The 55,000-nt window shown below is 50.9% G+C and carries 47 protein-coding genes, 1 tRNA gene, 2 rRNA genes, 1 other RNA gene and 1 riboswitch (2 of these 52 only partly in view); of the genes, 36 read left to right on the top strand and 15 right to left on the bottom strand.

Going from position 1 to position 55,000, the window contains the following annotated elements; genetic code table 11:
* The 11 genes from JNUCC32_RS24715 to JNUCC32_RS24665 form a co-directional block, all read left to right on the top strand.
* Positions 1–638 (top strand): 23S ribosomal RNA (locus tag JNUCC32_RS24715) (it extends 2,290 nt beyond the left edge of the window).
* Positions 639–786: 148 nt separating this feature from the next.
* A 5S ribosomal RNA gene (gene rrf, locus JNUCC32_RS24710) occupies positions 787–903 on the top strand.
* A gap of 419 nt (positions 904–1,322) precedes the next feature.
* Positions 1,323–2,780: an IMP dehydrogenase gene (gene guaB / locus JNUCC32_RS24705; protein ID WP_090914430.1), complete on the top strand. Its 1,458-nt coding sequence runs from the start codon at positions 1,323–1,325 to the stop codon at positions 2,778–2,780.
* 152 nt (positions 2,781–2,932) lie between these two features.
* Complete coding sequence (locus JNUCC32_RS24700; protein ID WP_192570132.1) at positions 2,933–4,351, top strand: D-alanyl-D-alanine carboxypeptidase family protein; 1,419 nt, start codon at positions 2,933–2,935, stop codon at positions 4,349–4,351.
* 164 nt (positions 4,352–4,515) lie between these two features.
* A complete protein-coding gene (gene pdxS / locus JNUCC32_RS24695; protein ID WP_009595550.1) occupies positions 4,516–5,397 on the top strand; it encodes a pyridoxal 5'-phosphate synthase lyase subunit PdxS in 882 nt (293 codons plus the stop codon).
* 15 nt (positions 5,398–5,412) lie between these two features.
* Complete coding sequence (gene pdxT, locus JNUCC32_RS24690; protein ID WP_192570131.1) at positions 5,413–6,000, top strand: pyridoxal 5'-phosphate synthase glutaminase subunit PdxT; 588 nt, start codon at positions 5,413–5,415, stop codon at positions 5,998–6,000.
* 194 nt (positions 6,001–6,194) lie between these two features.
* Entirely contained in the window at positions 6,195–7,478 is a 1,284-nt protein-coding gene (serS, locus tag JNUCC32_RS24685; protein WP_009595514.1) for a serine--tRNA ligase, read from the top strand.
* 72 nt (positions 7,479–7,550) lie between these two features.
* Positions 7,551–7,639 (top strand) — tRNA-Ser (locus JNUCC32_RS24680).
* Positions 7,640–7,815: 176 nt separating this feature from the next.
* Positions 7,816–8,157: a hypothetical protein gene (locus JNUCC32_RS24675; RefSeq protein WP_009595528.1), complete on the top strand. Its 342-nt coding sequence runs from the start codon at positions 7,816–7,818 to the stop codon at positions 8,155–8,157.
* A gap of 104 nt (positions 8,158–8,261) precedes the next feature.
* Entirely contained in the window at positions 8,262–8,411 is a 150-nt protein-coding gene (locus JNUCC32_RS24670) for a hypothetical protein (RefSeq protein WP_009595549.1), read from the top strand.
* Between the two features lie 306 nt (positions 8,412–8,717).
* The gene (locus tag JNUCC32_RS24665; protein ID WP_096777283.1) at positions 8,718–9,803 is read left to right on the top strand and encodes a hypothetical protein; all 1,086 of its coding nucleotides are present in this window, start codon (positions 8,718–8,720) and stop codon (positions 9,801–9,803) included.
* A gap of 77 nt (positions 9,804–9,880) precedes the next feature.
* Here JNUCC32_RS24665 and tadA read toward each other — a convergent pair whose 3' ends face one another.
* Positions 9,881–10,375 (bottom strand): tRNA adenosine(34) deaminase TadA, encoded by a 495-nt coding sequence (tadA, locus tag JNUCC32_RS24660; RefSeq protein ID WP_192570130.1) that lies wholly within the window; start codon positions 10,373–10,375, stop codon positions 9,881–9,883.
* Between the two features lie 362 nt (positions 10,376–10,737).
* Here tadA and JNUCC32_RS24655 point away from each other — a divergent pair, with 362 nt between their 5' ends.
* Positions 10,738–13,032 (top strand): ATP-binding protein, encoded by a 2,295-nt coding sequence (locus tag JNUCC32_RS24655; protein WP_096777285.1) that lies wholly within the window; start codon positions 10,738–10,740, stop codon positions 13,030–13,032.
* 34 nt (positions 13,033–13,066) lie between these two features.
* Entirely contained in the window at positions 13,067–13,768 is a 702-nt protein-coding gene (rluF, locus tag JNUCC32_RS24650; protein ID WP_036662880.1) for a 23S rRNA pseudouridine(2604) synthase RluF, read from the top strand.
* A 124-nt stretch (positions 13,769–13,892) separates the two neighbouring features.
* Here the strand turns inward: rluF and motB are convergent, their stop codons facing one another.
* Together motB and motA are read right to left on the bottom strand one after the other, a co-directional pair.
* A complete protein-coding gene (gene motB, locus JNUCC32_RS24645; protein WP_192570129.1) occupies positions 13,893–14,699 on the bottom strand; it encodes a flagellar motor protein MotB in 807 nt (268 codons plus the stop codon).
* A complete protein-coding gene (gene motA, locus JNUCC32_RS24640; RefSeq protein ID WP_009595558.1) occupies positions 14,683–15,483 on the bottom strand; it encodes a flagellar motor stator protein MotA in 801 nt (266 codons plus the stop codon). The genes motB and motA overlap by 17 nt, the downstream gene beginning before the upstream one ends.
* 191 nt (positions 15,484–15,674) lie before the next feature.
* Between motA and JNUCC32_RS24635 the strand changes: the two genes are divergently transcribed.
* Positions 15,675–15,968 carry a hypothetical protein gene (locus tag JNUCC32_RS24635; protein WP_009595521.1) on the top strand — a complete coding sequence of 98 codons (294 nt, stop codon included), beginning with the start codon at positions 15,675–15,677 and terminating at the stop codon, positions 15,966–15,968.
* 107 nt (positions 15,969–16,075) lie between these two features.
* Positions 16,076–16,390, top strand: coding sequence for a 4a-hydroxytetrahydrobiopterin dehydratase (locus tag JNUCC32_RS24630; RefSeq protein WP_009595556.1), 315 nt, complete (start codon positions 16,076–16,078; stop codon positions 16,388–16,390).
* Positions 16,391–16,490: 100 nt separating this feature from the next.
* Here the strand turns inward: JNUCC32_RS24630 and JNUCC32_RS24625 are convergent, their stop codons facing one another.
* From JNUCC32_RS24625 to JNUCC32_RS24605, 5 genes are all read right to left on the bottom strand, one after another.
* Positions 16,491–16,847 (bottom strand): c-type cytochrome, encoded by a 357-nt coding sequence (locus tag JNUCC32_RS24625; RefSeq protein WP_096777305.1) that lies wholly within the window; start codon positions 16,845–16,847, stop codon positions 16,491–16,493.
* Positions 16,848–17,008: 161 nt separating this feature from the next.
* On the bottom strand, positions 17,009–17,509 hold the full coding sequence (locus tag JNUCC32_RS24620) for a GNAT family N-acetyltransferase (protein ID WP_012818350.1): 501 nt from the start codon (positions 17,507–17,509) through the stop codon (positions 17,009–17,011).
* A 506-nt stretch (positions 17,510–18,015) separates the two neighbouring features.
* The gene (locus JNUCC32_RS24615; RefSeq protein WP_012818351.1) at positions 18,016–18,489 is read right to left on the bottom strand and encodes a C40 family peptidase; all 474 of its coding nucleotides are present in this window, start codon (positions 18,487–18,489) and stop codon (positions 18,016–18,018) included.
* Between the two features lie 4 nt (positions 18,490–18,493).
* Positions 18,494–18,629: riboswitch (cyclic di-AMP (ydaO/yuaA leader) on the bottom strand.
* Positions 18,630–18,975: 346 nt separating this feature from the next.
* Complete coding sequence (locus JNUCC32_RS24610) at positions 18,976–19,803, bottom strand: hypothetical protein (RefSeq protein WP_036662875.1); 828 nt, start codon at positions 19,801–19,803, stop codon at positions 18,976–18,978.
* Positions 19,804–19,814: 11 nt separating this feature from the next.
* A complete protein-coding gene (locus JNUCC32_RS24605; protein WP_012818353.1) occupies positions 19,815–21,806 on the bottom strand; it encodes a M1 family metallopeptidase in 1,992 nt (663 codons plus the stop codon).
* A gap of 147 nt (positions 21,807–21,953) precedes the next feature.
* Here JNUCC32_RS24605 and JNUCC32_RS24600 point away from each other — a divergent pair, with 147 nt between their 5' ends.
* The gene (locus JNUCC32_RS24600) at positions 21,954–22,472 is read left to right on the top strand and encodes a YwhD family protein (RefSeq protein ID WP_009595531.1); all 519 of its coding nucleotides are present in this window, start codon (positions 21,954–21,956) and stop codon (positions 22,470–22,472) included.
* A gap of 91 nt (positions 22,473–22,563) precedes the next feature.
* Here the strand turns inward: JNUCC32_RS24600 and JNUCC32_RS24595 are convergent, their stop codons facing one another.
* The 3 genes from JNUCC32_RS24595 to JNUCC32_RS24585 form a co-directional block, all read right to left on the bottom strand.
* Positions 22,564–23,733 carry a stalk domain-containing protein gene (locus tag JNUCC32_RS24595; RefSeq protein WP_192570128.1) on the bottom strand — a complete coding sequence of 390 codons (1,170 nt, stop codon included), beginning with the start codon at positions 23,731–23,733 and terminating at the stop codon, positions 22,564–22,566.
* 182 nt (positions 23,734–23,915) lie between these two features.
* Positions 23,916–26,171 (bottom strand): heavy metal translocating P-type ATPase, encoded by a 2,256-nt coding sequence (locus JNUCC32_RS24590; protein ID WP_192570127.1) that lies wholly within the window; start codon positions 26,169–26,171, stop codon positions 23,916–23,918.
* Positions 26,172–26,555 carry an ArsR/SmtB family transcription factor gene (locus JNUCC32_RS24585; protein ID WP_096777290.1) on the bottom strand — a complete coding sequence of 128 codons (384 nt, stop codon included), beginning with the start codon at positions 26,553–26,555 and terminating at the stop codon, positions 26,172–26,174.
* 408 nt (positions 26,556–26,963) lie between these two features.
* Between JNUCC32_RS24585 and JNUCC32_RS24580 the strand changes: the two genes are divergently transcribed.
* Positions 26,964–27,842: a hypothetical protein gene (locus JNUCC32_RS24580; protein ID WP_192570126.1), complete on the top strand. Its 879-nt coding sequence runs from the start codon at positions 26,964–26,966 to the stop codon at positions 27,840–27,842.
* 107 nt (positions 27,843–27,949) lie between these two features.
* Here JNUCC32_RS24580 and JNUCC32_RS24575 read toward each other — a convergent pair whose 3' ends face one another.
* Entirely contained in the window at positions 27,950–30,010 is a 2,061-nt protein-coding gene (locus tag JNUCC32_RS24575; protein ID WP_192570125.1) for a transglycosylase domain-containing protein, read from the bottom strand.
* Between the two features lie 332 nt (positions 30,011–30,342).
* Here JNUCC32_RS24575 and speE point away from each other — a divergent pair, with 332 nt between their 5' ends.
* From speE to JNUCC32_RS24560, 3 genes are all read left to right on the top strand, one after another.
* Positions 30,343–31,170 carry a polyamine aminopropyltransferase gene (speE, locus tag JNUCC32_RS24570; RefSeq protein ID WP_012818360.1) on the top strand — a complete coding sequence of 276 codons (828 nt, stop codon included), beginning with the start codon at positions 30,343–30,345 and terminating at the stop codon, positions 31,168–31,170.
* A gap of 18 nt (positions 31,171–31,188) precedes the next feature.
* Positions 31,189–32,058 (top strand): agmatinase, encoded by an 870-nt coding sequence (gene speB / locus JNUCC32_RS24565; protein ID WP_012818361.1) that lies wholly within the window; start codon positions 31,189–31,191, stop codon positions 32,056–32,058.
* Between the two features lie 1,007 nt (positions 32,059–33,065).
* Complete coding sequence (locus JNUCC32_RS24560) at positions 33,066–33,545, top strand: SRPBCC domain-containing protein (RefSeq protein ID WP_192570124.1); 480 nt, start codon at positions 33,066–33,068, stop codon at positions 33,543–33,545.
* A 96-nt stretch (positions 33,546–33,641) separates the two neighbouring features.
* On the opposite strand, the gene JNUCC32_RS24555 is transcribed toward JNUCC32_RS24560, so the two are convergent.
* Positions 33,642–35,714, bottom strand: a complete 2,073-nt coding sequence (locus JNUCC32_RS24555) for a serine hydrolase domain-containing protein (RefSeq protein ID WP_192570123.1) — start codon at positions 35,712–35,714, stop codon at positions 33,642–33,644.
* 214 nt (positions 35,715–35,928) lie between these two features.
* A complete protein-coding gene (locus tag JNUCC32_RS24550) occupies positions 35,929–36,453 on the bottom strand; it encodes a phosphatase PAP2 family protein (protein WP_090914378.1) in 525 nt (174 codons plus the stop codon).
* 337 nt (positions 36,454–36,790) lie between these two features.
* Here JNUCC32_RS24550 and JNUCC32_RS24545 point away from each other — a divergent pair, with 337 nt between their 5' ends.
* From JNUCC32_RS24545 to argS, 6 genes are all read left to right on the top strand, one after another.
* Positions 36,791–37,648, top strand: coding sequence for a carbon-nitrogen hydrolase family protein (locus JNUCC32_RS24545; protein ID WP_009595511.1), 858 nt, complete (start codon positions 36,791–36,793; stop codon positions 37,646–37,648).
* Positions 37,649–37,695: 47 nt separating this feature from the next.
* On the top strand, positions 37,696–38,367 hold the full coding sequence (locus JNUCC32_RS24540; RefSeq protein WP_192570122.1) for a GNAT family N-acetyltransferase: 672 nt from the start codon (positions 37,696–37,698) through the stop codon (positions 38,365–38,367).
* Between the two features lie 93 nt (positions 38,368–38,460).
* Positions 38,461–39,132 (top strand): GNAT family protein, encoded by a 672-nt coding sequence (locus JNUCC32_RS24535; protein ID WP_012818376.1) that lies wholly within the window; start codon positions 38,461–38,463, stop codon positions 39,130–39,132.
* A gap of 129 nt (positions 39,133–39,261) precedes the next feature.
* Positions 39,262–39,780: a hypothetical protein gene (locus JNUCC32_RS24530; protein ID WP_096777298.1), complete on the top strand. Its 519-nt coding sequence runs from the start codon at positions 39,262–39,264 to the stop codon at positions 39,778–39,780.
* Between the two features lie 126 nt (positions 39,781–39,906).
* Positions 39,907–40,332, top strand: coding sequence for a YwiB family protein (locus tag JNUCC32_RS24525; RefSeq protein WP_192570121.1), 426 nt, complete (start codon positions 39,907–39,909; stop codon positions 40,330–40,332).
* Positions 40,329–42,008, top strand: coding sequence for an arginine--tRNA ligase (gene argS / locus JNUCC32_RS24520; RefSeq protein WP_192570120.1), 1,680 nt, complete (start codon positions 40,329–40,331; stop codon positions 42,006–42,008). The genes JNUCC32_RS24525 and argS overlap by 4 nt, the downstream gene beginning before the upstream one ends.
* 111 nt (positions 42,009–42,119) lie before the next feature.
* Here the strand turns inward: argS and JNUCC32_RS24515 are convergent, their stop codons facing one another.
* On the bottom strand, positions 42,120–43,268 hold the full coding sequence (locus JNUCC32_RS24515; protein WP_012818380.1) for a S8 family peptidase: 1,149 nt from the start codon (positions 43,266–43,268) through the stop codon (positions 42,120–42,122).
* Between the two features lie 365 nt (positions 43,269–43,633).
* Here JNUCC32_RS24515 and rpoE point away from each other — a divergent pair, with 365 nt between their 5' ends.
* From rpoE to dnaX, 10 genes are all read left to right on the top strand, one after another.
* Positions 43,634–44,197 (top strand): DNA-directed RNA polymerase subunit delta, encoded by a 564-nt coding sequence (gene rpoE / locus JNUCC32_RS24510; RefSeq protein WP_090914358.1) that lies wholly within the window; start codon positions 43,634–43,636, stop codon positions 44,195–44,197.
* 526 nt (positions 44,198–44,723) lie between these two features.
* The gene (locus JNUCC32_RS24505; protein WP_192570119.1) at positions 44,724–46,325 is read left to right on the top strand and encodes a CTP synthase; all 1,602 of its coding nucleotides are present in this window, start codon (positions 44,724–44,726) and stop codon (positions 46,323–46,325) included.
* Between the two features lie 272 nt (positions 46,326–46,597).
* Complete coding sequence (locus JNUCC32_RS24500) at positions 46,598–46,990, top strand: response regulator (protein WP_009595517.1); 393 nt, start codon at positions 46,598–46,600, stop codon at positions 46,988–46,990.
* 174 nt (positions 46,991–47,164) lie between these two features.
* Entirely contained in the window at positions 47,165–48,019 is an 855-nt protein-coding gene (gene fba, locus JNUCC32_RS24495; protein WP_012818384.1) for a class II fructose-1,6-bisphosphate aldolase, read from the top strand.
* A 321-nt stretch (positions 48,020–48,340) separates the two neighbouring features.
* Positions 48,341–49,600 carry a UDP-N-acetylglucosamine 1-carboxyvinyltransferase gene (locus tag JNUCC32_RS24490; protein WP_036662837.1) on the top strand — a complete coding sequence of 420 codons (1,260 nt, stop codon included), beginning with the start codon at positions 48,341–48,343 and terminating at the stop codon, positions 49,598–49,600.
* Positions 49,601–49,754: 154 nt separating this feature from the next.
* Positions 49,755–51,083 (top strand): transcription termination factor Rho, encoded by a 1,329-nt coding sequence (gene rho, locus JNUCC32_RS24485; protein ID WP_012818386.1) that lies wholly within the window; start codon positions 49,755–49,757, stop codon positions 51,081–51,083.
* A 32-nt stretch (positions 51,084–51,115) separates the two neighbouring features.
* A complete protein-coding gene (locus JNUCC32_RS24480) occupies positions 51,116–52,393 on the top strand; it encodes a radical SAM family protein (RefSeq protein ID WP_009595518.1) in 1,278 nt (425 codons plus the stop codon).
* A gap of 172 nt (positions 52,394–52,565) precedes the next feature.
* Positions 52,566–52,763, top strand: coding sequence for a 50S ribosomal protein L31 (rpmE, locus tag JNUCC32_RS24475; RefSeq protein WP_006207505.1), 198 nt, complete (start codon positions 52,566–52,568; stop codon positions 52,761–52,763).
* Between the two features lie 117 nt (positions 52,764–52,880).
* Positions 52,881–53,147: signal recognition particle sRNA large type (gene ffs, locus JNUCC32_RS24470), an RNA gene on the top strand.
* Positions 53,148–53,442: 295 nt separating this feature from the next.
* Positions 53,443–55,000 carry the 5' portion of a DNA polymerase III subunit gamma/tau gene (gene dnaX, locus JNUCC32_RS24465; protein ID WP_192570118.1) on the top strand. The gene runs 158 nt beyond the window's last position, so the window shows 1,558 of its 1,716 coding nt (coding positions 1–1,558); its start codon is at positions 53,443–53,445; its stop codon lies beyond the right edge, outside the window.

The following is a 55,000-nucleotide window of genomic DNA, read 5'->3' as shown; positions in this document are numbered from 1 at the left end:
CGGTCGCCTCCTAAAGAGTAACGGAGGCGCCCCAAGGTTCCCTCAGAATGGTTGGAAATCATTCGAAGAGTGCAAAGGCATAAGGGAGCTTGACTGCGAGACCTACAAGTCGAGCAGGGACGAAAGTCGGGCTTAGTGATCCGGTGGTACCGCATGGAAGGGCCATCGCTCAACGGATAAAAGCTACCCTGGGGATAACAGGCTTATCTCCCCCAAGAGTCCACATCGACGGGGAGGTTTGGCACCTCGATGTCGGCTCATCGCATCCTGGGGCTGAAGTAGGTCCCAAGGGTTGGGCTGTTCGCCCATTAAAGCGGTACGCGAGCTGGGTTCAGAACGTCGTGAGACAGTTCGGTCCCTATCTGTCGTGGGCGTAGGAAATTTGAGAGGAGCTGTCCTTAGTACGAGAGGACCGGGATGGACGTACCGCTGGTGCACCAGTTGTTCCGCCAGGAGCATGGCTGGGTAGCTACGTACGGACGGGATAAGCGCTGAAAGCATCTAAGCGTGAAGCCCCCCTCAAGATGAGATTTCCCAGTATGTAAGACCCCTTGAAGACGACGAGGTAGATAGGTTGGAGGTGGAAGTGCAGCAATGCATGGAGCTGACCAATACTAATCGGTCGAGGGCTTATCCAAAAAACACCCCAAAAAGTGAAGCAAAGCTTTGAAGCAGATGCCGAATACTTTTCGGGGACCCCGATACCACATCGGGTGAATGCTACGGATTCTAATGTGCTGCAAATCGTTTCGTATCTAGTTTTCAGGTGATCAAGCATCTGAACCGTTTGGTGGCGATGGCGGAAGGGTTCCACGCGTTCCCATACCGAACACGACCGTTAAGCCTTCCAGCGCCGATGGTACTTGGACCGAAGGGTCCCGGGAGAGTAGGACGTCGCCAAGCGAACAACCATAAAGACCGTTATCGAGTAATCGATAGCGGTCTTTTCCTATATGCCGTGACGTGGATTTCTGAATTCTGGACTATCTCGAGCCGGCTTGGGTGATACTAAACGACAGTCATGCATCGTCTCCGTGATAATGCCTAAAGGGATGCAATATGGCAGGTCAATCTTAAACGTGGATAAGTCTCCATTTAATAGAAGAAAGCTGTCCATTTGTCCACTCCAAAGAGACAGGACAACGCGCTGGATGGATACTTGCGAACTTCAGGAAATGGGTCAATTCAATCCTTGACAGCCTATGGGCCCTTTGCTAAGATGGCAATAATATATTTCTGAAAATACTTGAAAATGCCGTCCGGTCCAGCTCTGACAGTAGTTGTAGTCCGCAGGAAGACGACAAAAAGGAGGAATAACCCAGGTGTGGGAAGATAAGTTTAGCAAGGAAGGCTTCACTTTTGACGATGTATTGTTGGTTCCTAGAAAATCCGAGGTACTTCCAAAAGAAGTGGATGTTAGCACCAAATTGAGCGAGCACGTGAAATTGAACATCCCGCTCATCAGTGCAGGTATGGACACCGTTACGGAAGCTCCTTTGGCAATTGCCATTGCTAGAGAAGGCGGAATCGGCATTATTCATAAAAATATGACGGTTGAACAACAGGCGGAAGAAGTAGATCGGGTGAAGCGCTCGGAAAGCGGAGTCATCACCAATCCATTCTCGCTTCATGCCGATCATCTTGTATCCGACGCTGAGAAACTCATGGGCAAATTCCGGATTTCCGGGGTTCCGATCGTGGATGAGAACAATAAGCTGATCGGGATTTTGACGAATCGTGATCTTCGTTTTGTTCATGATTACAATACGGTTATCAGCGAAGTGATGACCAGCGAGAACCTGGTTACCGCTCCGGTTGGAACGACCCTTCAGGATGCCGAAATGATTCTGCAGAAGCATAAAATCGAGAAGCTGCCTTTGGTGGACGAGGATAATGTTCTTAAAGGACTTATCACGATTAAAGACATTGAGAAAGCGATTCAGTTCCCTAGAGCAGCGAAGGACGCTCAGGGCCGTCTGCTTGTAGGTGCAGCGATCGGAATCTCTAAAGATACCTTCGAAAGAGCAGAAGCGCTTGTGAAAGCCGGTGTAGACGTCATAACCGTTGACTCCGCTCACGGGCATCACATCAATATTATTGATTCCGTACGCAAACTGCGCGAATTGTATCCCGATCTGACCATTATCGCCGGTAATGTGGCTACAGGCGAAGGTACGCGAGAGCTTATCGAAGCCGGCGCATCCGTCGTTAAAGTGGGAATCGGTCCTGGATCCATCTGTACGACCCGCGTTATTGCCGGGATTGGCGTACCGCAAATCACAGCCATTTATGACTGCGCAACGGTTGCTAAAGAGTACGGCGTGCCGATTATCGCAGATGGCGGTATCAAATACTCCGGGGAAATTACAAAAGCCATCGCAGCCGGCGCTAGTGCCGTTATGCTGGGCAGCATGTTTGCAGGGACGGAAGAAAGCCCAGGCGAAGCCGAGATCTACCAAGGACGCCGTTTCAAGGCTTATCGGGGCATGGGTTCCCTTGCTGCCATGAAACAAGGCAGTAAAGACCGTTATTTCCAAGACGATGACAAGAAATTGGTACCGGAAGGCATCGAGGGCCGTGTAGCTTATAAAGGGCCATTGGCAGATACCATCCATCAGTTGATCGGTGGATTGCGTTCCGGCATGGGGTATTGCGGAACGCAAAACCTGGAGGAGCTGCGGAATGATACCCAATTTATCCGCATTTCCGGGGCTGGTCTCCGCGAGAGCCATCCGCATGATATTCAAATCACCAAAGAAGCGCCTAACTATTCCTTGTAATTCACGGAAAAGAATAAGGATACACAGTATATGTCATTTATTTCCTGGACAAGCTGGATGAAATTCATCTAGCTTGTCTTTTTTTGATACCCCCCCTATGATAGAATAGAACAAGTTAATGACTTATTGAGAATTAGAGGGGAGTAATTCCATTGATAGACAAGTCTATAAAGAAGAATAAGCGACAACGAATTCAAAGAACGCTGGCATCCTTGATGCTCTTTAATATATTATGTTTCTCTGCTGCGCCTGCGGTTTCGCTCGCTGCGCCTAATATGCTGGCTACAGCGGATACAACCAAAGCTACGGAAGACAAAGCGGCAACGGACAAGGCTGCGACGAATAATGCGAAGCCGGACAAAGTGCCATCGGTCGATCAGCTGGGCTTGGAAGTGAGCTCTGCCGTCTTGATCGAGCCATCTACGGGCCAGGTGCTGTTATCCATAAATGCGGATGAAGCATTGCCGCCGGCAAGCATGACGAAGATGATGACGGAATATATCGTGGCAGAGAAGGTAAAACAAGGCGAGTTAGCTTGGGATGACGTAGTCACGGTAGGGGAAAATGCTGAAAAAACCGTGGGCTCACGGATATTTTTAGCTGAAGGCGACCAACATACAGTGGAAGAGCTCTACATAGCAATGGCTGTCGGCTCGGCGAATGATGCAACGGTAGCATTGGCTGAACATATTGCTGGTTCCGAAGCAGAGTTTGTTACCATGATGAACGATACGGCGAAAAAGATGGGATTGAAGACCGCTTTCTTCATTAATTCGACAGGCCTTAGCCGTGCAGATATGCCTGAGAAATACCGTCCTGCAGAAGATAAAGAAACCGTAATGTCGGCAATGGATACTGCATTACTTGCCAAGTATATCGTTGAGGATCATCCTGACTTTGCGAGATTTACGGCCATTCAATCGCATAAATTCCGGCCGCGCGATACGAGTCCGATCATCAACTACAACTGGATGCTGGAGGCAAACAAAAGCATTACGAACTTCAAGGCCTATGCTTACGAAGGTTTGGACGGTTTGAAAACCGGTCATACCAATGCGGCGGGTTATTGCTTTGCCGGTACCGCTGAGCGTGACGGCATGCGTTTGATCAGCGTGGTTATGGGAACGAAATCCGAAGGGGCTCGCTTTAAGGAAACCAAAAAAGTCCTGGATTACGGCTTTGACAACTTCGAAGTGAAGGAAGTCCAAGCAGCCGGAGCAACCGTGCAAGGATTTGAAACCGTCGAAGTGAAGAAGGGCAAAGGTAAGGAAGCTGGGCTGGTGACCGATAAAGCCCTCACATTTGTTGTGCCTAAAGGTTCTAGCGGAAAGAACATTACCTTTGAAGCCAAACTGGATTCTTCCAGCGTGACGGCGCCTGTCGCCAAGGATACGAAGGTGGGTACGGCAACCTACTCATACAAAATCGAAGGCATGAAGGAAACCCAGACCGAAACGGTGAATCTTATCACGGCAGACGAAGTAGAGAAGGCCGGCTGGTTCAAGCTGTTCCTCCGTGCGATCGGTGACTTTTTCGCGGATTTGTTTGATTCCATCAAAAATCTTTTCTAAGGACCCGATAAATTCCGAGTAAATGGGTTGTGTATTTGATTTTGATGCGGTAAAATATCAAGTTAGATTCATTGCAAGTATGCACCATACGGGTACAGACCATATCGCCAGGGAATGCTCTAAATGGCGATGAGATACAACATATAATCGGGAGGCTAGGGGACATGGAAACAGGAACATCTACTGTAAAAAGAGGTATGGCGGAAATGCAAAAAGGCGGCGTCATTATGGACGTCATGAATGCGGAACAAGCGAAAATCGCTGAAGCTGCCGGTGCTACGGCAGTTATGGCGCTGGAGCGAGTTCCTTCCGATATTCGCGCTGCTGGGGGAGTAGCACGTATGGCTGACCCAACCATCGTTGAGGAAGTCATGAAGGTCGTATCCATTCCAGTTATGGCCAAAGCTCGTATCGGTCATTACGTTGAAGCGAAAGTGCTTGAATCTCTCGGCGTGGATTACCTCGATGAGAGTGAAGTGCTGACGCCTGCGGATGAAGTGTTCCACATCGACAAATGGGATTTCACCGTACCGTTCGTATGCGGCGCGAAAGATATCGGTGAGGCGTTGCGTCGCATCGGCGAGGGTGCATCCATGATCCGCACGAAGGGCGAGCCGGGAACCGGCAATATCGTGGAAGCAGTTCGCCATATGCGTTTGATCAACAGCCAAATTCGCAAGGTTCGCAACATGTCGAAGGACGAACTGTATGCCGAAGCCAAAAACCTCGGTGTTTCCTATGACCTCCTGAAAGGCGTTCACGAGACGGGCAAGCTGCCTGTCGTTAACTTTGCCGCCGGTGGCGTGGCCACCCCTGCGGATGCCGCATTGATGATGCATCTGGGCGCTGACGGCGTTTTTGTAGGATCCGGTATTTTCAAATCCGATAACCCTGAGAAATTTGCTCGTGCGATCGTGGAAGCGACAACGCATTATGATGATTATAAATTGATTGCTGAAGTATCCAAGAACCTGGGTGCTCCAATGAAAGGCATCGAGATATCCAAGCTTAGTCCGGCTGAGCGCATGCAGGATCGCGGCTGGTAAGAGAGAAGGGGTAACATGAAGGTCGGCGTACTGGCACTTCAGGGTGCCGTTGCAGAGCATATTCGAAGCATTACGCTTGCTGGCGCCAAAGGGGTGCCCATCAAGAAGGTCGAGCAGCTGGACGACATTGACGGCTTGATTATCCCTGGCGGTGAGAGCACGACGATTGGCAAGCTGATGCGCAAGTATGATTTTATGGATGCGATTCGTCAGTTTTCAGCCCAAGGCAAACCGATATTCGGAACCTGTGCCGGACTGATCGTGCTGGCCGAGCGAATTCAAGGCGACGAAGAAGCGCATTTGAAGCTGATGGACATCACGGTGGCGCGGAACGCGTTCGGACGACAGCGTGAAAGTTTCGAGACTGATTTGCCTGTGAAGGGCATCGATGAAACGGTGCGAGCCGTCTTCATCCGCGCTCCGCTTATTCTGGAAGTGGGACCGGGCGTTGAGGTTCTGTCCACGTATAAGGATGAGATCGTTACAGCCAGACAAAGCCATCTGCTTGCGGCTTCCTATCATCCGGAGCTGACAGACGATTACCGGCTCCATCAATATTTTGTGGAGATGGTTCGTTCCCGAGCGACGGCGCCACAGGCGTAACGTAATAGTTTCAGTAGAAGACATCTTGACTCTTTGGCAGTATGTGGGAGTCAAGTTGTCTTTTTCGCTGAAATGCAATAAGATGTATCGTATGTAACAACGTATAATGCAGCCTTGTCCCAAGGCTTTTTATCAACAGGTAGGGCAGCTGCTTCGATATACTTGATGGATGTTTTACTTTAGGAGGGTTTCCCGTGTTAGACGTAAAAATATTGCGCAGCGAGTACAGTCGTGTTGAAGAAGCGCTGAAGAATCGAGGCAAATCGCTCGATTTGATTGCGGATTTTCCTAAGCTTGACGCCCGGCGCCGGGAATTGCTGCAGGAAAGCGAAAGTTTGAAGAATCGCCGCAACACCGTGTCGGCTGAAGTAGCCAAGCTGAAAAAAAATCGCGAAAATGCAGATGAGCTGATTCTGGAGATGCGCCAAGTGTCAGACCAGATTAAAGCAATGGATGAGGAAGTTCGTGAGCTGGAAGCCAGCATATCCGAGCTTACTTTGGCGATTCCGAATATTCCCCACGAAAGTGTGCCGATCGGCGCCTCGGAGGAGGAGAACGTGGAAATTCGCCGCTGGGCGGAGCCTAAAGCTTTTGATTTCGAACCTAAGGCTCACTGGGAGATTGCCCAGAACCTGAGTATTTTGGACTTTGAAGCAGGCGCGAAGGTTACGGGTTCCCGATTTACGTTCTACAAAGGTCTGGGTGCACGGCTTGAGCGTGCCTTAATCAGTTTCATGATGGATCTGCACAGCGACAAACACGGCTATGAGGAAATGCTGCCTCCATATATCGTCAACCGGGACAGCTTGTACGGAACGGGACAACTGCCTAAATTCGAAGAGGATTTATTCAAAATTAGCGATACGGACTATTACCTGATCCCAACGGCTGAGGTTCCTGTAACGAACTACCATCGTGAGGAAATCCTAAATAGCGAGGATCTGCCTAAATATTACGTCGCATACAGCTCCTGTTTCCGTTCGGAAGCCGGTGCCGCAGGACGCGACACTCGGGGACTTATTCGTCAGCATCAGTTCAATAAGGTCGAAATGGTGAAGATTGTGCATCCGGAAACATCGTTTGATGAGCTCGAGAAAATGACGGCGGATGCGGAGCGAGTGCTCCAGCTGTTGAATCTCCCTTATCGCGTCATGACGCTATGTACCGGGGATATGGGCTTCGGCTCCATGAAAACCTATGATCTGGAAGTATGGCTTCCGGAGAGCGGCGTATACCGTGAAATCTCTTCCTGCTCGAATATTGGAGATTTCCAGGCACGCCGTGCCAATATTCGTTTCCGTCCGGAGCCGAAGAGCAAGCCGGAGTTTGTTCACACCTTGAATGGTTCCGGGCTCGCGGTAGGGCGTACGGTTGCAGCCATTCTGGAGAATTATCAGCAGGCCGACGGCTCCGTTGTCATTCCGGAAGTGCTTCGCCCTTACATGGGGAATGTTAGCATCATCGAACCTAAGAAATAAGTTGATAACATAGGTTGACTTGTGGTATAATGATTTTTGCACGTGATTCATTTGCAGTGATCATTTCCACATGGAGAGGTACCGAAGCGGTCATAACGGGGCGGTCTTGAAAACCGTTAGGGGGCAACTCCACATGGGTTCGAATCCCATCCTCTCCGCCATACATATACAAATGCAAGCCGTTTCCTTAGGGGAACGGTTTTTTTATGGTCTTTATGCCTTTTTTACCAGAGGAGAAATGCATAGAAGGTTCAGATCTAAGCACTTTATGCTTGGGGGACCTGCTGTATAAAACAGCGCCTGTTATCGCAATTTATAGAGAAGGGGAGGTGTGAACATGAACTCAGAACTGAATGTCGATCAATCGACGCTGGTCAATGCTTGGCAGGAAAGGCTGCCGACCATACTCAAACCGGGGGATCGTGCAGAAGTGGCAGCAGACGAAGGAGATCCGAACGCCATCCGCATTCACATTGGCGCAGCAGGTCGTCAGGAGTATTCGTTTGATTTTCAATGCACCTATGTGGATTCCCGGGAAGTGAAGGTCGCTCTGATCGATGTAGAGCGTGATGGCGCGACGACGGATGAGCGCAATGAGAACATACAAGGCATGGTGGGCGATTATACGCGTCATATTCATGAGTGCGCTCAAACGCTGCAGCAAATCACGCATCACTAAGTTCCATGAATGAATGTGAAAGCTGTGATGCTCCTTTCAGACCGAAGCATCAAGGCCGTTTGCGTAGAACAAACGCTGTGATCCATGAAATGGAGGGCTATCAGATGAGTAAACCAAAGTCGATTCCGGTGCCTGAAGCACAGGAACAACCGAGGCAGCGGAAGGACCATGACCGGGGCGGCCAGGAGCCGCTGTCAGGCTCGCACAGAGCGAAGATCCGCAAGCAGGATGGCCATTATAATCCGGAGGGCTAACAGCCTTTAGGAGCTAATACGAAAGCGCCAAAAATCAAGAATCGAGAGAACTTCCTGACATTCGACAGGAAGTTCTTTTTTTCGATTTGAAACCTTTTGCTTCCAACTTCCGTATTAGTGTTCAAGTGTAATATTTTGGGGCCCCACCTTATTCGCATGTTAAGAAGTTTGAAATTAAGATGGATGGAAAAAGAAAGGAAATAAAATTTCAGCAAATATTCCAGAAAGTGTTTCTCATTTTGGTTAAATGGTTTATGATTAGAAGGTCTGTTATTTTTTTGACTGTTAGAGGGGAGAGAAATTTTAATGAACAAGAAGTTTGCAGCTATCATGCTGACACTGCTGCTCACGGTGACAGTTGTGCTTTCCGGCTGCGCGAAAAAAGAAGAGCCTAAGGCGGCAATGACCAATGCTGCTACGAACGCGATGAAGATGACATCCTACGAAATGAAGAGCAAATTTGTCATTGAAGACCTTCAAGTTAACATACCTGCAGTTGAAGGCGATCCAAGCGTAACACAGGCGATGACGATGCTGAAGAATGCGGAGGTTACACTGGACGGGATCTACCAGGCTGAGCCAATGCAAACCGAAATGAACATGGGCATCAATTTGAAGGGTGACATGGCGATGTCCTTCAACATTGATATGGTGATGACGAAAGAGAAAATCTACGTTAAAGTGCCAAGCATTCCTATGCTGCCGTTCCCGGAAGACGTTGTTGGCAAATTCCTCGTGATGGACATGAAAGAGCTTGCTGAGCAATCCGGCGAAACATTTAACCCAGAAACCCTGGATACCGAGAAGTCCCAAAAATTCGTTAACGAAATCCTTGAAGCTGTGCTGAGCGAATATGACCAAGCGAAATACTTCAAAGAGATCAATGTTAAAGATGCCGGCCTTCCAGAAGGTGTTGACGCTAAACAAGTGGTACAATTCTTTGTAACCAATGATAACCTGAATGAAGCATTGGATATTATGGTAAACAAGGTTGCACCTAAGGTTGTTGATATTGCAGCTAAAGACGAGTACCGCGAATTGCTGGGTCTGACCCAAGAAGACATCGATGCTGCCAAAGCTGAAGTGTCCAACGTCAACCAAGACGAATTCAAAGCGGGCTTGGAAGAAATGCAGAAATACCTGAAAATCAATACATTTAATATCAACACGGCTATCGATAAAAAAGATTTCCCTGCGTACCAAGATGTTGTGTTGAACGTTGATTTCAATGATCCAGAAACGAATGAGAACGTGAAGTTGGCTGTGAAGGGTAGCACCCAATACAACAACATCAACGCGAAACAAGAGTTCAAAATCGGTATTCCAAAAGACGCTGACGTCATCACGATGGAGCAATTTGAGGAATCCATGAGCCAAATGAGCACTTACTAATTTTATTCATCGCAGACAAGAAAACCCGGCCATGACGGCCGGGTTTTCTGTGTTCATTCCTCTTTCGGTACATCAAATCATATTTTCCCGCGTAAACGCCGAAAGAACTGAGTCAGCAACGATGCGCATTCTTCCTGCAGCACGCCGTCCACCACGTGCGTCCGATGATTAAAGCGCGGCTCTTGAAGCAGATTCATCAGTGTGCCCGCACAGCCTGCCTTGGGATCGCTTGTGCCGTAGATGAGCTGCGGAATCCGGGACTGAACGATGGCACCTGCACACATGGGACAAGGCTCCAGCGTCACGTATAATCGACAGTCGAGCAGCCGCCAGGCTCCAAGATGCCGGCTGGCCTCCCGGATCGCTACCATCTCGGCATGAGCCGTCCCATCGTAAGTCGTTTCACGCAGATTATATCCACGGCCAATAATGTCATCGCCCCGTACGATGACAGCGCCAATAGGAACTTCACCGAGCTCTTCGGCCTTCCGGGCTTCCGCGATGGCTTCTCGCATCCAGCGTTCATGATTTTCGTTATCCACAGCCAGTGGGTCTATTGAATGTGATATCAATCTAAAGTCTCCTTTCGCTGCCTGCTAAAACCCTGTATTTATACCCAATGTTCAACGAACATTTATTCGTTTGTTAACATGATGTGGACAGAATTGTGGATAAGTAAAAAATTATACACAAAGTTATACACATTATCCCCAGATAAGTTGTGTATTTGTGCGCAATCTGTGGATACGTCGTTTTATTTATCGGGATTAGCCTCTTATATTGTAAGGATTCCCTAATTCAATAGCAATGCGATTGCGGAAAAAAACCCGTCAGCCGCAATACGGCTTGTCTTTTCAAACGTTCGTGATCAAGGTATCATGAGGGTATATATTCACAAGTCGTCGATGTGACAGCAGAAAGGTGAAGATGCCACTTGTCGATTAAGACGAAATTATCGATGATCATGTCCATATCGGTATTATTTATCCTTCTGCTTAACATTACGCTGAATTATTACACGACCCAGGAAAACCTGCAGCAGGATAGTGAAACCAAAATGGTAATGGCCGCCACGCAAATCGCCATTACGGTTCAGCAAACCGGCTTTAGCTCTGCGTATGTGGATAACATTTTCGGGGATATGCTGAAGGTAGCAGCAGTTAATGCGGCAAAGGCCTTAGATCCCGATATTAACAATATAACCAATCAGCAATTGGCCGAATTAAGTAAAGAGATCGGTGTGACCCACATTTCGCTGCTGGTTCGAACCAACGATGATATCGTTGTTGCCCGTTCCTCCTCCCAAGACGAAATCGGCCTTTCCACAAAAAACTGGGGGTATTGGCATACCGCATTTCTGGAATTGTTCCAGCATGGCAAAGTCGTGTCCGTTACGGAGGGGCAGCGGTCCGAGCATTTCTGGTCCGGACCGTTCGAGTTCTCCACATCCAATCCGGAGTTCATTGATAAATGGGGATACTATTATGATGGCAAGCGGAATTATATTATCGATCCCTACATCCGGAATTCGAATATCAAGGATTTTGTGAAGATCACAAGCCCGAACACCGTGGTGGAGGAGACTTTGAAATCCAATCCGCGGATATTGGAAGTGACGGGCATCAACCCCGAAACGTTTGGCAATGAATATATGAGAGAGGATGGAACGGACGATGTTCACCACAAGCTCCGCAATCGACCGATCACGTTCGGCACCTACAATTATGGGAGCCTGGATCAAGATACGGAAGCTGTGCAGAGGGCCGTATCTACCAGCGACAATGTGGTGTTTGTCAGCACCATCAATAATAAGAAGGTGTTAAAAAGCTTCATTCCCATCCTGTCCGAAAATAAACCGACCAGCGTGATCAGCGTCGTCATGGATTATGAAGCCATCTCTTCCGTGATGAGGGAGCAGATGATCAGTCTGGTGGCTATTTCACTGGTTTTGCTCGAAATCGTGATTTTTGGCAGTTACATTGTAGCGGGTTATTTTACGAAGCCGATTCAGGCCATCCTGGGCACCGTAAACGATGTATCGGATGGTCACTTCGATCGTAGACTTGAGGTTAGCAGCCGGGACGAGCTGGGGCAGCTTGCAGGCCGCATCAATGCCATGACCCGCAATCTGGGTACCTACACGAGCCAGTTGAAGCAGATGGTGGATGAGAACCAGTCCGTTAAAGAATATTTAGAGTCCGTTATCAATCAGACGGCCGATGCCATTCATACAACAGACACTTATGAACGCGTGATCAGCGTGAATAAAGCGTTTGAGCAATTATACGGCTGGAAGGCGCACGAAGTGGTCGGGCGGAAGCTTGCGCTTGTGCCTCCGGCCAAAGAGGAAGAGGAGAAGGAACGCATCCGTCGTTTGCGGGCTGGTGAGCGGCTTCCGCCGGTGGAGACGGTCCGTCTGCGCAAGGATGGAAGCACGATTGAAGTGAGCATCAGCACCTCGCTTGTGCGGGACGAGAACGGCGAGGTTACCTCCATGATTAGCGTATCCCGCGATGTGACGGAACGCAATCGGATCGAGGAGCTCCTGCGGCGTTCGGAGAAGCTCAATACCGTGGGGCAGCTGGCTGCCGGGGTTGCGCATGAAATCCGGAATCCGCTTACGACCCTCCGAGGATTTTTGCAGCTTCAACAACAGACTCACAAAGCGAATCCCGATCATATCGACCTGATGCTGTCCGAGCTGGATCGAATCAATCTGATCGTCAGTGAATTTCTGATATTAGCCAAGCCTCAGGCGATTAATTTCCAGGAGAGGGACGTGGGCGTCATTATGGGGGATGTCATCTCCTTCCTTGACAGCCAGGCGCATCTGTACGGCATCGAGTTCAAATTGGATTTTATTGAAGAACCGACCTTTGTGCATTGCGAAGAGAACCAGCTCAAACAGGTGTTCATAAATCTGCTCAAGAATGCCATTGAAGCCATGCCGGAAGGCGGCAATATATGGATTAGGCTTACACGCCCGCAGGCCGAACAGATACAGATCGATATTCGGGATGAAGGTCAAGGCATTCCGGAAGACATGATGCCGCATCTTGGCGAACCGTTTATTACGAATAAGGAAACGGGCACAGGACTCGGGTTGATGGTAAGCCAGCGCATTATTCAGGGCCACCGGGGGACGATGGAAATCGAGAGTGAAGTTGGCGTAGGCACGAGGGTAAGTATTGTCCTGCCTGCGGTACCGCAGAAAACAATCGAAGGCTGAACATGAAGTAGTTACAGATAAGGGGATGGCATCTTTGAGAATCAATAAATTTATCAGCGAAACGGGATATTGCTCGCGTCGTGAAGCGGACAAGCTGGTGGAGAGCGGGAAGGTCACCATTAACGGGGTGGTTGCGGTCTTGGGCAGCCAGGCCGAGGAAGGCGACGATGTGCGGATCCAGGGAAAGCCGCTTCAGGACAAGAAGAAGCATGTATATATTGCTCTTAATAAGCCGGTCGGGATTACGAGCACCACCGAGTCGCATATTAAGGGCAATATTGTAGACTTCGTAGGCCATAACGAACGGGTTTTTCCCATTGGACGATTGGATAAGGACTCCGAAGGACTGATCCTGTTAACGAATGACGGAGATATCGTCAATAAGATCCTTCGCTCCGAAGGAAAACATGAGAAAGAATATATTGTGACGGTGGACCGTCCGGTAACGGAATCCTTCCTTCGCGGAATGGCCGGCGGCGTCAAAATTTTGGGGGAGATGACGCTCCCCTGTGAGGTCACGCGAATGTCCGAACGCGTATTTCGAATCATTCTGACGGAGGGGAAAAATCGGCAAATCCGCAGAATGTGCAGCGCTTTTGGTTATGAGGTTCGAAAGCTGCAGCGAATCCGGATTATGAATATTCGACTTGGCAGCCAACGTATCGGCTCATGGCGCGATCTCAATGACAAAGAGAAGGAAGAGCTTGGCCGGCTGCTGAACTATAAGCTCGAGTAGCAATTATGGTGTACCGGCTTTGTGAAACCCTTGTGTAAAAAGAAAACAACCGATGAGATCTGGAGGCCAGATGCATCGGTTGTTTAGGGTGTGTTATAGTCGGTTAGACCGTTCATTATACCGGTTATTCATTAACGCTGGTAAACGTTGCGCTATCCTGGTATTTACGTATAATGGATACCTCAACCCTACGGTTCTTCGCTCGTCCAACAGCGGTGTTGTTATCGGCGATCGGATGGTATTCTCCATAACCGATCGGCATGAACCGTTTAGGGTCCAGTTCCGAGTTGGTGAGCAGAATCTTCATGAACTGCAATGCCCGATCCGAGCTTAAATCCCAGTTGGACGGATATTTGCTGTTGGAAATCGGCACATTATCCGTATGACCGGAAACAATGATCTCATAATCCGGGAATTTGTGAAGCATTTGCGATATGGCCTTGGCCAGTTTACGGGCCTCCGGCTTCACCACGGCTTCGCCGGACGGGAACAGGGCATTATCCCGGATCGTAATGACCAGCTGGGAGTGGTTTAACTTGGTGCTGAGCTCTGAGGTTAAACCGTTATTTTTAATATAATTATCGAGCTGTTTCTTCAGCCTCTCCAGATCCTCTTGTTCCTGACGCATCAACTCGGCACGACGTTGGTCGGGCGTTGTTGCTGGAACGGAAGGGGTTGTCGCTTTATGATCGTTAATATTAGGCGGGGTGTCGCTGGGCTCGGTCTTGCTGTAATCCAGCACGCCGGTTCCGCCGGTGAGAGCAACGCTGAAGGCTTCGCTCATTTCTTGAAATTTGCGTGCATCCGTCGCGCTCATGGCATACAAAACCAGGAACAGGGCCAGAAGCAATGTCAGCAGGTCTGCGTACGGAAGAAGCCAGGATTCGTCGGCATGCTCCTCGTGTGGCTCGTGTCTAGTCTTTTTGCTCACTAGCACCAGCCTCCCTCTCGCTGAGCTCAGCGCGTTCGGATGGTGTCAGGAACACGGAGAGCTTCTGATTGATTGCAATGGTGGATACACCGGATTGAATGGACAGCAGGCCTTCTACCATCATCAGTCGAATTTCAACCTCGCGCTTGGATAGGCGCTTGAGTTTGTTCGCAATCGGGTGACAGATGACATAACCGGTGAAGATACCGAGCAGGGTAGCAATAAACGCAGCCCCGATGGCATGGGCAAGCTCGCCCATGTCTTCCATATGGGATAGTGCAGCGATCAAACCGATAACGGCTCCGAGTACTCCGAGGGAAGGTGCATACATGCCGGCCTGGGAGAAGATCAGCGAGCCGGAACGATGGCGCTCTTCCGTGGCGTTGATATCTTCCATCAATACATCGCGTACGAATTCCTGATCGTTGCCGTCGATAATCATGCGCATTCCGTTACGCAGGAAGCTGTCATCGATCTCATCGACTTTGGTTTCCAGAGCCAGCAGACCTTCACGGCGCGTAATCGAAGCCCATTCCATGAACAGCTTGATCATGTCCGTCTTGTCCATCAGGTTCTGTTTCACGAAGGTCATTTTGACCAGCTTCGGAATCTTTTTCAGCTCGGATAACGGAAATCCGATGAATAAAGTTGCTGCCGTACCGCCAAGAATGATTAGATAGGCTGCCGGGTTATACAAAGCGAGAAGGGAGGCACCTTTAAGAATCATGCCCACCAGTACCGCGACGATACCGATGATTAAGCCTATAATTGTTGAAATTTCCATACCACACCTCATCCGTGAGAAATAAAATAACGAATCCATTCGTCAGAACGGCTCTCATGGAGAACCGGGCCCCTTTTGTGGGGCGTTATCCTATTTATCGTCAGGTCGGGCTTTTTTTTTTAGTTGTAATTTCCGGTATAATGGAAGGAAGGGAAACGAAGCTTAGTACGGTAAGGAAAGGAGTGATTGAGATGGGTGTGAAGCACGGAAGGGATTACGGCGAAATCCTCGCGGAATTGACCGAAGCCGTCGGGCGAATTTCCGACAGCTACGTTTTCTTTGAAATGGAAGCGGAGGATTGGGGCAATCTGGGCGAAGCCGAGCGGAATGAGGTTCATGAGGCGCTGGCGGAGGATTTGTTCTATGCGCTGGGCACGGAGCCGGTGATTAGCGTCGGCAGCGGCGTGGTCATGCATGACCAGAATAACCATCGAATACATATTTTGATCGGTGAAGAAGAGTTGGCCTTTGTGGCTCTTGTGTAATCACTCCAGTTATCAACGGAAACAGGGCAGAATAGAATAGATGACAGAAGCCCATACACGTGTCAGTCGGCTTTACGATAGGTTTTTTTCGGGGAGGAAGATAAAAGATGCTTTATACGCAGCAAGAAGTAGAGGCTCATCTGGAAAAGCTTGAGGGTTGGGAATTTGAACAAGGGAGATGGATCGTCAGGAAGTATACCTTCTCCTCCTTCATGAAGGGAATCGCTTTTGTTGATGAAGTGGCAGCTATTTCGGAAGCTTTCGGACATCACCCCTATATCACCATAGATTATAAAGTCGTTACGCTGCGTCTCACTTCCTGGGACGACGGCGGCATTACGGCTGTGGATATTAAGGAAGCGCAGCAGTTTAACGAGGCCTACGAGAAAAGCCGTTCCAAGGACGGCAAATCAGGACAATAGACGGGAGACGGATCCATCCGGTCATAGCTCCCCAATATGTAAAAACACGCTTGCGCCGGGAGGTTCTCCAGGTTCAAGCGTGTTTTGCGTATAAGCTGATTTATTTTTTCTCAGCAAGGTACAGCGCGATGTTTGCGATTTCGTCAGGCTTAAGTTGATCCTTAAAGGAAGGCATACCCTTACGGCCTTTGGTTACAACGTTGAAGATAGCGTCCGCATCCATGTGTCCGCCTACTTGATTCAAAGCCGGTCCAGCGCCGCCTTGAAGTTGGTCACCATGACAGCTGATGCAGCTTGCTTTCAGTGTGGCTTCGGCTGCGGCAGCATCCAGAGTCACTTCCGGCATAGTCGGCTTCTCTTCCTGAGCTACCTGTTCCTTGCCTGGGAGCGTAAACATCAGCGCAATAGCCAACGCACATGCGACGAAGAACAATCCGCTCATGATCCATTTTTGCATCGTCATATCGTCCCTTCTATGTATACTGCACTTTTGCACTTGTCTCCATTATAAACCAACATCCATAGACAGCATAGCCAGTTGTGACAAAAAAAGCAACTATACCGCGCGCCTTCATAAAAAGTACACAAAATTGTGCTTTTTCATATAGACAAGGATTACTATTCCTCATTTGCCGGAGGCTCATACACCATGCAGTGGAAAAGGGCGTTTCCCGTCGGTGTAAGGCGCTCGTACGTATCGGTGATATGAAAGCCCGCCTTTTCGTATGCACGGATCGCGCGCTCATTCCAGGTCATTACCTCCAGGTCGATCTCATCGGCAGGCCGCCTCCGCCTCGCTTCCCGGACAATCGTCTGCATAAACCGTTTACCCATTCCCCGCCCGCACCAATCAGGCCGCATGCCCAGCCCGATCCGCGTAACCTCATGCATCGGAAACAGCTGGGCAAATCCCCATAGCGTCTTCCGTTCATCCAAAATCGAAATGTACTGTTCCCGGCGGATGTCCGGATCCCCAAACTCGATCTCAAGCCCCTTCATCTGCTCCCAGGGAAGAAAACCGTAAATGTTATAGGGAGGAGGATAGGTCCAGGCGCATATTTCTTTCGCGTGCTCTTCACGCATGACCACCGTATGAAATGAAATCGGTGCTGCATCCATTGGCAAAGTCCCCCTGTCATAATTACAAATTAAATTATACCCCATTTCTCAAACATTCTAGCCGCATTCAAAAAGCCCGTCCAAGAGAAGTAGGTCTCCTTTGACGGGCAAACGGATATGTATGGGCAGGACGAGGATAAGACATCGAAGCTTGGGAGATTCTCCGGTCGACTTTTCATACTGATCATTGCTCATGATGCGTTCGGCATCTACGTATCGCTGCTCGTAGTAGTCCTCAGAAAATAAAATCAATATTTTTCCATTAGGGTGTTTAATGAAGGGAGAGGAGGGTATATAAAGGGTAGAAGATGCAATGACTTGAGGATGCGAAGAGAATTTGCATAATAATTTTCTTTTTTTCTCGAAAAGTGGGAACTTTTTCGTTGTCCCAAACGTTATAAAGGTATACACAGAGGCAGAAAAAAGAAAAAGCCGCTGGATGAGATCGGCACAATCTCATACGCCCAGGGCTTCTTGTAAAGGATAAATCAATGAAGTTCCAATAATTAATTGTAGTTCACAGCTACAGACTTGTACGTAGACTGACTCATGACTCGCTTAGCACCTACGTATCGATTGGCGTAATAGCTCTGGCTCAGCGGACTGATGATGACACCGCGCGAGGATGAGGAATGAGCGAATTTGCCGCCCCCAACATAAATACCCACATGAGATACACCTCTGCCGGATGTGTTGAAAAACACGAGATCGCCAGCTTTCAGCTTGCTCTTGGCTACGGCCGTACCGACTTTGTATTGAGCTCCAGACGTGCGCGGCAGGCTTAGACCAAGTTTCTTGTAGATATAGCTGGTGAATCCGGAGCAGTCAAAACCATTCGTTGTGGTTCCACCTGTTTTATAAGAGACACCAATGGCTGGTTTGATTGCAGTATTTAATTTGGAATCGGCGAAAGCGCTTCCGGTCCCTAATGTGAGTGCGAGGGCCAGGCCTAGAGAAATGGCCGTTAACTTCTTTTTCAAAACAAAAAGCTCCTTCCATTGCCTGCGAGGTTAGCTTAAGGGTTCGGTTGAAGGTCCCCTATGATCCCTCTCTTGCGAGATCAATTCACCCAAAACGGATCCCCCGCTTCCCAATCATGGGAATTCGGCTCCTTAAAATGTTGATGAACCCATTCATAGACGTCTGACGTTCCAACATGCTTAACGAAATTACATAGTTCCAGCAAAAAGTTACAGTAAAGATGACAAAGTTGTTACTAACATATTCGTTATTTTAGCAGAGTATTAACAATTTGGCAAATGAGGAAAGCTCATTTTTATACAAAAAAACCTGTCCCCATCATGCGGGATCAGGTTTTTTTGTAATTTGGCCATCGGAAAATGTAATATTGAGGAAAAATGAGCTTCTATTCTTTGTAAAATCAAGTCCGAGAGAGAAATGTGTCGCTTCCGATTACAGCATATTTACGAGCTTGTTTATCATATGATGGTAACGAAATGTAACGATTAGGCATGCTGCGAGGAAGAATCCCGCCACAAATGGTATTGGGCGGAAATTACCCAAATTTGGAAGAGTCCATTCAGAAAATAAGAGGCTTGCTGAATAATCAAGCCAATCAATCCCGCCCAGAAGAGCGATGCCGAGCTTAGGAGCAAAAGAATGACGCAGGCCGATCCGCCAACGGTAAGGGATAACAGCACAGCCGTGCCCAGTCGGCGGAAGAGCGCAAGAACGGAGCTGATCATGCCGGAATTGTCCGTACGGCCGAATTGCATATAGAGCAATAACAGGCGAATCAGATAGGCGTACAGAAACCATCCGGCTGCATGAGGCAGCGCATGAAGCAGCAGAACCGGCTCATGGATCCCGTTCAGCAGAATCGGAAGGATTTTGGGCAGAATCCAGTATCCGGGCACAAAGGTAAGAACAAGTTCGATCAGATAAAATACCGTAACGGGCTTCCATAGCTTCTGCATGCCGGTGAAGAAGAATAATCCGCGCTCGCCCTTGGCCTCCTGGTGGAGGTTATAGAAGATGCCTGCCCGAATGAGCGGGGTACATACCATCCGGATCAGGAGCAGAGCGGCCAGAAGCCAACCATAGGTATGGACCGTGCCGCTTAACGACAGACTCATCTCGCCCTCGTAGAAGAATAACAGGCGGCTAAGCTCGTTAGGGGCAGAATCCGGATACCGCATCAGCAGGGGGACGACTGCCGATTTTACAAGCCGGTACAGGCAATATCCCCACAGCATGCGGTACAAGAACAGCAGAATGGAGACGTATAATTGGTCTTTAACACTGATCCACCCTTGGCCTGCATAACTTTTCATGTGCTCCCCCCTCACCATGACAGGCTGCCGAACAACGTCTCCACAAGCTTGGTAATACTGAGATTCCAGCGTGTGACCACCTTCGGATCCATTCCTGCCTTCATATAGTTATTGATGTGTCTATTCTCCAGAACGATGGAGTATTTCGGATCAACCATGGCCCAGGCGAGCGGGGTGCTGTACTCCAGGGTGTACGTAACTTTTCCGTCCTTGCCGCTCCAGGTTCGCTCCACCGTTTTGCCGTCTTCAAAGGCGAACACGATAGGCACATCGGTTATATCTCCGTCCTTGCTCGTAATCTTGACCGTGGATTCATACCGCGGATGGTCTGACGTGCCTTTATTTTTGGTTTTGATCACATCGATGGCGACGTCGGCCATTTGGCTTCCATATACATATTGGTCAAAATACGATTGCCAGGAGGTTTTGCTTACTTGCTCGACGACTTTCTGAAAATCAGACGTGGTTGGGTGCTTGAAACGGTATTTCTGGGCATAGGTATGCATGATTTTCCCCATCATCTGTGGACCGACCTGCCGTTCAATGCCTTGCAGCACCAGCTTGCCTCTCGTGTAAACATTCAGCGCGTAGTTCTCGTGTGAGCTGTATTTCCAGGACTCCATCTTCAGCGGGGCAGGGGAGGTAATCGATGCTCCTTGAGCAGCGGTGTTGGAGGTAATGCCGTATTCTTTCTCCATCACTCTTTCTTCTGCATAGGTTGCAAAGGCCTCGTCCAGCCACGCTTCCTCAAATTCGTTGCTTGCGATCATTCCGTAAAAATATTGGTGGGCGATCTCGTGAATTACGGTCCGTTCGAGCTCATAACCCGGCGAATCGTTCTTGGCCCCGAAGGCCGTGACCAGCGTCGGGTATTCCATGCCGCCTGCACCGTTGCCCGACTCCGGCGGGACGACGATGGACAACGTGGAATAAGGATAGGTTCCGTACCATTTACCAAACGAAGCCAGTGCCGACTTGGCGGCATCAAAGTAACGGTCCTTCAGGTCTTTATGGGCCGGATCGAGATACAGCTTGATGCGGACGCCCGGCACGCCCGGTGCCGAGAAGGCCTCCTCGGCCGTGACAAAGTTGGGCGAGGCCGACCAGGCAAAATCATGCACATCATCGGCATAGAATTGATAAATTTTTTCCCCGTTCGACTTTTGGGCAGGCTTGGTCGGGAATCCGGTCGCGGCGACAATGTAATTCTCGGGCACCCGGATGCGAACGCTGTAAATGCCGAAGTTGGAGTAGAACTCGGAGTTGCCGTGGTATTGATGAAGATTCCATCCTTCCTCGGCTCTTCCGCGAAGTCCGGCCGGTTCATAGACCGATACTTTAGGAAACCATTGGCCAGCCATAATAAAATTCTCGGTGGTACCCATGCGCGCGAATATTTTGGGAAGCTCGACTTCAAATTCCATGTGAATGGTGATGCTCTCCCCGCCCTTGATGGGTTTGGGCAATCTTAGTTTGACAAGGCTGTGATCCTTGATGTTCCCGTCATCGGGTTGGACGAATTGAAGGCGATGGGTAAGGGCCAGTCCTTCCGTCGTTTTCACATTGGTAATGGTCATGGAGCCGTACCCGTCGTCCGGCATGGGGTCGGAACGAAGCCTGCCGCCCGATTCCTTCATAAAGGTCGTTTCATCGGAAGCAAAGGCATTGGGATACAGATGAAAGTACAGCTCGTTTACGCTTTTTTTGCCTGGGTGAGTCCAAGTGAGTGTCTGCTTTCCCTTAAGCTTGTTCTCCTCAGGCTCGTACCGAACATCCATGTGATATTCCACCAGCCGGTCGCTTAGGGCCGGAGCGGGAGTATCAGGCTGCACCTTAGGCGGTGAGAGCGGGGCCTTCTCCACGGCAGAGGCAGAGGGCTTGCCCGCATTTGGGGCAAGGACAGACGCTGAGGACCCTGGATTCAGAAATATCGGCATCGATCCTGCAAGCAAACCAAGGGCAAGCAGGGATGATAGAAAGACTTTGGCACGTGGTGGGACCATATCGAACAACCTCCCGTTGACAAGCATCTAGTGCATGTATATGTTTGCTTTTGGGGGATTATTAGTTAAAATAAAATTATTGGGACATGGTTATCAATTTAGCGGCTGATACGTGAGAATCGGCTCTGATATAGGAGGTCGGCAGCAGTGGAGAACGAAGATCAGAAGCAGGGTGCGAAGAAACCCATTGCGTTGAATATTATCAATAGCAAGAGTAAGCATAAGGGGTTTGGATCCGGCTCCATCGATCTGAACAGTTTGTCGCCTGTCATCATCGACAATGGCGAGGCGCGAGTGGATATTGGAGCCATGCATGCAAAGAGCAAGGTGGAGAAGGGCATCCGTTTCAGCATGAACCGGGATGAAGTGCCCAACGGACGCCAGGTGTGGATCGTGTGGGTAGCTGTAGACCGTACCGCGGAAGGACAGCATTATGCAGGCATGACCGCGTGCGAAATGTGGATCGACCATGAAGCCCGGCGCGGCTGGAAAATCCTCGCCGACCATGTGAATAAAATGGATGCGGCGATGAAGCGCAAGATTATTCTGGATGGGCTTGGCGACGTGGAGAAGAAAGCGCTGCGCGAACTGCTGATCTCCCGTAACGAGGAATGGTGGAATGCCTCGCCGGAGGAGTTTAGAGAAGCTCTTCAAACAGCGGAATGATACCATAAATAAGCATTTTTCTAGATGCGGACATAGGAAAGACCGGTAGGATTCGTGAATGAATCCGCCGGTCTTTTTGTGATTGTTACGGTTAGAATGGAAGGGCGTAGGTCAGCTTTTTCTTTATATCAAGAAACGGATTTTCGTATTGAAGCTTCAGCTTGCCGCCGGCATATCCGTCATACGTAAGGCCGTCTCCGATGAAACCCACTTCGTTTGGCGGCATCTCCTCAATAGCCTTGATGCTCTCCTCGTCCAAAAGATCGGGATAGATAAGTTCTGCGGACTTGCCTGTCGGTTCAACAATATACAGGGTTGCCTTCGTATAAGGACGGACGAGCAGGAAGTCCTGTTCGATTGCTTCCACAATAAAATGATCGTCAACACCGGTGAGGGCGGCCAGATCGTAGGTTTTTACCGTTTTGCCCATCGGATGAACCAGCTCTAGCGTACTGCCATTCATCATGGCAACTTTGCCTTTGTAGCTGAGTTGGTCCGGACGGTAGTTGATCCCGGCAAAATTGGTGTGATTCGTTTTGGAAAGCTTCAGAATTTTCATGTCCTGAATGAGCACCCGATATCTTCCTTCATGGATATGGGGTTCCCCGTAATAATTGGACAAGTCGACGACATAGGTATTGCTGTTGATGCGATGTGCGTTCAAGCCCACTTGATCGATATCCTCGATCGGGAGAATGCCGACTTTCGTTGGCGTCGTTCCGGCTTTCCCCAAGGACAGCATACCGGTCTCGCGATTTACCCAGAACAGCATATTGGCCTTGGAGGCATAAGCATATTGGGACCAGGAATCAAAGGTGGTTCGAAGTCCGGATTTGCTGTCGTACTTCAACTGAATGCCGAAGCCTTTGGTAATCAGGCTGGCGGGAACATAAGTCACGCCTTTCTTCACAACCGGAGCCGCCTCAAGCTTCAGAGCGGTACCCTTGGCATTGACGGCGCGCGAATTTCCAATAATCACACGAACAGACTGGGTCGGGCTGTTAATGTACAGCTCGTTCTTTCCAGGGATCGTCAGCTGCAGCTGCAGCTGTTCGGAAACTTCCTTCAGCGGAATGAACACGACGCCTTTATTCGTATAAGGTTTATGCTTCACATCGAGCGTGCTCCAGGCTGCCTTGCTCTGCGATGTGGAGGCCGCTGCCGCATGGGCAGGAATGGTTACGAGCGATGAGGATGTAAGCATTAAAGACAATGCTATGGATGCGGTACCTGCTAGTTTGATGATCTGTACGGATTTCATGTCTTTCCTCCTTCTGGTTTTCACTCCCGCCTATATAAACGACTAAATAATGGGAAATGTTTCATCAAATCAAAAAAATCATGTAAAAAATGATATATGCGATGAAGCAAAGCTGAGGGGAGAGGGAGCGTCCGAACCTAAAAAACCGGAGCTGCCCAGAAGGGACGCAGCTCCGGTTTATGTCAATGTCCTGATTGCAGTTCCTGATCCTTGCCAAACAGAATGGTGAGACCCAGCAGGGTAACGATAATGGTGGCCCCCATGTCCGATATGATCGCGATCCATAGGGTCAGCCAGCCCGGAATCGTTAGCAGCAGAGCGATGGCCTTCAGCGACAAGGAAAGTCCGATGTTCCATTTAATAATCCGGTTGACTCGTCTTGCCGTCTTGATGGCCCCGGGCAGCTTACCAAGGTGATCCTGCATCAATACGATGTCGGCGGTTTCGATGGCGCTGTCCGTTCCTTTTCCCATTGCGATGCCCAGATCGGCAGCGGCCAATGCAGGGGCGTCGTTAATGCCATCGCCGACCATGCCGGTCTTTTTGCGGGAGCTAAGCTCCTTGATTTTGGCGACCTTCTGTTCCGGCAGCAGGCTTGCGAACACCCGCGATACGCCGGATTGTTTCGCGATCGCCTGCGCCGACTGCTCATGGTCGCCCGTCAGCATCACCGTATCCGCGATTCCAGCCTCGTGAAGCTTGCGGACAACGGCTGCGGTCTCCGGCCTAATCTCATCGGCAAGACCGAATTGACCTAATACGCGCTCCTCGCTTACGGCGGCAACGATCGTGTACCCCTGGGCCTTCATTCTCCGAATATCATCCTCAACGGCACGGATATGATCTTGAGGGCCGTTCACATGCTTCAGCACTTCCTCGCTGCCCACCCAGAACAGCTTCCCTCCGATTTCAGCCCGAATGCCTTCACCCGGCAGCACCGTTATCTGTCGAGGTTCATTAAACATGCATTGCGGCTGCTTGATCTCCAGATGTTTCATGACGGCTTTGGCCAACGGATGGAGAGAGGACTGCTCCAGCGCGCCTACCACGGCATAAAATTTATCTTCATCATATACGGTTTCCGCGTAGACGGCCGGCTCGCCCTTGGTCAGGGTTCCCGTCTTGTCGAAAGCGACGGCTTCCAGGCGTCCGAGCTGCTCCAGATGGACTCCGCCTTTAATTAGAATGCCGTTGCGTGCCGCGCGGGTCATCCCGCTAACCAGCGCTATCGGGGAAGAGAGCACGAGCGAGCAAGGGCACCCGACAATGAGAATGGACAGCCCCTGGTAGACCCAGGTCATCCAGGGCTGATTCAGCAGCAACGGAGGAATCAGCGCAACAGCCAATGCGATGATCATAATGGCTGGCGTATAGTATTTAGCAAATTTATCGATGAATAGTTCCGTCGGCGTCTTGCTGTCCTGCGCCTCCTGCACAAGATGCATGATCTTGGCCAGGGAGGAATCCTGATAAGCCTTCGATATGGCGATATAGAGCACGCCGTCGGTACTTACGCTGCCGCCAAATACGGCGTCGCCCTCCCGTTTCGTAACAGGCACCGATTCTCCGGTTATGGCAGCTTCGTTCACCGCGCCGGTTCCCTGGGTTATGGCTCCGTCCGAAGGAATTTTCTCGCCAGGTCTTACCCGGACAACGTCTCCGGGAGAGAGGCTCTCGATCGGCACGCGTTTGGTTTGGCCGTCTACCCAAAGCTCGGCTTCCTTCGGCGCTGCGGCCAGCAGCGCTTCCATGGATTGGCGGGCACGGTTCATGCCGTAGCCTTCCAGCAGCTCATTGAGGCCGAACAGAATGGCAACGAGCGTGGCTTCCCGCCACTCCCCGATGATGACGGCACCTACGAGCGCAACGGTCATCAGGGTATCCATATTGAATTTGAAGCGGGTCAGGTTACGCAGTCCGCGCAAAAACGTCGTATACCCGCTCAATATCATGGCACCAGCATATAATGCGATCACAACCGACTCGGCGGCTTTCCCTTCTAATAGAAAAGTCAGCAGATAAAACGCAGCCGAGATGGATAGCAGCCACTTCATTTTTCGTTCGCTGCCATGGCTGTGTTCATGTCCATGGCTTTGTCCGTGGTCGTGTTCATCTGACGGACCATGAGCGTGCGGCGAAGAGGCGGGCCGAACATCAGCGCCGGCAGCCGAATGGGCTGTTTGGGGAGCGTAAACGATTCGGGCTCCATCACTTTTCAAAATGGTTTCTACCCGGTTTAGGTTCACCTGGGAGGAAAGGGTCAGCTTTCCGCTGTTATAACTCAGCCGGGCGTCGCCTCCATGGTCGAGCTTCTGGATCTCCTCCTGCATTTCACGGGTGCAGTTCGGGCACGAGAGGCCCTGGACCTTGTATTCAACAAGTTTGCTGCCACCTGCTTCAGGAGATGTTTTGGATTGCTGATGGTTGTCCGTGCTCATCTACACCCTCTCCTTCTGGTGCTCCAGCGTCATATGAAGCAAAGTCCGGATATGGTCGTCTTTTAGCGAATAGTATACATTCTTACCCGCCTTGCGCGATTTGGCGATATTCTTGTTCTTCAGCGTGCGCAAATGATGGGAGGCTGTTGCGGTGGAGCTTCCGAGAACTTCAGCCACGTCGCAAACGCATAACTCGCCGCCGCGGTCCAGCATATAGGCTACCTTGACCCGCGTCGGGTCGGCCAGCGCCTTGAAGATCTCGGCCATGCCGAGCATATCATCATCCGAAACCGTTTCTTTTAACAAAGCAACCCTCTCGGTTGAAGGACATTCCGTTTCACACAGCTCCAGAGCCACGTCCTCTCTCATTGTTCGGACATTCATAAGATCAACCTCCTTGAAATAGGAGCAATTAGTGCTCTTTATTCTATATATTCAAACGTTGATTTGATTGTTAGTCATAATATACCCGATTTACACATGATATTCAAACGAATATTTGATTGTTCACAAGCTTTTCACAGCGCAGGTTATGATCCGGCGAGTCCTATCATATGAACCAATTCCAGCGTTAGGCGCAGCGGCCGCTCAGAAAATCCTTCCATTTCATTTCACGCCAACTTATACTATTAGCAAAAAGATGTGAAATTCGCACAGGAAGAGTATCTGCGGCCCAGGCACCTCAAGCGCTGCATCATATCCTGTACGGGCCATCGTTTCGACTCGAATGTGTACATTATCTAATACCTATCCTTCGATTTGCGGATGTGTATAAACAGGGGAGGCCGGAGTATGACTTGTCCGATATGTCGATATGAAACGGGAGATGGGAAATATTGCAAGAAATGCGGGGCCAGGCTGATTATCGAGGATTCCCCCGTCTTTGCGGCCATGAAGGAGCAAGCTGCTGCGTCGGAAATTTACGGCGTCGCCAGGCGAGGCGGAAGCATAAATAGGGAGATTTCTCATGTGCGCCAAGGAGAAGCTGCTCTGCCGGTGTATACTCCGCCGGATATTTCATTTCCTACAGCAGGCCGCCAGCATGCCGAAGAGGAAGAGGGGCCGAATCCTTATTGGACCAGCTTAAAATTGTATGGGCAGCTCTATGGGGACCATTTCCTGAAGGGGCTAAGGCATCCCTTCAGCGCAGCTGCCGTAACGGACAACAGCCAGTTCCTAAACGCGATCGTATCCATGATGCTCTATATTGTGCTCCTTCCGCTCGCGCTGTACGCAGCGCTTCATCATGAACTGCAGGGACTCCCGGAGGGGGCGTTTGTAGATCTAGTCCTGAAGCCTATTGTCTGGATCGCGATTTTCTTGTTTTTGCTGAACGTCTTTACCTTCGCTGCAGTCAAGCTGTCATTTAATCCGGCTGCGAAGCTGAAAGAAGTCATGGCCAGATTCGGCACATTGCTGCCGCTATACCTTGTGTTGTATGCAATCAGTTTGTTGTTCCTGTTTCTTAATGGCGATATATCCAAGGTGATCATCCTTCTAGCGTTCATCAGCACCGTGATGACCGTGCCGTTATGCGTCATGACCGGCTACAAGAGAAGAGTGGCCGGCGGCCTGGATCCGCTGTATGCGATCCTGCTGGTCTACGTTGCAGTCATGCTCGTCATCGTGCTTCTGGGCAGCTCCATGATCGAATATATGAGCATTTTATAAGAAGCCATCTACATAAAGAATCGCGAAAAAGAGAAAAACAGCAAGCTCTTAATCGGGAACGCCCGGAAAAAGAGCCTGCTGTTTTTTTGACGTGACGGGCTATCCGTTTATTCGACCCACCATCGTTTGAAATCCTTCCACCAGGAACGTTCCTCCTGTTTCTCGGCAGCATCTGCAGGGTTAGCCTTCTTGGCGGGCTCCCCGCCCTCATGTTCGTCGCAATACTCCGTGGGCTCCGTCCCTTTGACGAAAACCTCCAGCGTTTTGTCCGGACAGCCGACGCCTGCAAGCTTGCCCGTCTTCGGATCCACATATGCGCTGACGACTTCATCCGGGATCGGAAAAATCTTGGGCGGCACGTTCTCCAGTGCCTTCTCCGTATACTGCGCAAAGATCGGCGCTGCGCGCCGTCCGTCGACTTTGCTGATCTCCCGTCCTTTGTCATACCCGACCCATACCGCCGTCGACAGCTCCGGAGTATATCCGACGAGCCAGGCGTCGGTGTCGGTCGTGCCCGTCTTCCCGGCCACCGGCCGTTTCATCAGGGTGGAGACGCGGTTACCCGTTCCGCCGGTCTCGAATACCCCCTCCATCATGCGCGTCATCACGTAAGCTGCGGAAGGCTCGACCACTTGTTCGCCTTCCTTTTCCGGAGCCGTATACAAACTGCGGCCGGCCGCGTCGGTGATGCTCAGCACCGCGACAGGGGAGACCCGCTTGCCGCTGTTAGCCATGACGGCGTAAGCGGAGGCCATCTCCAGCGGGCTGACGGGCGAGGTGCCCAGGGCCAGCGAAGGGACAGGCTCCAGCGGACTCGTGATGCCCATCTTTTTCGCCATGTCGGCGACTTTATCCGGGCCGATCTTCATGATGGTATTCACGGCATAGATGTTATCCGAGGCGGCAATGGCTTCTCGCATGGGGATTTCGCCTAAATATTTATCGCCGAAGTTGCTGGGCTGGTACGTTTTTCGATTGTTATCGTAATGAAACAGGGTAGGCTGGCTGTTGAACACGCTGGTGCTTGTCATTTCCTTGGATGCAATGGCCGTTAAATACATAATCGGCTTAAATGAGGAGCCGGGCTGCCTGGTTCTGGCCAACGCGTGGTTGTATTGATTCTCGCGGTAATTCTTACCGCCGACCATAGCTTTGATGTGGCCGTTTCGCGGATCGATGGATACGAGCGCCGTCTCCAGCTCGCTCTTGCTGTCCATGCCCTCGGATACGGCCTCTTCGGCTGCTTTCTGGGCCCGAGGATCCAGGGTTGTATAGATGTTCAAACCGCCCTGTTCGAGCTGCTGGTCCGTGATGTTCAACTGCTTGGTGACGAGACCCCGGACATAGTCCCGGAAGTAGGAGGCAATTACTTTATTCTCCTGCCGGTCCTGCGGGAGCAGGGCAAGCTTGGCCGAAGCGGCTTTATCCGCCTCGGCCTCCGTGATGAATCCGGTCTCCGCCATGGCATTCAGGACGATCTGCTGTCTTTTGACCGCGTTGTCCATATGATTGTAGGGCGAGTAATACGTGGGCCCCTTCGGAATGCCGGCCAGCATTGCGCTTTCGGCCAAGGTCAGGTTTTTTGCCGATTTGCCGAAATACAGCAGCGACGCCGACTCGATGCCGTAAGCGCCGTGACCGTAATAAATTTCGTTCAGGTACATTTCGAGAATTTGATCTTTCGTATATTTCATCTCAAGCTGGGCGGTGAATTTGGCCTCCTTGAGTTTTCGTGTCCATGTTTTTTCATGAGATAGGTATAAGTTTCGTGCAAGCTGCTGGGTTAACGTGCTCGCTCCCTGTTTGCGATCCATATGCTGCAGGTTGACCAATACGGCCCTGGCCATGCCCTTCATATCGAACCCGGGATGTTCATAGAATTTTCGGTCCTCCACCGCCAAGGTGGCCTGAACCAGGAGGGGGGATATGTCGGCCAGGTTCACCTGCTCGGATGTATGTCCCGTGCTTGAGAATGTGGCGATCAAATCTCCCTGGCTGTCGAGCAGACGGGAGTAGCGGGATGTTTCCGCGACCGGCAGCGGCGTTATAAATAAATAGGCGAGCAGAATGCCGCCGGCGATGATGGAAATGCCAAGGAGTACGAACAGAAATGTAGCAAGCCGGACGAAACGACGTTTGCGCTTGGGTGATTTTTTTTGCCCCGGCATCAGATGTTCTCCTTCCAGTCCTTTTGTAGAGTCAAGGCCCTTGTGCCGCCAAAAATGGAGATGTGCTCAAATTCTCCTTGGCTGCCTTCTTTTTCTATACAGTATGGGGCTGCAGCGGTCAGGATATTCATCGGAAAGGGCGATGTTTTTGCTTCCGTTCGCATGTACCGGAACTTTTGGTTGCAATTTGGGCTTGATTTAATATAATCTAATTTGTTTGGTACAATAGGAAAAGTGTGAAACTGTAAGCTAAAGGCATCTGCCCCGAATAAAGTTTTACGGCTTGGATCTGGACGGCTGAACATTATTCTAGCGGAAAGAAGGTAGTGACGATGGAATTATGGTACACAGAGAAGCAAACCCCGACTTTTGGCATTACGGCTAAAATCCGGGAGACCTTTGTACATGAGAAGACGGAGTTTCAACAATTGGATATGATCGATACCGAGGAATTCGGGCGCATGCTCGTGCTGGACGGTATGGTTATGACTACGATTAAGGATGAATTCGTCTATCATGAGATGGTCGCTCACCCCGCGCTGAACACGCATCCAAATCCGAAGAAGGTTCTTGTCGTCGGCGGAGGAGACGGAGGCGTCATTCGCGAAGTGATCAAGCATCCGGGTGTAGAGAAGGCCGTACTCGTTGAAATTGATGGAAAAGTTATCGAATATTCGAAGCAGTACTTGCCTGAGATCGCCGGCAAGCTGGACGATCCGAAGGTTGAAGTGCTGGTTAACGATGGATATATGCACATTATCGAGCATAAGAACGAATATGATGTCATCATGGTGGACTCCACCGAGCCTGTAGGCCCGGCTGCTCCGTTGTTTGAGCGCGGATTCTATCAAGGGATCTATGAGGCGCTGAAGGAAGACGGTATTTTCGTGGCGCAAACGGACAATCCGTGGTTCAAAGCGGATCTGATTCAGCAGGTCAACAAAGACGTGAAGGAAATCTTCCCGATCGTGCGTGTCTATGGAGCGAACATTCCAACCTACCCAAGCGGTCTGTGGACCTTTACGATGGGCAGCAAAACATACGATCCGCTTGAAGTGGACGAGTCTACGATTGATGAGATGGATACGAAGTACTATTCGCCTCGTCTGCATAAAGCCGCCTTCGTGCTGCCGAAATTCGTAGAAGACTTGGTGAAATAAGGAGGCGCGCATAAACTGATGAAACTGGATCAAGGTTATTCCGGCAACGTGTTTATTCTGAGCTCCGAGGATTATGAAGGATCCAAGGCCGTCATCTACGGTATGCCGATGGACTTCACGGTTAGCTACCGTCCCGGCTCCCGTTTCGGCCCGGCCCGTATTCGCCAAGCATCCGTTGGCTTGGAGGAGTACAGCCCGTATTTGGATAAGAGCATTGAAGATATCACTTATTTCGATGCAGGCGATCTGATGCTGCCTTTCGGCAATGCCGGCCGCAGTCTTGAAGTGATCGGCGATTATGTAGGCAAGCTGCTGGACGACGGGAAGTTCCCGATTGGACTCGGCGGAGAACACCTCGTATCGTGGCCGATTATTCAGAAGGTGTATGAGAAGTATCCTGATCTCATTCTGATCCATATCGATGCCCATGCCGACCTGCGCGAGCATTACGAGGGAGAGCCGTTGTCCCACTCCACGCCGGTCCGCAAGGCGGCAGGCATTATGGGCGGCAAGAACATTTATCAGTTCGGCATCCGTTCCGGCTCCCGCGAGGAGTTCCAGTATGGACGCGAGAACATCAATTTCTACCCGTTTGAGGTAGCCGCTCCGCTGAAGGAAGCATTGCCTTCCATGGGCAACCGTCCAGTTTACGTGACCATCGACATCGACGTGCTGGATCCTTCTGCCGCACCGGGCACCGGTACGGCAGAAGCCGGCGGCATCACGTCGAAAGAGCTGCTGGAAGCCGTACATCTGATTGCAAACTCCGATGTGAACGTTGTTGGCTGCGATCTCGTGGAAGTGGCGCCGATCTACGATCCGACCGAGCAGACCCAGATCGTGGCTGCGAAGTTGATTCGCGAGATGCTGCTGGGATTCGTGAAGTAGGGGATTCCACCCACCCAAACCCTCCCTGCCAGGGAGGGCCCCAAGGGCGCTGCCCTCTGGACACCCGCAACGTTGGCGTTCAGCGGGGCTGTGGGGATCGAAGCGGGGCTGGTGCTTGTGCCCGGCCAACCTTCGGTCTCCCCTGCGGGGACGCCCTCGAGGCCTCTGGAGCGCCCTTTATGTGGCCGAGGCTTTGCCCCTCGGCTGATGAAAGAAAAAGCAAGCCTCCCCCACCTAAGCCTAACGGCTATCGGTGTCGGCTTGCTTTTTCGCGTGAGCGCGGCCCTCACGAGCAATTCCCTGACGGGTCGCTCGAGGGCCAGCCCAAATTACAGGTTAGCCGAGGCTTTGCTCCTCGGCGATGAAAGAAAAAGCAAGCCTCCCCTACCTAAGCCTAACGGCTATCGGTGTCGGCTTGCTTTTTCGCGTGAACGCGGCCCTCTCGGGCAATTCCCTGACGGGTCGCTCGAGGGCCAGCCCAAATTACAGGTTAGCCGAGGCTTTGCCCCTCGGCAATGAAAGAAAAAGCAAGCCTCCCCCACCTAAGCTAACGGCTATCGGTGTCGGCTTGCTTTTTCGCGTGAACGCGGCCCTCTCGGGCAATTCTCTGACGGGTCGCTCGAGGGCCAGCCCAAATTACAGGTTAGCCGAGGCTTTGCCCCTCGGCAATGAAAGAAAAAGCAAGCCTCCCCCACCTAAGCCTAACGGCTATCGGTGTCGGCTTGCTTTTTCGCGTGAGCGCGGCCCTCACGAGCAAATCCCTGACGGGTTGCTCGCGGGCCAGCACCTATACATGATCAGCCGAGGCTTTGCCCCTCGGCGATGAAAGAAAAAGCAAGCCCTCCCTGCCTAAGCCTACGGCTATCGGGGAAGGCTTGCTTTTTCAACTTTGAGCAATTGAGAAGAAATGATTGATAGTCATATGTTATAAGCTTAGGGAAGCTTGATTCGAATTTGAATGGAATCTTTTTGAAAGGGATTAGGACGCCAATAAGGAGGCTAATAACATGGCAGATTCGTCCGGCAAGAAGAGAATTGACTCTGCCGCGAGGATGATTAAGGCTTCGCCCCAAACCATTTATCAGGCATTCACTGATCCCAAGGCTTGGGTGTCGTGGCTTCCGCCAGAGGGGATGTCAGGTCAGATTGATACCTTTGATGCCCGTGAAGGCGGGACTTATCGAATGGTGCTCACCTATATTGGAACGGACCACGCGAACCTCGGCAAATCATCGGCAGGCACGGATATCGTCCAAGGTAAATTCCTGGCGTTGGTGCCAAACAAGAAAATCGTTCAGTGTTTTGAATTCGAGTCGGAAGACCCCGCTTACGGGGGCCAGATGAGAATGACATGGACGTTGACAGCACTTGCGGAAGGCACTGAGGTGGCGGTTGTTTGCGAGGACGTTCCTGAGGGCATACGGCAGGAAGATCACGAAGCAGGCCTCCGTTCAACGCTTGAGAATCTCGCGGTTTTTACGGAGTGATAGCAGACAGGCAGCGTACCTCACAAGGTCCCTTTAACAGTGAAAAAGCAAGCAACCCAACTTAAGCCGAGCGGCTAAACGGGTTGCTTGCTTTTTTTATTTCAGGGTGATACCGAATGCCGAACCTGGGGCACCGGCGAATACGACAGTTCCGTTAGCCGGGAGCTTAACTTCGTTGGAGCCGCTGACCACGGTGTAGTTAACGACCGTGCCCTTCTCGTCATATACGGCGAATGCGCCTTCTGCCGGCAGGGTTACCGTCATGGTTTTGCCTGCGGCTGCTTCAGGTACGGTATACCACTTGGCATAGCCGTCGGCTTGCAGGGTAACGGTGGATTTTTTCCCTTTATACAATGGCTTCACATGCTTGCCGCTGATAAACAGGGATCCAGCGCCCTCGAAATACTCTACGCCTTTTTCCTTATAGAAGCGGAATTCGGACGTATCCCGGCTGCCGATCGCCGGAACCTGATGCTGGCTTACTGCGGTATCCGGATCGATAATCTTCTTGTCGACCAGATATCCTTCCAGGCCGCTCTTGCTGTTAATCTCTACCGTCGGTTTCGTAATGAAGTACATCAACGACGTGAATTTCTCGTTCAATGGATAGAACGTTTCGCCTTCCCGCTTCGCCCATGCGGCAGCGGTTTCCTTGGACAGCGGGTTCGCTTCCATTTTTTCGGCCGAATATTGCGACAAGGCCATCTGTCCCAGTCCAGGAATCGAAACATATTGTCTTACCCATAGGTAGATGCGATCATTCTTTTCCTTAACGAAGCTGACCTTAATGCTGCCATCCGCGCTGACAAACGTTCCGTCCGCGGTGTATACATATTTCTCGGCAGGATAGTCCGGAACCATCGGTACGGTAATGGACAGTTCGCCGTCCTTGATGTCGACTTTCATCTGCTGATTCGTCACGCCATAGTAACCGGCGAATTCCGCCATATTGTCAGGCATATCCGCTTGGACCGGTTTGCCGAACGATTTTTCCGGCTTGAACTCCTTGATGGTGCCTTTTTCCTTGAGCGTATGCAGCAAAATTTCGTTTGCCAGCAATTGGTTGGTTGAACTCGAACCGCCGGAAGATAATACGGCAGCTGCCATGTTCTGCTCCGGAAGCACAACGAGTGAAGCGTGGTATAGAATGGTGTCGCCGCCTTTAGTCACGGCTTTCATGTCATATTGGTTAAACGGGAACAGTCTCACGCTGTCCCAGCCAAGTCCATAATCGAACGAATTATCGGCATCTTCTGGCCACAGGCCTTTTTTATACTCTTCCTGCTCCATGGCTTTCACAGACGCAGCTGAGAGGATTCCCTCGGCTTCCCCGGTGAAGATCTGCGCAAACTGCACCAGGTCTTCGGCCGTGGAGTAGATGCCGCCGGTTCCGATGACATTGATGGTCTCGTTAGGCAGCTGTCCTTGATGAGCCGGATAATAGAGGCCCGCCATTTGGTTTAAATCCAATGTGTCTTGGGATGTCTTGGTGTGGTCCATGTTTAACGGCTCGGTAAAATGTTCATGAATGAATGCGGTAAAATCCTTGCCGCTCACTTTTTCCACGAGAATCTCGGCCAGCGTGAATCCGTCATTGCAATACACGGAGAATGCACCCGGATCTGCTTTGAGGTTTTGAGTGGACAACTGCTTCAGCAGCGTGTCATGTGCATGCGGGTCGTTATCTTCGAACAAGAACGCGTTGTTCAGGCTTGAGCCCTGTAGACCGGAGGAATGGTTAAGCAGCATGCGCGGCGTGATTTTTTTGTAGCGTTCGTCTTTCATCGTGAATTCGGGTATGTACTGAACGAGAGGCGCATCCAGGTTGATCTTCCCGTCATCCACCAATTTCATGACCGCGGCGGCAGTGAACACTTTGCTCGTGGAGCCGATCCCATACATCGTATCTTCGGTCAACGGAATCTTTCCTTCGATATCATTGACGCCCGCTTGCCCGGAAACGGTAATCTTGCCGTTGTCGATCAGGGCATATTGGACGCTTGTCGTTCCATACGTCTCGGTGAGCAGCTTGGCTTTCTCTGCGGCGATCTTCTCAAGACCCCCTCCTGCAGCGGCAGTCTGGCTGTTATCTGCTGCCATGGCTCCGGCTGGAAGGATCATTGTAACCGCGAGCAGGGCTACCAGCATTCGTGATAATCTTTTCTTCAATGAACAAATACCTCCTTATTATGAATGTATAAGTTAGTACGATTTACCAGCGGGAATGGTTCGAATTTTTTTTCATGTTTTTTGTGGCTTTATGATAGGAGTATATACAGGAAGGGCGTTTAATTGTTGTTAGGTGAGATATCTACAGATGAGAAGGTCAAAAAAACCAGGCCCCATCATCAGTTGCGAGAACTGCGCGAGGATGCCTGGTTATTTAACTAAGCACGATCAGTAGTGCCGAAGCGGTGCCGACGAAACAGCCCGCCAGACAATCGGAAGGATAATGAAAGCCGAGATAAATGCGTGACAGACTGACCGTAAGGGCCAGCAGGATCAAGAGCAACGACAGCCAGGGCGTAACGAACAGAAATGGCGTGACGATGGAAAATATGGCCGTCGAGTGTCCGGAAGGAAACGAATGGTCCTTCATCGGTTTCTTTTCAAACCTCACTTTTTCCAATGCCTGGTATGGCCGGATGCGTCTCAGTTTCTTTTTGATGAGAGCCGTAATCAGGAAGCTGAGGGACAGTGCGATAAAGCTCTGCCATCCCATCGTATCCCACGGCTCCGGTGCAAAAAACGCTATCGAAAGTGTCAGCACAATGGTAAAGATAGCACCCCCCATATGGGTGACCAGCGAGAGCATCGAATCCACCATTTTGTTGCTGATCTTGCGGTTTAACCAGCGGAAGATAAGGTGGTCATGTTGCTGAAGCCAATCCATCGAACGAGTTATCATTGTGAACAGAACACCTCACATTATAGTTTGGCAAGCTGATAGCCCTAAAGTCAAAACGGGCTCGTGTGTATGCTTGTAAGGGCCGGGATTGATCGTATAGACAAGAGGCTTACATACGACAGTATACAGGAGAATTGTTAAGCGTGGGTATGAATGGCGAGTATTTTTTCATAATTCGAGCATTCTTTGGCATAGGTACCGTCGATGATAACCGTATACCTTAAGGGACGCGCTTAAGATTATGGTTTCCAATTGACGGCGACTTGATGTTCCCATGTTCTCTAAGCCCGGAATCCGATATAATGAAAGCATCTAACCATGCATAAGGAGGAGAAGCATGAAATTTCGCGTTTCTGCCGTGCAATATCATCTGCACACGATTCAATCCTTTGACGATTTTGCCCGTCAATCGGAGCACTATATCCGAACGGCGGAGGAGTTCGAAGCCGATTTTGTGCTGTTTCCGGAATTTTTCACGACGCAGCTGATGTCCATCGGGGACGATCAGGGCCAGGCGTTAACGATCAATGACCTTCCGGATTTCACAGACCGTTACCGCGAGCTGTTCCAGGGCTTTGCGAAGCAATATAACATGCATATCATTGGCGGGACCCACGTCATTCGCCGGGAAGGGAAGCTGTACAATGTGGCGCATCTGTTCTATCCGGACGGCCGCATTGCGGAACAGGCGAAGATTCATATTACGCCTTCGGAGATAACCGGCTGGAACATGGGGGCCGGCGAAGGGCTCGAAGTATTCGAGACCGAAAAAGGCACCATTGCGATGCTCACCTGCTATGACATCGAATTTCCCGAGATCGTGCGCATGGCCAAGGCCAAAGGGGCCGACGTCATTTTCTGTCCGTCCTGCACCGATGATCGTCACGGATTCCACCGCGTGCGTTATACCAGCCATGCCCGCGCCATCGAGAATCAAATCTATGTGGTGCTGACCGGCACGGTTGGATCGCTGCCTACCGTGGATCTGATGCGTGCCAACTTCGGGCAGGCTGCCATCATTACGCCGAACGATATTCCGTTCCCGCCGAAGGGCCTGCTGGCCGAGGGAGAGCTGAACAACGACATGATCATTACCGCCGATCTCGATCTGGATTTATTATATCAAGTGCGCGAGAAGGGCTCCGTCACGACATGGCGTGACCGGCGTACGGATTTGTATCCGGATTGGGAGTAAGTCTTTTATCATGGTTTGATAAAATGGGAAAAGGCGGTGTAGAGGAAATGGCCCGGTTTCATCAACAGTTTTATGTATTCGACGACGTCCGGCCGGTGCCGGTTGTTATTCGAGGCTACACGGAAGCGGACTTCGACGAGCTGATCGCCATTCAATCCGAGACGTTCCCGCCTCCGTATCCTCCGGAGCAATGGTGGAACAAGGAACAGCTGATGCAGCATGTCACCTTGTTTCCCGAGGGCGCCCTATGCGTTGAAGTGGACGGCATGCTCGCCGGGTCCATCACCTCGCTCATTGTGGAGTACGATCCGATGGAGCCTGCCCACTCCTGGGCGGAGGCCACGGATAACGGATACATCCGCACGCATCAGCCGGACGGAAATACCCTATACATCGCCGACATTTGCGTCAGGCCGCGCTTTCGCAAGCTTGGGCTCGGCAAATGGCTGATTCAGTCGCTGTATCACGTGACCATCGAAAGGGGACTGGACCGGCTGCTTGGCGGCGGACGGATGCCCGGCTATCATCGGCATGCGCACGAAATGTCGGCCGTAGAATATTTGGATGCCGTTGTCAGGGGGGATCTCAAGGACCCCGTAATTACCTTCCTGCTCCGGTGCGGCCGGACGCCCGTCGGGGTAGCGGCAGAGTATTTGGAGGATGAGGAGTCCTGCAATTATGGGGCCTTGATGGAATGGAAGAATCCATTCCGAGGGTGAAGTGGTTTAGAATGAACGATGATTTCACGGCTTCGAATATCTTCATAATATAAAAGATATTTTCATTACATATATAAGGAGGCTTTTAATTTAATGGAATATATCCGCATTACGAGCATCGACGATCCCTTGTTTCGCAAAATGCACGATCTCATGAAGGAAGTGTTCCCTCCGGAAGAGGTGCTGGAATTCAGCTTATGGAAAGAGCCGCTCGAAGACCCGGGCATTCGGGTATTTGTTGCCCTGCATGAGGACGAAGTGGTGGGTACGACGGAATACCGCTATTACGAGGACTGGAACGTGGCGATGACCGATTTTACCATTATCGGGCGTGAAGGGCTCGGCATCGGCCGATTCCTGGCACAACATCGCTTGAAGGATCTGAATCAATTGGCGGCAGCAAACGGCAAAGAGCTGTTCGGCATGTTTGCCGAGATTTACGATCCATATCGGGTGCAGGACCATGCATTCGGCGGCGTGAAGCCGATGGATCCGTTCGTTCGCCGCGAAGTCCTGTCGCATCTGGGTTACAAACGCACGGATATCGACTATGTGCATCCGTCCTGGAACAACGATGGCGAAGCGGTGAGCGGGCTTGATTTTTGCTTCATGCCGGGCGACGATGCCGTTGATGAATTGCCAGCGGAGCTGATTGCCAACTTCTTGAGACGATACTATTCGGTGCTGCCCGAGAAACCGCAAGCCTGGAACGACATGGTGGCCAAGCTGGACGCACGGGAGAAGGTATCCTTGCTTCCGCTGTAACCTATAGTATGGATCATGCCTGATTCTTCTTGAATCAGGCCTATTCTTTTTCTTGACCGCCCATTGATTTCAATTTTTTGGTATTCTAATCCTATGAAAGGCCAGGTCGACGTAATGGGGAGGCTGCTTATGAAGAGAAATCGTATTTGGTTATGGGCAGGTATTGGTTTAAGCATCGTAATCCTATATTCATTCATGCAACTAAGCGTTCATTTCGGCAAACCCATGTCCGAAGAACAGAAGATAGCGGCCTCTTACGTGAAATCGCTGGGCTATAAGATTGTAAGCCACTCCAGTAAACCGATTACTTATACGCTTGAGAAATCTCTTCTCGCACCTGGTAACGGCGCAATCCCCTATATTCAGACATGGAGTGTACAGAGCCAAGATCCGGCAAACTATTACGGAAAAGAAATTGTCACCTATCGATTCAAGGTTTCCGGGCATCCGCTTGACCGCATGTATAATACGAATACGGCCTTGTTCGTGATGATGTCGGAGGGGAAGGTCATCGGGGGAACCTCGTTCCCCGATCGGAACGATTTAGCTGGAGCTCCTTATTCCATTGATGGAAAGACCTTGGAGGAAATCACGGGTAACAGTTTCGGGGAATGGCGCGAGCAATGGGCCGAAAAATATGGGAATTAAGGATGCGCTCCAACCTCTCCGAATACGACGAAAGACATGTTTCTATACTTTTGCTAAAATCCTCATTTGAATTGCAAGGCTATACTGGATATAGTAATACAATAGGTAAGGAAAAGAGGAACGTACATGAAAGACCGAAAACAAGTGAACATCCGTCTTCAGAGCCTTCACGAAGGAGAGAATACGATACAGGAGCTTCCCGCAGAGGCGTTTATCAAGGGGAAGGTGCTGTATGTGCGCTATACGGAGCCGGCGCTTGGACCGCATCAAGGGGAAACCCGGGCCATGCTCAAACTGACGGAGGACGAGCTGAAGCTGATCCGTCATGGCGAGGTGGAGTCCGAGCAGGCGTTTAAGCTGGGACTGCAATTGCCTGGATATTATCGCTCCCCGTTCACTTCATTTAATCTGTCTACGCACACCCAGCGTCTGGAGCTAGCGCTAGAGGGCGTGACCGGACGAGCGGCTTGGGCGTATGATTTATATGTGTTTGACGAGTTTTCGGGACACTTTTCGATCAGTTTGACTATTCAGGAGGCACATGAATCATGACTATGAATCCATTAGATCACATTAACGGGCTGGTTGCAGAGGCGGTAGGAGACGCTGCCGTAGCTGCCGGACTGGTGTCCCGCGAGGAGCTGCCCGCCATTACGCTGGAAGTTCCGAAGGATAAGTCGCACGGCGACTTGGCCACGAACGTAGCGATGCAGCTGACGCGGATTGCCAAGAAGAACCCGCGGCAAATCGCCGAAGCTATCCTGGAACATTTGGATACGGCAAAGGCTTCCATTGAGAAAGCGGAGATCGCCGGGCCCGGGTTTATTAACTTTACCTTGGACAAGGGGTATCTCTATCCGATCGTGGCATTGGTACAAGAGCAGGGCGATAACTACGGGCGGATCGCTACGGGCGAAGGGCAAAAGGTCCAGATGGAGTTTGTCAGCGCCAATCCAACCGGAAGCCTGCATCTTGGACATGCCCGCGGAGCGGCGGTAGGCGATGCCCTTTGCAATGTGCTTGATTTTGCAGGATACGAAGTTACGCGCGAATACTACATCAATGATGCAGGCAACCAAGTAGTGAACCTGGTTAAATCCCTCGAAGCCCGCTATTTGCAGGAGCTCGGCCAGGATGCCGAAATGCCTGAAGACGGATACCATGGCGAGGATATCAAAGGGTTTGCCAAAGAGCTCGTAGCCGAAAAAGGCGATTCCTTGCTATCGATGGATCCTGGCGAGAGAACGGCATTCCTGCGTCAATTCGGGCTTGAGAAGGAACTTGGTAAAATCAAACGCGATTTGAATCGATTCCGCGTCCATTTTGACGAGTGGTTTAGCGAAACGTCCCTGTATGAGGATGGACTGGTGGAGAAATCCCTGGAAGAACTGAAAGCCAAGGGCGAAGCTTACGAGAAGGATGGGGCAACCTGGCTCCGCACCACCGATTATGGGGATGACAAAGACCGCGTCCTCGTCAAGAATGACGGAACGTATACCTACCTGACGCCGGATATTGCGTACCACCGCAATAAATACGAGCGCGGCTATGACAAGATCCTGAATATTTGGGGAGCCGACCACCATGGTTACGTTCCGCGCATGAAGGCTGCCATGGAGGCGCTCGGCAATGACCCGGACAAACTCATCGTATTGATCGCCCAGATGGTCAGCCTGTTCCAGGACGGCGAGAAGGTGAAGATGTCCAAGCGTACCGGTAAAGCGGTCACGATGGAAGATTTGATGGATGAGGTCGGCGTGGACGCGATCCGCTATTTCTTCACCATGCGCAGCATGGATTCGCATTTGGATTTCGACATGGATCTGGCGGTGTCCACGTCCAACGAGAATCCGGTCTTCTACGTACAGTATGCGCACGCACGCATTTGCAGCGTATTCCGCCAAGCGGAGGAGCAAGGCGTTAGCCTCCTGCCGCTTGCCGACGTGAACCTGAGCGTTCTGACCGCCGAGCATGAATACGACATTTTGCGCAAAATGGGAGAACTCCCGCAGGAAGTGTCGCTTGCTGCGGAGAACTATGCACCGCACCGGCTTATCCGGTATGTATATGAACTGGCCTCCTTGTTCCACAGCTACTACAGAGCCGAACGCGTCATTACGGAAGACGCGAATCAAACGCAAGCCCGCCTTGCTTTGCTGGCAGCCGTCCGCACGGTCATTGCCAACGTGCTTCGCCTGATGGGCGTATCGGCGCCGGAACGCATGTAAGAAGGGGCTTCCCTTTCATATGCCATAACAGCCAACAGCCGTCTTTCTTTGGAAAGACGGCTGTTTTAATGCGTGAACGAAATGGGCGTTTGCGTTGCTGATGAACCGAATTTATAATTTCATGCCCTCGCGCAAAAATTTCAAGGCATTTACCTCTCCATCGGAGGCGCTGTATCCTTTTTTGAGCTTAAGGGGGGAGGAGGTGCGCCGCAGCAGGGCCTTGATCGTAGCTGTTTTTTTCAAGTCAGGCTTCTGGGCAAGCAGCAGGGCGATTGCTCCGCTGACGTGTGAAGTGGCCATGGAAGTGCCGCTCATTTCGTGGTATTTTCCCTGCAGCCAGGCTGACACGATTTTATCTCCGGGCGCATAAATATCGACAAATTGCCCGCGGTTGCTGAAGCCGGGGATTCTCCGGCTGCGGTCGGTAGCTCCGACGGATATCGTTTGGGGATAACGGGCAGGATAGTCCGCGGTACGGCGTTTGCCGTCATTGCCGGAAGAGGCCACAATGAGGACGCCTGCTTGGTTGGCCTTGCTTACGATATCCAGCAGCGTGCGGCTTCGGGTCTGCATGCCGAAACTCATATTGATGATATCGATCTCGGCCCGCACGCACCAGTCGATGGCCAGAATGATATCCGACACGAAGGCGGAGCCGTTGTGATCAAAGGCTTTGACCGGATACACGACAGATCTGGGAGCAACGCCGATCATACCTTGGGTGCTGTTTGCTGCAGCGATGGTGCCCGAGATATGCGTTCCATGCCCATTGTCGTCATAAGGCGGGATGTTGCGATGGACGAGGTTGACCCCTCGGGTCAGCGAATACTTCAGATCCGGGTGACCGAAATCCACCCCTGTGTCGATAACGGCAATCTTCACGCGGTGTCCTGTCGAGGTAGACCAGGCTTGAGGGGCTTTGATTTGCTTGATACCCCATGGGATCCCGGTTAGCGTTCCTATTGTCCCCTGTATGGCGTGGATATGAACCTGTTCATCCTCTTCAACCATCAGTTCGTTCCGAAACTCCGCTTCAAACTTCGCGGTTTGGGGAGCTGGAGCGATGATGGTACGAGTAAGCGGCGAGCGGCTGACCGAACTCGGGAAACGCCTTTTCCCTGCGAGCCGGTTCCATTCGCGGATGCATTTCTGGTACAGCTGAGGGTCATGAAACGTGAGGAGCCGCCGGTTCATTTCCCGGACGTTCCGCATAGGGTTCGTCTCTGCAAGTAGTGATTGCATGATCCGGGTGTAATCCATGTGTGGCAATCTCCCTTCTCGATGAACCGTTGCTTCAGTATTGTATGAGCCGGGGAGAGTGCCCGAATGGGATGTTGCCCTTTTTCCGGGAAATAGGCCCTGTTTACCGTGTCAAAGCAGCAGGGCTAACATAAGATACATGGAGAGAATATCAAGGTTCTCTTATCTATCCCGTAAGGAGTCGATCCTAGGGGCGGGTACAGTCAGAAGGCGGAGAGAATCGTCTCCGTCTTTTTCCATTTGGTATCTGATGGGTAATGGAGCATAAAAACTTGATTTTTATTTCCAAATAGGTTTTACTTAGTTTTGATAATGGATATGTTGAGGGTATAACGTGAAGATTGTGTGAGAGGAAGTGTGCGTTAGTGAGTAATCCGCTCAATTTAAAGATCGATCCGGAGAAGATTCAGGAAATCCCGATGGTTGACCTGGCTTTTATGGTTCTGAAGGCGGCGAATACGCCGTATTATTACCGTGACCTGATGAATGAGGTGGCCAAGCTTCGCGGCTTTACGGAACAGGAAATTAACGAAACGATTGCCCAGTTATATACCGAGATCAATATAGACGGACGTTTCGCATGTGTAGGTACGAATCTGTGGGGACTAAAGCGCTGGTATCCGCTGGAGAAGTCCGAAGATCCGATTGCGAACGCCAAACGTCCGCGGATCATCAATGATGAAGACGACGATGACGATGACTTCACGGATGAAGAGGATACCTATAGCGGTGACGATGCCGAAGAGGATTTCGACAGCATCGACGATGAAGACGATGATCACGACGATCTCTTCCCGGATGATGACGATGCTGACGATGATGTAGATGAGGACGTTGTTCTGGATGATGACGAATTGGATGACGAAGATGCGGATTCCGAGGAAGAAGATCTGGAAGAGGAAGAATTCGAGGAAGACGACAGAGATTAATCTGTCATTCCGCTCGGAATTTAAGCCAGTCCGCATGGTTTATGACTCTGTTTTACGATGTCGGCCGATTGGGGAATTTTGAGGTTGGTTCTTCTCTTGACAAGCAGACAAGGCACAGAGTAAACTATTGCTTGGGCTTATGATTGTGGATTAAATATGTTTAATATAAAAGTGCCCCGTTATTTATTCGGGGTCACTTTTTTTGTTTTTAAGGCTCGGAAAGTGTAAACGACGCTAGCTTCCGGGCCAATATAGCAAGACCAAGATTCAGATATGCAGAGTAAGAAGATGTATTGGAATCGCTCGCCCTGAAGCCTCATAACGTTATGCCGTACCGGCAGCCCGATGGGGATCATTTTAGCGTCAATATATGCGGTTTGTAATAGGTCGGAGGTCAGCTCGCTCACCATTATTGGAAGCGAGCGATGTTTTTGTTGGTCCCTCTGATGAATCAGGGGAAAACGGGTTAGGATAAACATCATATGTCGCCTGAAGTTATGGAGATTATATAGGAGGGTTTTTAACAGTGACAAAGTATATTTTTGTAACAGGCGGAGTCGTGTCATCTCTAGGTAAGGGAATTACCGCCGCTTCGCTCGGCAGATTGCTTAAGAACAGAGGGCTCAAGGTAACGATTCAGAAATTCGATCCGTACATTAATATAGATCCGGGCACCATGAGTCCTTACCAGCATGGCGAAGTGTTCGTTACTGACGACGGTGCGGAAACCGACCTGGACCTGGGACACTATGAGCGCTTCATCGATATTAACCTGTCGAAGAACAGCAATGTGACAACAGGAAAAGTATACTCTTCTGTTATTAGCAAGGAACGCCGGGGGGAATATTTGGGCGGCACCGTGCAGGTTATTCCTCATATTACGAACGAGATCAAGGAGCGCGTATTCCGTGCGGGCCGTGAAGCGGGTTCGGATGTGGTCATTACCGAAATCGGCGGAACGGTCGGCGATATCGAAAGCCTTCCTTTCCTGGAGGCCATCCGCCAAATCAAGAGCGATGTTGGCCGTGAGAACGTGATGTATATTCATGTAACCCTCATTCCATATATTAAGGCAGCCGGTGAAGTGAAAACGAAGCCGACGCAGCACAGCGTAAAAGAACTCCGCAGCATCGGCATTCAGCCGAATGTCATCGTGTGCCGTACGGAGCATGAGCTTTCAACCGAGATGAAAGCCAAAATCGCGCTCTTCTGCGATATCGACCCTAACGCGGTCGTAGAATGCCGCGACGCGTCCTCCCTGTATGAGGTGCCGCTGAATCTGCGCGATGAAGGCCTGGACGAAATTGTTGTCAATCATCTGAAGCTGACGACTCCTGCGCCGGATATGAGCGAGTGGGAAGATCTGGTGGAGCGCGTCTCCAAGCTGGAGAAGACCGTTGAGATTGCGATTGTCGGCAAGTATGTCGCGCTTCATGACGCCTACCTCAGCGTAGTGGAATCCCTGTCCCATGCCGGCTTTGATGCCAATGCCGACGTGAAGATCCGCTGGGTGAACGCCGAGGAAATTACGGCGGACAATGTGGAAGAGACGTTGAACGGCATCGGCGGTATTCTGGTACCTGGTGGATTTGGAGACCGGGGTATCGAAGGCAAGATCAGCGCGATCCGTTATGCCCGCGAGCGCAACATTCCATTCTTCGGTATTTGCCTTGGCATGCAAGTGTCCGTCATCGAATATGCCCGTTCGATCTTAGGTCTGAACGGCGCGAACAGCTCCGAAATTGATCCGGCTACCGAATATCCGGTTATCGACCTGCTTCCGGAGCAGAAGGATATCGAGGATCTTGGCGGAACGATGCGCCTTGGCCTGTATCCGTGCAAGCTGGTTCCGGGATCGCTTGCGGAGTCCTGCTACCAGGACGAGCTGGTTTACGAAAGACATCGTCACCGGTACGAGTTCAACAACCAATACCGTGAAGATATCGAGAAAGCGGGCCTGCGTATTTCCGGTACTTCACCGGACGGACGCCTGGTCGAGATCGTGGAGCTGCCAGGACATCCTTGGTTCCTCGCCGTGCAATTCCATCCGGAATTCACTTCCCGTCCGAACCGTCCGCAGCCATTGTTCCGTGAATTTGTAAAAGCCTCGATCCAGCATCAGGCATAATTGGGAAGAGCCTCTTTTTGAAGAGGCTCTTTTTTTGCGTGCAAATTCTTTTGTCGCTGCGTGAAGGGTGGAGCTGAGGACCGGAATCCCTGTCCAGCGCTGTCGATTTCGGATACAGCCAATTCGTGATCTTTTTTTCTCACTTTTTTTAGGACAGGAAGGAATTCGACATCTACAGGCGAATACAAATAATGGCCGGTTTATGGGAAAGTTAGGAACTTTCGAGTTTGCATATACTCATTGTACGATTTAAGTATCGGGAGGTTGGAAGGATGAGCAAACAAAGCAAACACAAAGTGCTGATTGTGGATGACCAGAATGGGATCCGCATCCTGCTTGTGGAAGTGTTCAGCAGTGAAGGATATGAGACATTCCAAGCGGCGAACGGCAAGGCTGCCCTTGAAATCGTGAAGATGCATGCCCCGGATTTGGTGCTGCTGGATATGAAAATTCCTGGAATGGACGGGCTTGAGATTTTGAAGCATATTAAACAGATGAATCCGGACATTAAGGTGATCATGATGACAGCCTATGGAGAGCTTGACATGATCAAGGAAGCGACCGATCTTGGAGCGCTGATGCATTTTACCAAACCCTTCGACATCGACGAGATGCGGCAAGCCGTCAACATGCAGCTGAAAGGGACCGCGAACAACATCGGTTGAATGATGAATTCTGCTCAAGGGGCGGAATTCTTTTTTTTGCCAGAATGTGAGTTCCTTCGCAGCAATTTAGGAAATGCTTGTTTAGTATTTATGACGCGATGTGGTATAATAAGTCCGTATGTTATATCGGCTAAAAACCATAGACAAACTAAGCATCTATAGGAGGATGAAACCATGCCATTAGTATCAATGACAGACATGCTGAACAAAGCACTCGAAGGTAAATATGCTGTTGGTCAATACAACATCAACAACCTGGAGTGGACATATGCAATTCTTGAAGCGGCTGAGCAAGAGAAATCGCCGGTAATTCTTGGTGTTTCCGAAGGCGCAGCTCGTTACATGGGTGGATTCAGCACCGTTGTACACATGGTAAAAGGTTTGATGGAGGACCTGAAAGTTACAGTTCCTGTTGCCATTCACCTTGACCACGGTTCAAGTGTTGAGAAATGTAAAGAAGCAATCGATGCAGGGTTCACTTCGGTTATGATCGATGATTCCCACAGCCCGATTGAGACGAATATTGCAACAACGAAACAAGTGGTTGAGTATGCTCACGCCAAAGGCGTTTCCGTTGAAGCCGAAGTCGGCATGGTCGGCGGACAAGAGGATGACGTTATCGGCGACGTAATGTACGCGAAGCTTGACGACTGCGTGCGCATCGTGAACGAGACAGGCATCGACACATTGGCGCCTGCGCTTGGTTCTGTCCATGGTCCTTACAAAGGCGAACCAAACCTTGGGTTTAAAGAGATGGAAGAGATTCGCGATGCTGTGAAACTTCCATTGGTGCTTCATGGCGGTACGGGCATCCCGACGCATGACATCAAGAAAGCTATCTCCTTGGGTACTTCCAAAATCAACGTTAACACCGAGAACCAAATCTCGTTCACCAAAGTTGTTCGTGAAGTGCTTGCCGCTAAACCGGAAGCTTACGATCCGCGCACATTCCTGAAACCAGGCCGCGAGGCAATCAAGGAAACCGTTGTCGGCAAAATCCGTGAGTTTGGTTCCAACAATCAAGCTTAATCACCCGTAACACACAAAAGTCGCTTGTAGCCTTCGTGGCCGCAACATGACGATAGGAATCACCTAAGATATTTTAGGCTGTCTTATGCTGCATACAATGAAATGGAAAGCACACCGCATAGCCGGTGTTTTTCCATTTCATTTATTAAGTTATCAAAAAGCGCAAGCGGATTGTGAGGCTTCACAACCGGATAATCGCTACGAAAACGAACGCTTATTGCGTCTGTCATCCTTTAGGAACGTCGATACGACGTTTTTCTTGTATGACGGGCATCAGAACCATTTCCGGCTGCGAAGTGATGTAGGGGGAACCGAAAGCTTATGGAAAAATTGATGATCAGCGGTGGACGCCCACTGCGAGGTGCTGTAACAATTAGCGGTGCCAAGAACAGTGCTATTGCGTTAATTCCCGCCGCAATCCTGGCGGAATCGGAAGTCGTACTTGATAATTTGCCGCTTCTCAGCGATGTGGCTGTTTATGCTGAGATCCTTGAGGAATTAGGCGGGCAAGTTTCATGGGAAGGCAATCAGATGAGAATTGACCCTTCTGATATCAAATCCATTCCGATGCCTAACGGACCCGTCAAGAAACTGCGCGCGTCCTACTATATGATGGGCGCCATGCTTGGAAGATTTAAAGAAGCCGTGATCGGCCTGCCGGGCGGCTGTAATTTTGAACCTCGTCCCATCGACCAGCACATCAAGGGCTTTGAAGCGCTTGGCGCGACCGTGACCAACGAACACGGCTCGATTCACCTGCATGCCAAAGAGCTGCGGGGCGCGAAGATCTACCTCGATGTAAGCAGCGTAGGTGCAACGATTAACATTATGCTGGCGGCTGCCAAGGCCAAAGGCTCCACAATTATCGAAAACGCGGCGAAAGAGCCTGAAATTATAGATGTTGCAACACTTTTGAATTCCATGGGAGCTGTCATTAAGGGCGCCGGAACGGAAACCATCCGGATCGAGGGCGTGACCGAGATGCATGGCTGCCGACATTCCATTATTCCAGACCGGATTCAGGCCGGTACATATATGATTGCTGCCGCAGCTACGCGCGGCGATGTTCTGATTGACAACGTCATCCCGAAACATCTTGAGGCCCTCACGGCCAAGCTGATCGAGATGGGTGTGGGCATCGAAGAGCTGGACGAAAGCATCCGCGTGATCGGTAAAGCCCGGTATCAGCATGTGGATGTGAAGGCGCTTATATATCCTGGATTTGCAACGGATTTGCAGTCACCGATGACCAGCCTCCTTACGCAAGCGGAAGGCGTCAGCGTCCTTAGTGATTTTGTATATAGCAACCGATTTAAACATGTTCCGGAGCTCGTTCGCATGGGGGCCAAAATTCGCGTGGAGGGACGCTCTGCCATCATCGAAGGCGGCCCGCTGAACGCAGCCAAGGTCAAAGCGACCGATCTGCGGGCGGGTGCGGCCCTTGTCATTGCGGGACTGACGGTGCCTGAAGGGATAACGGAGGTAAGCGGCGTGGAATTCATCGACCGCGGCTACGACCATCTCGTTTCCAATCTGCGAGAGCTGGGTGCCGACGTGTGGCGTGAGACCGAAGAAGAGTGATTTTTTTACCAAAATGAGGGAAATGTGTGGTGGAAACTGCATATCTCCCTCTGATTTGGGTAATGCTCCTAGTAAAGCTCTCATAGACTAATAGACTACATGACAGCAGGGAACTGCTGCGACAGAAACAAATAATTGAATAGGTGGTTATTGAATGGATTTACAAATAGCCGATTTGGAAGGCATGAAGCTGACGGATCTGTATAAGCTGGCCAAGAAGTATCAGATTCCTTATTATGGCCAGTTGAAGAAAAAAGAATTGATATTTGCCATTCTCCGGGCGCAGGCCGAACAGAGCGGCTTGATGTTCATGGAGGGCGTACTCGAGATTTTGCCGGAAGGATACGGTTTTCTGAGACCGATCAACTATTTGCCGAGCACGGAGGATATCTACATTTCGGCCTCCCAGATCCGCAAATTCGATTTACGGACCGGAGATTTGGTTTCTGGCAAATGCCGGACGCCGAAAGAGAACGAACGTTACTTCGGACTGCTGCAGGTCAACGCCGTGAATGGCGAGAATCCTGCCGTCGCAGCGGAACGACTACACTTCCCAGCCTTGACTCCTCTATATCCGCAAGAAAAGCTTGTTCTTGAAACATCCCCTAATCAGTTGTCAACCCGAATTATGGATCTGCTTGCACCCGTAGGTTTAGGACAACGCGGTTTGATCGTGGCACCGCCAAAAGCAGGGAAAACGCTCCTCTTGAAAGAAATCGCCAACAGCATCTCAACCAACAATCCAGAGATTGAACTGTTTGTTTTACTCATCGATGAACGGCCTGAAGAAGTGACGGATATGCAGCGTTCCGTTAAGGGTGAGGTGGTTGCTTCTACTTTTGACGAGCTTCCGGAGAACCATATCAAAGTGGCGGAACTGGTATTGTCGCGCGCCTTGCGGCTGGTGGAGCATAAGAAGGACGTGGTTATCTTGCTGGACAGCATCACCCGTCTGGCTCGTGCGTACAACCTGGTCATTCCTCCGTCCGGCCGAACGCTGAGCGGCGGTATTGATCCTGCGGCATTCCATCGTCCGAAACGTTTCTTCGGATCGGCTCGTAACGTGGAGGAAGGCGGAAGTTTGACGATCCTGGCGACAGCCTTGGTTGAAACCGGATCGCGGATGGATGATATCATTTATGAGGAATTTAAAGGCACAGGCAACATGGAGCTGCACTTGGACCGCCGCTTCGCGGAACGCCGTATTTTCCCGGCGATCGATATTCGTCGCTCCGGTACCCGGCGCGAAGAGGTGCTGCTGAACAAGGATGAACTGGATACCATTTGGGCGATCCGCAAAAATATGAACGACTCTGCCGATTTTGTGGAAGGCTTCCTTAAAAAAATGCGTGATAGCAAGAATAACGCGGAGTTCTTGGCATCATTTGACGTGAATGCCAACAACGGCGGCGGAACCGGGACTCAGGGCCAGACAGCCAGACGTCCATCGCGTGCATCTGCGGCGACGGCCCCTCAGAGCTAAGCCCTGAATCAACCGGAGAATAGGAGATCAACATGTATTTGGTTTATGCAGATGAACAAGGGAATGTATACGATCATTCCGAGCTGTTCGGGCTGGCCCGCAGCGGAGATATGATCGTCGAGATATTGGAAGATGAATTGATACCTTTGCCGGAGGGAGCTACGCTGGTCGGACTGCCGAGTACCCGAGCGATCGGAATGGATCCGGAGACCGGTGACATGATGCCGCTTGAGGACGGGTATACGGCTGTCGGAGCGCTTCTGCCGCAAGGCTACACCCGGCTCTGCCTGCCGGGGTACGTGAAGTCGGACAAGGAGTATAAGCTGCCGCTGTTTGGTTACTCGGCGGTCGTATGGAAGGATGGCGCTTTCTATACGACGGCGCGTTTGTCCGACGATCCCGAGAAATGGAATCCTGTGAATTGTGATCTGGACGACCTTGAGCTTGGGGTTAAGACGCTGAAGGAGAAGTATCCGGAAAACCGGCTCTACGAACATCTGTCTAACTGTGCGCTGGGATACGAATGCCTGACGGCGTCCAACACCTTCCTGAATCGCTGGGAAGGCGCGGTTCCCGTGTCTTACTCCTGCAATGCGGGCTGCTTCGGTTGCATTTCGGAACAGCCGGATGACAGCGGCTTTGTCTCCCCGCAGACGCGCATGAACTTCCGTCCGAGAGTGGATGAGCTGGTGCAGGTCATGCTGGAGCATCTGAAGACCCCGGAGTCGATCATCAGCTTTGGCCAAGGCTGTGAGGGCGAACCCTCCACCCAGGCGAAGATCATTATAGAGGCCATGCGAGAAGTCCGGGCACAGACCGATATGGGTTACATCAATATTAACACCAATGCGGGACTGACCGATTTTATCCGCGGTATCGTGGATGCGGGTCTTGATCTGATGAGAGTCAGCACGATCAGTGCATTGGATGCCCATTATAACGCATACTACAAGCCAAGAGGCTACACGCTCGCTAATGTGGAGAAATCTCTTCGTTACGCAACGGATCAGGGCGTATATACATCCATTAACTATCTGATCTTTCCGGGCGTGACCGACCGCGAGGAAGAGCTGGAAGCCATGATCGAGTTTGCCCGGCGAACGGGACTCAAATTGATTCAGCTTCGCAATCTGAATATTGACCCTGAGAGCTATCTTGGCCTCATTCCGCCTGCGCAAGGCGAGATTCTCGGAATGAAGCAGGCGATCGAGATCATGCAGGAGGAGCTGCCGGATGTGGTGATCGGCTCCTATACGCATGTGCCCCCTGCTGGACAGGCGAGACCGAAAAAGCGGCCTTCGATTATTTAACTATCACGGACTCGAATGTGCTAAAAATAGGGTGTAGTTCCAATTGCGGACTTGTCTGATGATTTGTGTATGGACTATTGCGCATTCAATTTGCTCGTGCTATACTCCTTTTATGTGTCCATATAACTCTGGGTCCGCATGAGGCTCAGGGCGGAAAGAGGTGAAAGCTACAATGAAACAAGATATTCAACCGAAATATCACGTTACTACAGTTACTTGTGCTTGCGGTAATACGTTTGAAACAGGTTCTGTGAAACCCGATCTTCGTGTAGAGATTTGCTCGAACTGTCATCCGTTCTTCACAGGTAAACAGAAATTCCTGGATGCTGGCGGTCGTGTTGATAGATTCAAGAAGAAATACGGTATCTAATAAACAAACCCTTCGCCCTTGTGGCCGAAGGGTTTTTGTCTGTCTGCAGGGCCGTTGGAGTATGCAACTTCTTCCGTCGGTTGCTTTTTTGGTAGCCATGCGATATACTAAAGTTCGCCGTGCTAGACGGGGAGGTAGCGGTGCCCTGTAACTCGCAATCCGCTGTAGCGAGGTTGAATTCCTGTTAGAGGTGTTGTCGATGTGAGGCTGGTCCCTGCGCTCAACGTTGACGGTTGGGTCCTCCGCAATGAGCACTTGTGAACCTGGTCAGGTCCGGAAGGAAGCAGCCATAAGCAAGACCGCTTTTGTGCCGGAGGAGTGCCTAGCCCGAGTTGCTGCTCAGGATTGCCGCTCGGATCGCAATGATCAATAACAGGTGCACGGTATACATATCTGCACTTAACACCTTTGCCTTTGGCAAGGGTGTTTTTTGTCGAGGCGGGATTCTAAATTGAAGCGAATGCTTCACGTGAACTTTGGATAAAGTTTTCCAAGTAAACGTTTTGCTAAGGCAGGGGAAAGTAGTATAGAATGTAGTATAATATAACCGTTGACTCATGCCGTTTAGGCTGGGATTGACCATGAATATAACTTGTAAAGCACGTGAGGATTGGGCTTTGGTGTGAGCCTTGGATTTCCTAATCTTCGCGAAGTGGAAGTTGAAAGAGGGTAAAGCATAGTGGAACATATCGCGTTATATCGAGCTTGGCGACCACAGTCGTTCGGCGACATGGTGGGCCAGCAGCATATTATCCAGACCCTGCAGAATGCCATTCGCGAGCAGCGGGTTTCCCATGCCTACCTGTTCAGCGGTCCACGGGGTACAGGCAAGACCAGTGCCGCTAAAATTTTGGCCAAAGCCGTGAACTGCGAGCATGGTCCGGCTGAGGAACCCTGCAATGCATGCGAGGCCTGCCGGCGCATAACGTCCGGAGCCGTCATGGATGTCCAGGAGATCGATGCGGCATCCAACCGCGGCGTCGAGGAGATTCGTGATTTGCGGGAGAAAGTCAAATACGCACCGACCGAAGTGCGGCGCAAGGTTTATATTATTGACGAAGTACACATGCTGACGACGGAAGCGTTCAATGCCTTGCTGAAAACGCTGGAGGAGCCGCCGGCACACGTGATGTTTATACTAGCGACAACAGAGCCGCACAGGCTTCCGGCAACGATTATCTCACGCTGTCAGCGGTTTGACTTCCGTAGGGTGTCCCTGGAGGAACAAACCGGACGTCTGGAGCAGATCTGCGGGGAAGAAGGCATTACGGCTGAGCATGAAGCGCTGCAGTATATTGCGCGTCTATCGGATGGCGGTATGCGGGATGCTTTGAGCATTCTGGATCAGATCGCTTCCTTCACTGGAGGTACCGTATCTTACCGGCAGGTCATGGACATGACGGGAGGCATTGCCTCAGAGCAGTTTGGCCGTCTGGCCGGCGCCGTGAAGCAGGGGGATGCCGGACTGGTCCTGCAGATCGTGGAGCAATTTATGCAGGAGGGAAAAAGCGCAGATAAATGCATGGAGAATCTCCTGTACTATTTCCGCGATTTGCTTATGATCAAGATGGTTCCCGATGCCGACAAGCTGACCGATCGGGTTTTGAACCCGGCCGAGTTTCAGGAGATGGCAAATGCCTTCAGCCGGGATGAGCTGTTTCAAATGATTGATACGCTCAACCGTTATCAGAGTGAGATGAAATATGCCTCGCAGCCGCAAACCCTGTTTGAGGTGGCACTGCTCAAGCTTTCCGGCATTACCCAATCCGGCGGCGGGGCCGCAGCTGCCCATTCTACCGCCGATGCGGGAGAACTGGCTCAGTTGAAGCAGCATGTAGCCGCACTTGAGAAAAAACTGGAGCGTCTGATTCAAAACGGTGTTCCTGCATCGAATCAACGCGAACCGGCCAAGTCTACCCGTACACCTGCACCGAAAGCAGCTTCAACGGCCAAGATTCCGCAGCATATGGATCAGTATGTATCCTCCCGGACCGGAGAGGATTATACCGCTGTACATCGGCAGTGGGCCCAAATTTTGCAGAACGTGAAAGAGGAGAAGGTAACGGTTCACGCATGGCTGATGGATGGTGAGCCCGTATCCGTATGGGAAGACAAGGTGCTTGTCGCTTTCAAAAACAACATCCACCGCGAAACCACGGAGAAACCTGCCAACAAACAGGTGATTGAAGGGGTTCTTGAGTCTATGCTCGGCAAGCCGTACCATCTGGTGACCATGA

The sequence above is a fragment of the Paenibacillus sp. JNUCC32 genome (assembly GCF_014863545.1).
In the GTDB taxonomy this organism is placed as follows: domain Bacteria; phylum Bacillota; class Bacilli; order Paenibacillales; family Paenibacillaceae; genus Paenibacillus_AQ; species Paenibacillus_AQ lautus_A.
Note: the sequence above shows the minus strand (reverse complement) of the source record. Positions and strands in the feature narration are given on the sequence as shown.

Bases quoted from the DNA above. Each gene is read 5' to 3' on its own strand.
- pdxS (WP_009595550.1), top strand. From the start codon at position 4,516: ATGGAAACAGGAACATCTACTGTAAAAAGAGGTATGGCGGAAATGCAA.
- pdxT (WP_192570131.1), top strand. From the start codon at position 5,413: ATGAAGGTCGGCGTACTGGCACTTCAGGGTGCCGTTGCAGAGCATATT.
- JNUCC32_RS24675 (WP_009595528.1), top strand. From the start codon at position 7,816: ATGAACTCAGAACTGAATGTCGATCAATCGACGCTGGTCAATGCTTGG.
- JNUCC32_RS24670 (WP_009595549.1), top strand. From the start codon at position 8,262: ATGAGTAAACCAAAGTCGATTCCGGTGCCTGAAGCACAGGAACAACCG.
- JNUCC32_RS24665 (WP_096777283.1), top strand. From the start codon at position 8,718: ATGAACAAGAAGTTTGCAGCTATCATGCTGACACTGCTGCTCACGGTG.
- motA (WP_009595558.1), bottom strand. From the start codon at position 15,483: ATGGAAATTTCAACAATTATAGGCTTAATCATCGGTATCGTCGCGGTA.
- JNUCC32_RS24635 (WP_009595521.1), top strand. From the start codon at position 15,675: ATGGGTGTGAAGCACGGAAGGGATTACGGCGAAATCCTCGCGGAATTG.
- JNUCC32_RS24630 (WP_009595556.1), top strand. From the start codon at position 16,076: ATGCTTTATACGCAGCAAGAAGTAGAGGCTCATCTGGAAAAGCTTGAG.
- JNUCC32_RS24625 (WP_096777305.1), bottom strand. From the start codon at position 16,847: ATGCAAAAATGGATCATGAGCGGATTGTTCTTCGTCGCATGTGCGTTG.
- JNUCC32_RS24620 (WP_012818350.1), bottom strand. From the start codon at position 17,509: ATGGATGCAGCACCGATTTCATTTCATACGGTGGTCATGCGTGAAGAG.
- JNUCC32_RS24610 (WP_036662875.1), bottom strand. From the start codon at position 19,803: ATGAAAAGTTATGCAGGCCAAGGGTGGATCAGTGTTAAAGACCAATTA.
- JNUCC32_RS24605 (WP_012818353.1), bottom strand. From the start codon at position 21,806: ATGGTCCCACCACGTGCCAAAGTCTTTCTATCATCCCTGCTTGCCCTT.
- JNUCC32_RS24595 (WP_192570128.1), bottom strand. From the start codon at position 23,733: ATGAAATCCGTACAGATCATCAAACTAGCAGGTACCGCATCCATAGCA.
- JNUCC32_RS24590 (WP_192570127.1), bottom strand. From the start codon at position 26,171: ATGAGCACGGACAACCATCAGCAATCCAAAACATCTCCTGAAGCAGGT.
- JNUCC32_RS24585 (WP_096777290.1), bottom strand. From the start codon at position 26,555: ATGAATGTCCGAACAATGAGAGAGGACGTGGCTCTGGAGCTGTGTGAA.
- JNUCC32_RS24580 (WP_192570126.1), top strand. From the start codon at position 26,964: ATGACTTGTCCGATATGTCGATATGAAACGGGAGATGGGAAATATTGC.
- JNUCC32_RS24575 (WP_192570125.1), bottom strand. From the start codon at position 30,010: ATGCCGGGGCAAAAAAAATCACCCAAGCGCAAACGTCGTTTCGTCCGG.
- speE (WP_012818360.1), top strand. From the start codon at position 30,343: ATGGAATTATGGTACACAGAGAAGCAAACCCCGACTTTTGGCATTACG.
- speB (WP_012818361.1), top strand. From the start codon at position 31,189: ATGAAACTGGATCAAGGTTATTCCGGCAACGTGTTTATTCTGAGCTCC.
- JNUCC32_RS24560 (WP_192570124.1), top strand. From the start codon at position 33,066: ATGGCAGATTCGTCCGGCAAGAAGAGAATTGACTCTGCCGCGAGGATG.
- JNUCC32_RS24550 (WP_090914378.1), bottom strand. From the start codon at position 36,453: ATGATAACTCGTTCGATGGATTGGCTTCAGCAACATGACCACCTTATC.
- JNUCC32_RS24545 (WP_009595511.1), top strand. From the start codon at position 36,791: ATGAAATTTCGCGTTTCTGCCGTGCAATATCATCTGCACACGATTCAA.
- JNUCC32_RS24540 (WP_192570122.1), top strand. From the start codon at position 37,696: ATGGCCCGGTTTCATCAACAGTTTTATGTATTCGACGACGTCCGGCCG.
- JNUCC32_RS24535 (WP_012818376.1), top strand. From the start codon at position 38,461: ATGGAATATATCCGCATTACGAGCATCGACGATCCCTTGTTTCGCAAA.
- JNUCC32_RS24530 (WP_096777298.1), top strand. From the start codon at position 39,262: ATGAAGAGAAATCGTATTTGGTTATGGGCAGGTATTGGTTTAAGCATC.
- JNUCC32_RS24525 (WP_192570121.1), top strand. From the start codon at position 39,907: ATGAAAGACCGAAAACAAGTGAACATCCGTCTTCAGAGCCTTCACGAA.
- argS (WP_192570120.1), top strand. From the start codon at position 40,329: ATGACTATGAATCCATTAGATCACATTAACGGGCTGGTTGCAGAGGCG.
- JNUCC32_RS24515 (WP_012818380.1), bottom strand. From the start codon at position 43,268: ATGGATTACACCCGGATCATGCAATCACTACTTGCAGAGACGAACCCT.
- JNUCC32_RS24500 (WP_009595517.1), top strand. From the start codon at position 46,598: ATGAGCAAACAAAGCAAACACAAAGTGCTGATTGTGGATGACCAGAAT.
- fba (WP_012818384.1), top strand. From the start codon at position 47,165: ATGCCATTAGTATCAATGACAGACATGCTGAACAAAGCACTCGAAGGT.
- JNUCC32_RS24490 (WP_036662837.1), top strand. From the start codon at position 48,341: ATGGAAAAATTGATGATCAGCGGTGGACGCCCACTGCGAGGTGCTGTA.
- rho (WP_012818386.1), top strand. From the start codon at position 49,755: ATGGATTTACAAATAGCCGATTTGGAAGGCATGAAGCTGACGGATCTG.
- JNUCC32_RS24480 (WP_009595518.1), top strand. From the start codon at position 51,116: ATGTATTTGGTTTATGCAGATGAACAAGGGAATGTATACGATCATTCC.
- rpmE (WP_006207505.1), top strand. From the start codon at position 52,566: ATGAAACAAGATATTCAACCGAAATATCACGTTACTACAGTTACTTGT.